Origin of the sequence: Luteimonas rhizosphaerae, assembly GCF_002849595.1 — a bacterium.
Taxonomy (GTDB): domain Bacteria; phylum Pseudomonadota; class Gammaproteobacteria; order Xanthomonadales; family Xanthomonadaceae; genus Luteimonas; species Luteimonas cellulosilyticus.
On sequence record NZ_NRQR01000011.1, the window covers coordinates 1 to 56,316 of the forward strand.

At 71.4% G+C, this 56,316-nt stretch carries 52 protein-coding genes and 1 pseudogene (1 of these 53 only partly in view); 24 read left to right on the plus strand and 29 right to left on the minus strand.

Translation table 11 applies throughout. The features are described from left to right. Both CJ022_RS04660 and gpmI read right to left on the minus strand, forming a co-directional pair. Positions 1–830, minus strand: an 830-nt coding sequence (locus tag CJ022_RS04660; protein ID WP_458351491.1) for a murein hydrolase activator EnvC family protein, incomplete at its 3' end; no start/stop codon positions are given. Between the two features lie 2 nt (positions 831–832). Beyond that, a complete protein-coding gene (gpmI, locus tag CJ022_RS04665) occupies positions 833–2,380 on the minus strand; it encodes a 2,3-bisphosphoglycerate-independent phosphoglycerate mutase (protein ID WP_101925519.1) in 1,548 nt (515 codons plus the stop codon). A 117-nt stretch (positions 2,381–2,497) separates the two neighbouring features. On the opposite strand from gpmI, the gene CJ022_RS04670 reads away from it, so the two are divergent. The 5 genes from CJ022_RS04670 to CJ022_RS04690 all read left to right on the plus strand — a co-directional run bounded on the left by CJ022_RS04670 (position 2,498) and on the right by CJ022_RS04690 (position 6,625). Then, positions 2,498–3,202 (plus strand): DUF4097 family beta strand repeat-containing protein, encoded by a 705-nt coding sequence (locus CJ022_RS04670; protein WP_101925520.1) that lies wholly within the window; start codon positions 2,498–2,500, stop codon positions 3,200–3,202. 113 nt (positions 3,203–3,315) lie between these two features. Further along, positions 3,316–5,016: a M28 family metallopeptidase gene (locus CJ022_RS04675; RefSeq protein WP_101925521.1), complete on the plus strand. Its 1,701-nt coding sequence runs from the start codon at positions 3,316–3,318 to the stop codon at positions 5,014–5,016. A gap of 270 nt (positions 5,017–5,286) precedes the next feature. After that, positions 5,287–5,682 carry an MAPEG family protein gene (locus tag CJ022_RS04680; RefSeq protein ID WP_101925522.1) on the plus strand — a complete coding sequence of 132 codons (396 nt, stop codon included), beginning with the start codon at positions 5,287–5,289 and terminating at the stop codon, positions 5,680–5,682. A 2-nt stretch (positions 5,683–5,684) separates the two neighbouring features. Then, complete coding sequence (locus CJ022_RS04685) at positions 5,685–6,329, plus strand: HAD-IB family hydrolase (RefSeq protein ID WP_233198608.1); 645 nt, start codon at positions 5,685–5,687, stop codon at positions 6,327–6,329. Beyond that, complete coding sequence (locus tag CJ022_RS04690) at positions 6,326–6,625, plus strand: DUF4326 domain-containing protein (protein WP_101925582.1); 300 nt, start codon at positions 6,326–6,328, stop codon at positions 6,623–6,625. The genes CJ022_RS04685 and CJ022_RS04690 overlap by 4 nt, the downstream gene beginning before the upstream one ends. An 18-nt stretch (positions 6,626–6,643) precedes the next feature. Here CJ022_RS04690 and tyrS read toward each other — a convergent pair whose 3' ends face one another. Next, a complete protein-coding gene (gene tyrS / locus CJ022_RS04695; RefSeq protein ID WP_101925523.1) occupies positions 6,644–7,852 on the minus strand; it encodes a tyrosine--tRNA ligase in 1,209 nt (402 codons plus the stop codon). Positions 7,853–8,035: 183 nt separating this feature from the next. Here tyrS and CJ022_RS04700 point away from each other — a divergent pair, with 183 nt between their 5' ends. Together CJ022_RS04700 and CJ022_RS04705 are read left to right on the plus strand one after the other, a co-directional pair. Further along, positions 8,036–9,493, plus strand: coding sequence for a M23 family metallopeptidase (locus CJ022_RS04700; protein WP_101925524.1), 1,458 nt, complete (start codon positions 8,036–8,038; stop codon positions 9,491–9,493). Between the two features lie 64 nt (positions 9,494–9,557). Beyond that, the gene (locus CJ022_RS04705) at positions 9,558–10,712 is read left to right on the plus strand and encodes an anhydro-N-acetylmuramic acid kinase (RefSeq protein ID WP_101925525.1); all 1,155 of its coding nucleotides are present in this window, start codon (positions 9,558–9,560) and stop codon (positions 10,710–10,712) included. A 33-nt stretch (positions 10,713–10,745) separates the two neighbouring features. Here CJ022_RS04705 and CJ022_RS04710 read toward each other — a convergent pair whose 3' ends face one another. From CJ022_RS04710 to CJ022_RS04720, 3 genes are read right to left on the minus strand one after another with little or no spacing between them, the layout of a single operon-like run. Next, positions 10,746–11,018 carry a hypothetical protein gene (locus CJ022_RS04710; RefSeq protein ID WP_101925526.1) on the minus strand — a complete coding sequence of 91 codons (273 nt, stop codon included), beginning with the start codon at positions 11,016–11,018 and terminating at the stop codon, positions 10,746–10,748. Beyond that, positions 11,015–12,346: an AmpG family muropeptide MFS transporter gene (locus CJ022_RS04715; protein ID WP_101925527.1), complete on the minus strand. Its 1,332-nt coding sequence runs from the start codon at positions 12,344–12,346 to the stop codon at positions 11,015–11,017. Before CJ022_RS04715 ends, CJ022_RS04710 begins: the two co-directional genes overlap by 4 nt. Further along, positions 12,343–13,161: an exodeoxyribonuclease III gene (locus tag CJ022_RS04720; RefSeq protein ID WP_101925528.1), complete on the minus strand. Its 819-nt coding sequence runs from the start codon at positions 13,159–13,161 to the stop codon at positions 12,343–12,345. Before CJ022_RS04720 ends, CJ022_RS04715 begins: the two co-directional genes overlap by 4 nt. An 84-nt stretch (positions 13,162–13,245) precedes the next feature. Between CJ022_RS04720 and CJ022_RS04725 the strand changes: the two genes are divergently transcribed. The 4 genes from CJ022_RS04725 (at position 13,246) to CJ022_RS04740 (ending at position 15,920) form a co-directional block, all read left to right on the plus strand. After that, positions 13,246–13,758: a GNAT family N-acetyltransferase gene (locus CJ022_RS04725; protein ID WP_101925529.1), complete on the plus strand. Its 513-nt coding sequence runs from the start codon at positions 13,246–13,248 to the stop codon at positions 13,756–13,758. Beyond that, positions 13,755–14,414 carry an orotate phosphoribosyltransferase gene (gene pyrE, locus CJ022_RS04730; protein ID WP_101925583.1) on the plus strand — a complete coding sequence of 220 codons (660 nt, stop codon included), beginning with the start codon at positions 13,755–13,757 and terminating at the stop codon, positions 14,412–14,414. The genes CJ022_RS04725 and pyrE overlap by 4 nt, the downstream gene beginning before the upstream one ends. 33 nt (positions 14,415–14,447) lie before the next feature. Beyond that, positions 14,448–15,056 carry a hypothetical protein gene (locus CJ022_RS04735; protein ID WP_101925530.1) on the plus strand — a complete coding sequence of 203 codons (609 nt, stop codon included), beginning with the start codon at positions 14,448–14,450 and terminating at the stop codon, positions 15,054–15,056. A gap of 69 nt (positions 15,057–15,125) precedes the next feature. Continuing rightward, on the plus strand, positions 15,126–15,920 hold the full coding sequence (locus tag CJ022_RS04740; protein WP_101925531.1) for an undecaprenyl-diphosphate phosphatase: 795 nt from the start codon (positions 15,126–15,128) through the stop codon (positions 15,918–15,920). A gap of 48 nt (positions 15,921–15,968) precedes the next feature. Here CJ022_RS04740 and CJ022_RS04745 read toward each other — a convergent pair whose 3' ends face one another. The 3 genes from CJ022_RS04745 to CJ022_RS04755 all read right to left on the minus strand — a co-directional run bounded on the left by CJ022_RS04745 (position 15,969) and on the right by CJ022_RS04755 (position 18,197). Next, entirely contained in the window at positions 15,969–17,279 is a 1,311-nt protein-coding gene (locus CJ022_RS04745) for an RNA polymerase sigma factor (protein ID WP_233198609.1), read from the minus strand. 70 nt (positions 17,280–17,349) lie between these two features. Then, complete coding sequence (locus CJ022_RS04750) at positions 17,350–17,754, minus strand: VOC family protein (protein WP_101925532.1); 405 nt, start codon at positions 17,752–17,754, stop codon at positions 17,350–17,352. 32 nt (positions 17,755–17,786) lie between these two features. Next, positions 17,787–18,197, minus strand: a complete 411-nt coding sequence (locus tag CJ022_RS04755; RefSeq protein ID WP_101925585.1) for a VOC family protein — start codon at positions 18,195–18,197, stop codon at positions 17,787–17,789. 181 nt (positions 18,198–18,378) lie between these two features. Here CJ022_RS04755 and CJ022_RS04760 point away from each other — a divergent pair, with 181 nt between their 5' ends. Then, entirely contained in the window at positions 18,379–19,206 is an 828-nt protein-coding gene (locus CJ022_RS04760) for an META and DUF4377 domain-containing protein (RefSeq protein ID WP_101925533.1), read from the plus strand. A gap of 255 nt (positions 19,207–19,461) precedes the next feature. Here CJ022_RS04760 and CJ022_RS04765 read toward each other — a convergent pair whose 3' ends face one another. The 11 genes and pseudogenes from CJ022_RS04765 to CJ022_RS04810 all read right to left on the minus strand — a co-directional run bounded on the left by CJ022_RS04765 (position 19,462) and on the right by CJ022_RS04810 (position 29,333). Next, the gene (locus tag CJ022_RS04765; protein ID WP_101925534.1) at positions 19,462–20,079 is read right to left on the minus strand and encodes a YbhB/YbcL family Raf kinase inhibitor-like protein; all 618 of its coding nucleotides are present in this window, start codon (positions 20,077–20,079) and stop codon (positions 19,462–19,464) included. A 25-nt stretch (positions 20,080–20,104) separates the two neighbouring features. Beyond that, positions 20,105–22,174: a tetratricopeptide repeat protein gene (locus CJ022_RS04770; RefSeq protein ID WP_158238346.1), complete on the minus strand. Its 2,070-nt coding sequence runs from the start codon at positions 22,172–22,174 to the stop codon at positions 20,105–20,107. 60 nt (positions 22,175–22,234) lie between these two features. Beyond that, the gene (locus tag CJ022_RS04775) at positions 22,235–23,356 is read right to left on the minus strand and encodes a YheT family hydrolase (RefSeq protein WP_101925536.1); all 1,122 of its coding nucleotides are present in this window, start codon (positions 23,354–23,356) and stop codon (positions 22,235–22,237) included. After that, positions 23,353–24,153 (minus strand): lysophospholipid acyltransferase family protein, encoded by an 801-nt coding sequence (locus CJ022_RS04780; protein WP_101925537.1) that lies wholly within the window; start codon positions 24,151–24,153, stop codon positions 23,353–23,355. Before CJ022_RS04780 ends, CJ022_RS04775 begins: the two co-directional genes overlap by 4 nt. Before the next feature lie 52 nt (positions 24,154–24,205). Continuing rightward, on the minus strand, positions 24,206–24,622 hold the full coding sequence (locus CJ022_RS04785) for a hotdog fold thioesterase (protein WP_101925538.1): 417 nt from the start codon (positions 24,620–24,622) through the stop codon (positions 24,206–24,208). Positions 24,623–24,933: 311 nt separating this feature from the next. After that, positions 24,934–25,113, minus strand: coding sequence for a hypothetical protein (locus CJ022_RS04790; RefSeq protein ID WP_101925539.1), 180 nt, complete (start codon positions 25,111–25,113; stop codon positions 24,934–24,936). A 30-nt stretch (positions 25,114–25,143) separates the two neighbouring features. Then, positions 25,144–25,314, minus strand: coding sequence for a hypothetical protein (locus tag CJ022_RS17025; RefSeq protein ID WP_158238347.1), 171 nt, complete (start codon positions 25,312–25,314; stop codon positions 25,144–25,146). 226 nt (positions 25,315–25,540) lie between these two features. Continuing rightward, positions 25,541–27,432: pseudogene (locus CJ022_RS04795) on the minus strand (phospholipase D family protein). Between the two features lie 11 nt (positions 27,433–27,443). Continuing rightward, a complete protein-coding gene (locus CJ022_RS04800; protein ID WP_101925540.1) occupies positions 27,444–28,067 on the minus strand; it encodes a YceI family protein in 624 nt (207 codons plus the stop codon). A gap of 44 nt (positions 28,068–28,111) precedes the next feature. Next, the gene (locus tag CJ022_RS04805; RefSeq protein ID WP_101925541.1) at positions 28,112–28,588 is read right to left on the minus strand and encodes a SixA phosphatase family protein; all 477 of its coding nucleotides are present in this window, start codon (positions 28,586–28,588) and stop codon (positions 28,112–28,114) included. Positions 28,589–28,700: 112 nt separating this feature from the next. Further along, positions 28,701–29,333, minus strand: coding sequence for a ParA family protein (locus tag CJ022_RS04810; RefSeq protein ID WP_101925542.1), 633 nt, complete (start codon positions 29,331–29,333; stop codon positions 28,701–28,703). Between the two features lie 116 nt (positions 29,334–29,449). Between CJ022_RS04810 and CJ022_RS04815 the strand changes: the two genes are divergently transcribed. Continuing rightward, complete coding sequence (locus tag CJ022_RS04815) at positions 29,450–30,949, plus strand: AAA family ATPase (RefSeq protein ID WP_101925543.1); 1,500 nt, start codon at positions 29,450–29,452, stop codon at positions 30,947–30,949. 176 nt (positions 30,950–31,125) lie between these two features. After that, a complete protein-coding gene (locus CJ022_RS04820; RefSeq protein ID WP_101925544.1) occupies positions 31,126–31,884 on the plus strand; it encodes a hypothetical protein in 759 nt (252 codons plus the stop codon). Positions 31,885–31,903: 19 nt separating this feature from the next. Here CJ022_RS04820 and CJ022_RS04825 read toward each other — a convergent pair whose 3' ends face one another. From CJ022_RS04825 to CJ022_RS04835, 3 genes are all read right to left on the minus strand, one after another. Continuing rightward, positions 31,904–32,944 (minus strand): hypothetical protein, encoded by a 1,041-nt coding sequence (locus CJ022_RS04825; RefSeq protein ID WP_101925545.1) that lies wholly within the window; start codon positions 32,942–32,944, stop codon positions 31,904–31,906. 92 nt (positions 32,945–33,036) lie between these two features. Then, positions 33,037–34,767 (minus strand): gamma-glutamyltransferase, encoded by a 1,731-nt coding sequence (gene ggt, locus CJ022_RS04830; protein WP_101925546.1) that lies wholly within the window; start codon positions 34,765–34,767, stop codon positions 33,037–33,039. A gap of 212 nt (positions 34,768–34,979) precedes the next feature. Then, on the minus strand, positions 34,980–35,687 hold the full coding sequence (locus CJ022_RS04835) for a helix-turn-helix domain-containing protein (protein WP_101925547.1): 708 nt from the start codon (positions 35,685–35,687) through the stop codon (positions 34,980–34,982). A gap of 184 nt (positions 35,688–35,871) precedes the next feature. Between CJ022_RS04835 and CJ022_RS04840 the strand changes: the two genes are divergently transcribed. From CJ022_RS04840 to CJ022_RS04880, 9 genes are all read left to right on the plus strand, one after another. After that, on the plus strand, positions 35,872–37,893 hold the full coding sequence (locus CJ022_RS04840; protein WP_158238348.1) for a serine hydrolase domain-containing protein: 2,022 nt from the start codon (positions 35,872–35,874) through the stop codon (positions 37,891–37,893). A 63-nt stretch (positions 37,894–37,956) separates the two neighbouring features. Continuing rightward, complete coding sequence (locus tag CJ022_RS04845; RefSeq protein ID WP_233198610.1) at positions 37,957–38,967, plus strand: dipeptide epimerase; 1,011 nt, start codon at positions 37,957–37,959, stop codon at positions 38,965–38,967. Continuing rightward, positions 38,964–40,226: a peptide MFS transporter gene (locus CJ022_RS04850; protein WP_101925549.1), complete on the plus strand. Its 1,263-nt coding sequence runs from the start codon at positions 38,964–38,966 to the stop codon at positions 40,224–40,226. Before CJ022_RS04845 ends, CJ022_RS04850 begins: the two co-directional genes overlap by 4 nt. A gap of 31 nt (positions 40,227–40,257) precedes the next feature. Next, on the plus strand, positions 40,258–41,970 hold the full coding sequence (locus tag CJ022_RS04855) for an N-acyl-D-amino-acid deacylase family protein (protein WP_101925550.1): 1,713 nt from the start codon (positions 40,258–40,260) through the stop codon (positions 41,968–41,970). 148 nt (positions 41,971–42,118) lie between these two features. Beyond that, positions 42,119–44,419 (plus strand): TonB-dependent receptor, encoded by a 2,301-nt coding sequence (locus CJ022_RS04860; protein ID WP_158238349.1) that lies wholly within the window; start codon positions 42,119–42,121, stop codon positions 44,417–44,419. A 20-nt stretch (positions 44,420–44,439) separates the two neighbouring features. Continuing rightward, positions 44,440–45,480, plus strand: a complete 1,041-nt coding sequence (locus CJ022_RS04865) for a DUF1611 domain-containing protein (protein WP_101925552.1) — start codon at positions 44,440–44,442, stop codon at positions 45,478–45,480. Continuing rightward, entirely contained in the window at positions 45,477–46,592 is a 1,116-nt protein-coding gene (locus CJ022_RS04870; protein WP_101925553.1) for a YkvI family membrane protein, read from the plus strand. The genes CJ022_RS04865 and CJ022_RS04870 overlap by 4 nt, the downstream gene beginning before the upstream one ends. A 32-nt stretch (positions 46,593–46,624) precedes the next feature. Beyond that, a complete protein-coding gene (locus tag CJ022_RS04875) occupies positions 46,625–48,208 on the plus strand; it encodes a serine hydrolase (RefSeq protein WP_101925554.1) in 1,584 nt (527 codons plus the stop codon). Positions 48,209–48,404: 196 nt separating this feature from the next. Beyond that, positions 48,405–49,673, plus strand: a complete 1,269-nt coding sequence (locus CJ022_RS04880; protein ID WP_101925555.1) for a heme biosynthesis HemY N-terminal domain-containing protein — start codon at positions 48,405–48,407, stop codon at positions 49,671–49,673. A 601-nt stretch (positions 49,674–50,274) separates the two neighbouring features. Here the strand turns inward: CJ022_RS04880 and CJ022_RS04885 are convergent. Both CJ022_RS04885 and CJ022_RS04890 read right to left on the minus strand, forming a co-directional pair. Beyond that, on the minus strand, positions 50,275–50,838 hold the full coding sequence (locus CJ022_RS04885) for a hypothetical protein (RefSeq protein WP_143703889.1): 564 nt from the start codon (positions 50,836–50,838) through the stop codon (positions 50,275–50,277). A gap of 34 nt (positions 50,839–50,872) precedes the next feature. After that, the gene (locus tag CJ022_RS04890) at positions 50,873–52,165 is read right to left on the minus strand and encodes an acetyl-CoA C-acetyltransferase (RefSeq protein ID WP_425490863.1); all 1,293 of its coding nucleotides are present in this window, start codon (positions 52,163–52,165) and stop codon (positions 50,873–50,875) included. A gap of 89 nt (positions 52,166–52,254) precedes the next feature. Between CJ022_RS04890 and CJ022_RS04895 the strand changes: the two genes are divergently transcribed. Continuing rightward, positions 52,255–53,151: a hypothetical protein gene (locus CJ022_RS04895; protein WP_101925558.1), complete on the plus strand. Its 897-nt coding sequence runs from the start codon at positions 52,255–52,257 to the stop codon at positions 53,149–53,151. Between the two features lie 96 nt (positions 53,152–53,247). On the opposite strand, the gene CJ022_RS04900 is transcribed toward CJ022_RS04895, so the two are convergent. The 4 genes in view from CJ022_RS04900 to CJ022_RS04915 are tightly spaced (at most 53 nt apart) and all read right to left on the minus strand, a layout consistent with a single transcriptional unit that may run on beyond the window. After that, positions 53,248–53,820, minus strand: a complete 573-nt coding sequence (locus CJ022_RS04900; RefSeq protein WP_101925559.1) for a superoxide dismutase family protein — start codon at positions 53,818–53,820, stop codon at positions 53,248–53,250. A 48-nt stretch (positions 53,821–53,868) separates the two neighbouring features. Further along, positions 53,869–54,492: a superoxide dismutase family protein gene (locus tag CJ022_RS04905; RefSeq protein ID WP_158238350.1), complete on the minus strand. Its 624-nt coding sequence runs from the start codon at positions 54,490–54,492 to the stop codon at positions 53,869–53,871. Between the two features lie 53 nt (positions 54,493–54,545). After that, the gene (ntrC, locus tag CJ022_RS04910; protein ID WP_101925561.1) at positions 54,546–55,958 is read right to left on the minus strand and encodes a nitrogen regulation protein NR(I); all 1,413 of its coding nucleotides are present in this window, start codon (positions 55,956–55,958) and stop codon (positions 54,546–54,548) included. Then, on the minus strand, positions 55,955–56,316 hold the final stretch of the coding sequence (locus CJ022_RS04915; RefSeq protein ID WP_343125126.1) for a two-component system sensor histidine kinase NtrB. It continues 706 nt past the right edge of the window; 362 of the gene's 1,068 nt are visible here — the last part of the coding sequence; the start codon falls outside the window, past its right edge — the gene reads right to left on this strand; its stop codon occupies positions 55,955–55,957. The genes ntrC and CJ022_RS04915 overlap by 4 nt, the downstream gene beginning before the upstream one ends.

A 56,316-nucleotide genomic window follows, 5' to 3' on the forward strand; every position in this document is an offset into this window, starting at 1 on the left:
GGCGGCGTCTCGCCGCGGGCCACGGCCTGATCCCGGGCACGTTCGGCCGCCAGCGCACGTTCGCGCTCGCGTGCCGCCGCGGCGCGGCGCTCGGCTTCGGCGCGTCGCGCCGCTTCGCGCAGCTGGGCGAGCACGCGCTCCAGGCCGCGCGCATCGCGCCCCAGGGTTTTCTCGCGCGCGCTGCGATCGGCGAAACGCGATTCCAGGCCCTTGACCGCCTCGGCACGCTTGCCGCGATCGGCCTCGACCTGGGCCAGCTGCGCGCGCTGCGCCTGCTGCGCGGCCTCGAGCGCGGCGCGCCGGTCGTGGAGCGCGGCCTCGATGCCGTCGAGCTCGGCGACTTCGGCGCGCAGCACCGCGATGCGGTCGCTGCGCTGCTGCTGCAGATAGCGGTGGTAGGTCAGCAGGCGGCTGGCATCGGCGACCCGGTCCTGCGCGAGCATCAGCTTCAAAGGCGCGTCGTCGCCGATCGTGTACGCGGCCCGCAGCAGCGCGGCGAGTTCGGCGCGACGGCTGTCGATGGTGGCGTCGAGTTCCTGGCGCCGCGCCTGCAGGCGTTCCAGCGCAGCCTGTTCCTCGGCGAGCTGGATGCGGGTGTCGCGCAACGCGGTCGTCGACGCGGCGACCGCTTCGTCGGCCTCGCGCAGTTCGCGGGTCGCGGCGCCGCGCTGGGTTTCCAGGCGGCGGCGTTCCGCGGCGACGTCCTGCAGCTCCTTGCGCACGCGCTCCAGGCGACGCTCGGTGTCGCGGCTGTTCTGCGCCGCGGCGTCGAGCGTCGGCAGCGCGCTGGCCAGCAGCGCGACGAGCAGCAGCGCGCCGGCGCGGGGCATGTTCAGCCGTCGGCCTGCAGCAGGCTGCGCCCGGTCATCTCGGCCGGCGGGGCGACGCCGAGCAGGTCGAGGATCGTCGGTGCGAGATCGCGCAGCGCGCCGCCGCGGCGCAGCGGCACGTGGCGGCTGCCGACGTAGACCAGGTCGACCGGCCCGACCGTGTGCGAGGTGTGCGGCTCGCCGGTTTCCGGGTCGCGCATCATCTCGACGTTGCCGTGGTCGGCGGTGACCAGCAGCTCGCCGCCCTGGGCGCGGACGATCTCGACGATCTCGCCGACCGCGCGGTCGACGGTCTCGACCGCCGTGATCGCCGCCGACAGCACGCCGGTGTGGCCGACCATGTCGGGATTGGCGAAGTTGCACAGGATCACGTCAAAACGCGCGTCGCGGACCGCCTCGACCAGCTTCGCGCAGACCTCGGGCGCACTCATCTCCGGCTGCAGGTCGTAGGTCGCGACCTTCGGGCTCGGCACCAGGATGCGGTCCTCGCCGGGATAGGGATCCTCGCGGCCGCCGCTGAGGAAGAACGTCACGTGCGCATACTTCTCGGTCTCGGCGATGCGCAGCTGGGTCAGGCCCTGCGCGCCGAGCACTTCGCCCAGCGTGTTGAGCAGGTGGTCGGGCGCGAACGCCAGCGGCGCAGGCAGGTTGGCGTCGTATTCGGTCAGGCAGACGAAGCGCGCCAACTGCGGGCGGCGCGCGTCGAAGCCGTCGAATGCCGGACTGACGAACGCAGCGGTCAGCTGGCGGGCACGGTCGGCGCGGAAGTTCATGAACACCACCGCGTCGCCATCGGCGATCGGCGTGGCGCCGTCGATGACGGTCGGAGTGACGAATTCGTCGTTCTCGTCGCGCGCGTAGGCAGCGCGCAACGCGGCGAGTGCGTCGGGCGCGGTGGCGCCGCGGGCCTCGACGATCGCATCCCAGGCCTTGCGTACGCGGTCCCAGCGCTGGTCGCGGTCCATGGCGAAATACCGGCCGCCGACGCTGGCGACATGCGCGTTGCCGAGCGCGGCGCAGCGGTCCTGCAGCGCGCGCAGGCTGGCTTCGGCGGAGCGCGGCGGCATGTCGCGGCCGTCAGTGAACGCATGCACCGCGATCCGTGGCACGCCGCGGCGCTGCGCGAGTTCAAGCATCGCGAACACGTGCGCCTCGTGGCTGTGCACGCCACCCGGCGACAGCAGGCCGAACACGTGCAGGGTGCCGCCGCTGGCGAGCGCGGCATCGCAGGCGGCGTTGAGCTCGGCATTGTCGAAGAAACTGCCGTCCTCGATCGCCGCGTCGATGCGGGTCAGGTCCTGGTAGACGATGCGGCCGGCGCCGATGTTCATGTGGCCGACTTCCGAATTGCCCATCTGCCCATCGGGCAGGCCGACGTGGCGGCCTTCGGTGTGGATCAGCGTGGTGGGATGTTCGGCCAGCAGGCGCCGCCACACCGGCAGCTCGGCTTGCGCGATCGCGTTGTCGCGGGGGTCGTCGCGGTGGCCCCAGCCGTCGAGGATCAGCAGGACGACGGGGCGCGGTCGGGAGGAACGGGCGGCATGCGGCACGACGTTTGGCCCAGTGACGAAAGACAGATGCGATTGTAGCGAAGCGGCGGCAAGCTACCGTCGTCGACCGGCCTGCATTCACGCGCCGGTTCCGTCCTTCGCACCGGAGTTGTCGCCATGTCCCACGCCCCGCGTTCCGCCTTCCGTCCTGCTCCCCTGCTGCTGGCCTTGTCGCTGGCGTTTGGCGCCGGCGTCGCCTCGGCCCAGGACGACGTCTCCAAGGTCAACGGCGGCATCACCGCCGAGGCCGGCCAAGCCTACGGCGCACGGGTCAAGGACGTGGAAACCGTCAACGGGGGCATCCGTGCCGGCCACGACCTGCAGTCCGAGGACATCGAGACGGTCAACGGTGGCATCAACGTCGGCGACCGCGCCCGCGTCGACTCGCTGACCACCGTCAACGGCGGCATCCGGGTCGGCACCGGCGCGCAGATCGGCGGCAACGTCGAGAGTGTCAGCGGCGGCCTCTTTGTCGACCGCGACGGCCGCGTCGACGGCAATCTGACGACGGTCAATGGCGCGATCGGCATCGTCGCCACCGAGGTCACCGGCGACATCAAGACCGTCAACGGCGACATCACCGTGGGCGCAGGCTCGCACGTGCGCGGCAAGCTGACGGTCGAGAAGCCCTCGTCGAACTGGTTGCCGGTCACGATCAACCGCCGCAATCCGCGCGTGATCATCGGCCCCGACGCGGTCGTCGACGGGCCGCTTGAGTTCAAGCGCGAGGTCACGCTGTACGTGCACGCCACGGCGCGCACCGGCGCGATCACCGGCGCGACCGCGGTGGCCTACGACAGCGCGCGCGCCCCGGAGGAATGACCCCGCACCGGAGACGCCCGGCCACGCGCCTTCCGCCGCAACGGTGATCGGGCCGGGAGCGCGGGAGGGCCGCAGGCTATAGTGCGGACCTCGACCGAACTGGAGTCTCCCGGATGCGCCAACCTCTTCTTCTGCTGCCACTCGCGCTCGCGCTGGCCGCCTGCGGCAATCAGGACGCGGCGGCGCCCGACGCGGCGGCAACCGTGCCCGATGCGCAGGAAGCGCACGCGTTCTCGTCCGACATCACCACCGGCGATTTCGACGAGCTGGTGAAGACGCTCGCCTCCGACGGATTCGAAGGCCGCGCGCCCGGCACCGACGGCGAAGAGAAGACCGTCGAGTACATCAAGGCGCAGTTCGAGCGCATCGGCCTGCAGCCCGGCGGCGACAACAACGACTGGTACCAGACGGTGCCGATGGTCGAGACCACCGCCGACGATGCCACCGTGCTCAAGCTGCGCAACGAGGCCGGCACGCGCGATCTCGCCTTCGGCACCGACATGGTGATCGGCACCCGCAGCGGCCAGACCGAGATCAACGTCGCCGACAGCGACCTGGTGTTCGTCGGCTACGGCGTCAACGCGCCCGAGCAGGACTGGAACGATTACGCCGGCCTCGACGTCAAGGGCAAGACCGTCGTCATCCTGGTCAACGACCCGGGCTTCCACGCCGACGACGAGAGCCTGTTCGACGGCAAGCGCATGACCTACTACGGCCGCTGGACCTACAAGTACGAGGAAGCCGCACGCCAGGGCGCGGCCGCCGCACTGATCGTCCACGACACGCCCGGCGCGTCGTACGGCTGGGACGTGGTCAAGAATTCCTGGTCGGGCGCCCAGTTCGACCTGCGCGCCGAGGACGATCCGGAACCGCGCCTGCCGGCGCAGGGGTGGATCACCGGCGATGTCGCCAGGCAGTTGTTCGCCGAGGCGGGCCTCGATCTGGACGCGCAGATCCAGGCCGCCAACCAGCGCGGCTTCACGGCGGTGCCGCTGCAGGCCCAGGTCTCGTTCGACCTCAAGAGCACGATCGCCGAGAAGAGCTCGCGCAACGTCGTCGGCATCCTGCCGGGCACCGAGACGCCGGAGCAGGCCATCCTGTATCTCGCGCACTGGGACCACCTCGGCAAGCACGAAGGCGAGGGCGACGACCTGATCTACAACGGCGCGATCGACAACGCGACCGGCGTGGCCGGCATCATCGAGATCGCCGAGAAGTTCGCGACCAGCGAACCGAAGCCGAAGCGGTCGCTGGTGTTCCTCGCCGTGACGCTCGAGGAGTCTGGGCTGCTCGGCAGCAAGTACTACGTCGCCCAGCCGAGCTTCGACCTCGCCCAGACGGTCGGCGTCATCAACCTCGACGCGATGAGCGTCGCCGGACCGTCGCGCGACTTCGTCGTCACCGGCAAGGGCAGCTCGGAGCTCGAGGATCTGCTCAAAACGCAGGCCGACGCGCAGGGCCGCACGCTGGTGGAGGAAGGCAACACCGCCGGCGGCTTCTACTTCCGCTCCGACCATTTCAACTTCGCCAAGGCCGGCGTGCCGGCGCTGTACGCCAAGGGCGGCAACGACCTCGTCGACGGCGGCGCCGCCGCGGGCCAGGCCGCGACCGACGACTACGGCACGCGTTACCACCAGCCCAGCGACGAGTACAACCCGGACTGGAACCTCGAGGGCGTGGTGCAGGATCTCGACGCGCTGTACAACGTCGGCCGCACGCTGGCCGACGACGGCGTGTGGCCCAACTGGTACGAGGGCAACCCGTTCAAGGCCGTGCGCGACGCGCAGCGGACCGAGGCGGGCGGCAGCCGCTGACGCCCACCGTCCCGACGCGTCGCGAGGCGCGCCGCGACGCGACACAGGAGCGACGGCTGCGGCCGTCGCTTTTTTTATGCGCGGCAGCCACGCGCGCCTGCGCCGTCGACCCCGGCTACGTTCTCGGTCCCGAGCGCAGCGCAGGAAGCCTGGCGATCGCGACGGATGCCGGTCCCGCATCACGGATGCGGCGCGGCACAGGACGGCACTGAAGCTGCGCCACTGCCGTTGTATCGTCCGACTCACCTGTTCCCCGTCCGGAAATCCGTCATGACCCTCGCCGTCGCCTACCTCTGCGTGCTGGCCGCTGCGCTGCTGCCGTATCTGTGGGTGGCGATCGCGAAGGCCTCGGCGCCGCGCTACGACAACCGCGACCCGCGCGGCTGGATCGCGCGCCAGGACAATCCACGCCTGCAGCGCGCGTACCACGCGCACACCAATGCGCTGGAAGCGTTCGCCCCGTTCGCCGCCGGCGTGGCGCTGGCGCAACTGGGCGGCGTCGCGCCCGCCACGATCGCGGCGCTGGCGCTGGCCTTCGTCGCGTTGCGGCTGGTGCACGGCATCGCCTACATCGCCGACCGGCCGTTGCTGCGCAGCCTGGCGTGGATCGGCGCGCTCGCCTGCGTGGTCACGCTGTTCGTCCGCGCGGCGTTCGCGGTCGCCTGAGCGTGGCCGCGCACGACGTGGCAGCTGCGGGCAAACGCGGCGATCTCGCGCTGTTCGACTTCGACGGCACGATCACCACGCGCGAGACCTTTCCCGACTTCCTGCACCGCGCGATCCCGCCGCGGCGCAAGACGCTCGGCCTGCTGCTGTTCGCGCCGCTGGTCGTCGGGTACCGGCTGGGACTGGTCCCGGTCCACGCGCTGCGCGCGGCGCTGGTGCGCTACGCCTTCCGTGGCGTCGCGCGCGCACACGTCGACGCGGCCGGCGCGGCCTTCGCCAGCGACGTGCTGCCCTCGCTGGTCCGCCCGGAGATGCAGGCGCGCATCGACTGGCATCGCGCACGCGGCGACACGGTGGTCGTCGTGTCCGGCGGTTTCGACGTCTACGTGGGGCCCTGGTGTGCGGCGCAAGGCGTCGACTGGCTGTGCTCGTCGCTGGCCGATCGCGCGGGCCGGCTGACCGGGCGTTATGCCGGCGCGCAATGCGTCGCCGACGAGAAGGTGCGGCGGGTGAGCGCGCGCTACGATCTCAGCCGGTACGCCGCGGTCCACGCCTACGGCGACACCCACGAGGATCTCGCCCTGCTCGCCCTGGCCGATCACGCCACTTGGCGCGGCACGCCGTGGCAGCGTCCGGCGACCGCATGAGCGCGCCCGTGCGCCTGCAGCTGTCGCGGCGCCGCGGGTTCGACCTGCAGGCGCATTCGCGTGCACGCAACGGCCTGGAAGCACGCGTGGTCGCGCGACCGTCGCGCTGGGGCAATCCGTTCCGGATCGGCATCGACGGCGACCGGGCGGAATGCGTGGTCCGCTTCGCCCGGCAACTCGACGCGGATCCCGCGGCGCTGGACCTCGCGCCGCTGCGCGGCTGCAATCTCGCCTGCTGGTGCAGCCTCGACGGGCCCTGCCACGCCGACGTGCTGCTGGCGCGCGCGAACGCCTGACGGCGATCGCGGCCGGGCTCAGCCGGCGACCAGCCGCACCCGTGCGAAGTTGCGCTTGCCGACCTGCAGCACGCCCTCGAAGCCCGGCTTGAACTCCCGGCCCGCATCCTCGACCACCGCGCCGTCGCCCTTGACCGCGCGCTCCTCCAACTTGCGCCCGGCTTCCGAATTGCTCGGCGTGATCCCGGCCGCCGTCAGCAGCGCGCCGATGCGCAGGCCCTCGGCCGGCACCGTCACGTCCTGCAGCGGCAGCAGCGACACGTCGCCTTCGCCGGAGATCGCGACCTGCCAGCCGCGGATCGCGAGCTCGGCCGCATCGGCGTCGTGGAAGCGCGTCGCGAGTTCGCGCGCCAGGCGCAGCTTCACGTCGCGCGGGTTCAGCGTGCCGGCCTCGACGTCGGCCTTCAGCGCTTTCGCTTCGTCGATGCCGATGTCGAAGCTCAGCAGTTCGATCCAGTCCCACATCAGTGCGTCGCCGATCTTCATGGTCTTGTTGACCATGTCGATTGCCGGCTCCGTCACGCCGATGTAGTTGCCGAGCGATTTGCCCATCTTGTTGACGCCGTCGAGCCCGACCAGCAGCGGCATCGTCAGCACGATCTGCGGCGCCTGGCCGTGGCTTTCCTGCAGGCCGCGGCCCATCAGCAGGTTGAATTTCTGGTCGGTGCCGCCGCACTCGACATCGGCCTGCAGCGCGACGGAGTCGTAGCCCTGCACCAGCGGGTAGAGGAACTCGTGGATCGCGATCGGCTGCTGGCCGGCGTAGCGCTTGGCGAAGTCGTCGCGCTCGAGCATCCGCGCCACGGTGTGCGAGGAGGCGAGGCGGATCATGTCGGCCGCGCCCATCGCGGCGAACCATTCGGAGTTGAAGCGGACCTCGGTCTTCGCCTCGTCCAGCACCTTGAACACCTGCGCCTTGTAGGTCTCGGCGTTGGCCAGCACGTCCTCGCGCGACAGCGACTTGCGGGTCGCGCTCTTGCCCGAGGGGTCGCCGATCATCCCGGTGAAGTCGCCGATCAGGAAGATCACCTGGTGGCCGAGGTCCTGGAACTGGCGCAGCTTGTTGAGCAGCACCGTGTGGCCCAGATGCAGGTCCGGCGCGGTCGGGTCGAAACCGGCCTTGATCCGCAGCGGGCGGCCGAGCTTCAGGCGGGTCTCCAGATCCTCGCGCTTGAGGATCTCGTCGGTACCGCGGGCGATCAGGTCGACAGCGTGCTGCAGGGACATCGAAGTGGATCCGGCTGGGGCGCCGCCATGGCTTGCGACTGAATACGGACCATGGGTGTTAAGCGCGCGTTATTCGGTGAGCGGAGTGAAAATCCCAATGGCGTCAGGCATTTGACGCATGGACCTCACATCTCTATGTTACCCCGCTGACACACCTTTCACGCCATCCGGGGTCCCGACACGATGACGAACGCCGCTCCGCCGTCTCCGGACAACGCGCACCACCAGCAGGTGCTTCAAGACAACCTGCTGGCGGCCACCCGGAACCGGGCCCATGAGCAGGCCGCGTCCACCCGTCTGTTCCCCGGTCGCTGGACGCGTCGCGACTGGGCGCACGCCAGCCTGTTCGCGACCCTCGGCGCGCTGGTCATCACCCTGGTGCCGGGTTTCTCGCATGCGATGCGCGATGGCCACGACACCCCGCTGGTGACGATGTCGCTGGCGCTGCCGCCGCTGACAGCCGCCCAGCGCAGCGCGCAGGTCCAGGACAACTGGCAGATCGTCACCGTCGCCCAGGGCCAGACGCTCGGCTCGATCTTCGAAGACCTCGACCTGCCGGCGACGACGATGCACCGCATCCTCGAGCAGTCCGACGCGAAGGCGCGGCTGACGCGCATGCGGCCGGGCACCGAGCTCGCATTCGACCTCGCCGCCGACGGCCGCCTCAACAAGCTCCGCTACGACCGCAGCGACACCGAGCGCGTGGAACTGGCCCTGGTCGGCGACCGCGTCGAAGAGCAGGTCATCGAGCGTCCGGTCGAGCGCCGCAACGTCGTCATCAGCGGCATGGTCGGCCGCTCGCTGTTCCACTCGGCGCGCAAGCTGGGCCTCAGCGGCAGCAGCATCAACACGCTGACCGACGAGGTCTTCAAGTACGACATCGACTTCAACACCGACGTGACCCAGAACGACCGCTTCAGCGTCGTCGTCGAACAGATCTGGCGCGAAGGCGAGCTGATCGGCACCGGTCCGGTGCAGGCCGCGGTGTTCACCGCCAAGGGCAAGCCCTTCAGCGCGTTCCGTTACGAGCAGGACGGCAAGGCCGAGTACTACAACGCAGACGGCCGGCCGCTGAAGAAGAGCTTCATCCGCATGCCGATCCAGTACGCGCGCCTGAGCTCGCGCTTCGGCAACCGTCGGCATCCGGTGCTGGGCACGTCGCGCATGCACAAGGGCGTCGACTACGCCGCGCCGACCGGCACGCCGATCATGGCCGCCGGCGATGCGCGCGTGCAGTTCCGCGGCGTGCAGGGCGGCTACGGCAACACCGTGGTGCTCGACCACGGCCGCGGCCACACCACGCTGTACGCGCACATGTCGCGCTTCGGCAACATCCGCCAGGGCCAGCGCGTCGCCCAGGGCACGGTGATCGGCTACGTCGGCACCACCGGCCTGTCGACCGGCCCGCACCTGCACTACGAATTCCGCGTCAACGGCGCGCACCGCAACCCGCTGCAGCACACCATGCCCGAGCCCGATCCGCTGACCGGCACGGCGCTGGCGCAGTTCCGCCAGCAGACCGGCCCGGCCCTGGCGCGCATCCGCGACGTCGAAGACATCATCTACGCGCAGGTGCCGGCCAAGCCGGACCCCGACCGCCAGGTCGCCAGCGCGCCGCGCAACGGCGCCAACCGCGGATGACGACGACGCCCGGCCCTGCGCCGGGCGTTGCACATCCGGCCTCGCGTCCGACCGGCCTTCGTCCATGCATGACCTGTATCTCGGCCTGATCTCGGGCACCAGCGCCGACGGCATCGATGCGGCGCTGGTCGCGTTCGACGATGCGTCGCCGTCCGGCCCGCACGCGCCCGCGCTGCGCGCCCGCCTGGTGTTCGGTCGGACCTATCCCTGGGAGACCGCGCTGCGCCGGCAGCTGGTCGCCCTCGGCCAGCAGGATGCCGCGCTGACGCTCGACGACCTCGGCGAACTCGACACCCGCATCGCCGATGCCTTCGCGCAGGCCGCCTGCCAGTCGCTCGCCGACAGCGGCGTCGACCGCACGCAGGTCGCGGCGATCGGCTCGCACGGGCAGACACTGCGGCATCGCCCCCTGGGCCGCCACGGCGACGGTCGCTGGCCGTACACGGTGCAGCTCGGCGATCCCTCTCTGATCGCCGAGCGTTCCGGCCTGCGCACGGTCGCGGATTTCCGTCGCCGCGACGTCGCCGCCGGCGGTCACGGCGCGCCGCTGCTGCCGGCCCTGCACGCGGCGCTGCTGCAACGCTCCGGCGAAGACCGCGCGGTGCTGAATCTGGGCGGCATCGGCAACCTCACCCTGCTGCCCGGTGACGGCGGCCCGGTGCGCGGGTTCGATACCGGACCGGCGAACGGCCTGATGGATGCCTGGTGCCTGCGCCACACCGGCGCGGCCTTCGACCGCGATGGCGCACTGGCCGCGCGCGGCCGGGTCGACGCGGCGCTGCTCGCGCGCCTGCGCGCCGATCCCTGGTTCGCGCTGCCGCCGCCGAAATCCACCGGTCGCGACCAGTTCCATCTCGGCTGGGTGGAGGCGGCGCTCGGGCACGACGCGTCCGCCGCCGACGTCCAGGCGACGCTGCTGGCATTGAGCGCGGCGACCATCGCCGACGCGCTGCACGCGGCGCAGCCGGCGACCACGCGTCTGATCGCCTGCGGCGGCGGCGTGCACAACGGGGCGCTGATGCGCGGCCTGGCCGAGGCGTTGCCCGGCGTCATCGTCGAGTCGACGGCCGCGCACGGCCTCGATCCCGATTACGTCGAAGCGATGGGCTTCGCCTGGCTGGCGCGGCAGACCGTGTGCGGCCTGCCGGGCAATCTGCCTTCGGTCAGCGGCGCCGCCGGCCCGCGGATCCTCGGCGGCATCTTTCCCGCGAGCGACTGACGGCGTTCTGCCGTCGCGCGATCCACGCCCGTTTCAGCGGGCCGGCGCCGCCATGCGGTCGTCGTGGCGACCGATCATCGCGAAACCGGCGTCGTCGGGCACCTGCTCCATCGCGCGGATGGCCTCGCGCAGCGCGTCGGATTCGGCCGGCGCGAAGTCGCGCGCATCGTCGCCCAGCACCGCGTGCAGGCCCTTGTCGAGCAGCACGTGCAGCGTGCGCGACTGGCTCCAGCCGTTGGCGGCGGCGACGCGCTCAATGCGCTCCACCAGGGACGGGTCGGGATCGCGGAGGACGAGTTCGATCATGGGACGGCGTGTTCGCCAGCTTCCTGCTGCGGGGTTTCCTTGATACGCCGCCACAGCCACGCAAGCAAGGCCAGTGTCGGCAGCACGGTCAGCGCACTCAGCAGGAAGAACGTCGAGTACGAGCTCGCCTGCACCAGGTAACCGGACACGCCCCCGGCGAACTTGCCCGGCAGGTTCGCCAGCGACACCAGCAGGGCGAACTGGGTCGCGGTGAAGTTGCGATCGGTCAGCGACGACATGAACGCGATCAGCACGACGCCGGCGAAGCCCTGGAACAGGTTGTCGGCGGAGATCGCGGCGTAGAACGCCCAGATCTGGCCCGGGTACTGCGCCATCAGCAGGAAGGCGAGGTTCGACAGCGCCACGCCGAGCGTCGCGACCAGCAGCATGCGCCGGAACCCGAACGCCGCGACCGCGAGGCCGCCGGCGAACGCGCCGGCGATGCCCATCCACACGCCGAAGAGTTTCGACACCGTGGCGATGTCGGCCTTGCTGTACCCCGAGTCGAGATAGAACGGCCCCGACATCACGCCGATCACCTGGTCGGGGAACTTGAACAGACCGACGAACAGCAGCAGGGCCAGGCCGAGCGCCACGCCGTTGCCGGTGAAGAAGCTCGAGAACGGCTGCCAGAACGCGCCGATGAAATCGATCCGGCGCACGACCGTCGATTCCGGCGCGACCGGCTCGCGGCACAGCAGCGTCGTCGCGATCGGCAGCACCATCAGCGACGCCATCGCCAGATACGCCCATACCCAGTCGCGGTATTCGGCGAGGTACAGCGCGCCGGCGCCGGCCAGGATCAGGCCGAAGCGGTAGCCCAGCGTGTAGGTCGCCGCGAGCGCCGCCTGCGCGTTCGCCGGTGCCACTTCGATACGGTAGGCGTCGACGACGGAATCCTGGGTCGCGCCGGCGAACGAGGCCAGCAGCACCCAGCCGACCAGCGGGCCGACACCGAGACCGGGCCGGGTGAACGCCAGCGCCACCAGCGCCAGCAGCACGACGACCTGCGAGGCCAGCAGCCACGAGCGACGCCGGCCGAGGAACGCGGTCAGCGGAAACGCGTAGCGATCGATCAGCGGCGCCCACAGGAACTTCAGCAGGTAGAAGAAGCTCGCCAGGCTGATCAGGCCGATGCTGCCGAGATCCAGTCCCACGTCGCGCAGTCGCGTCGACAGGGTCTGCGACGCGATCAGCAGGAACGGCAGGCCGCTGCCGAAACCGAGGAACAGCATCGTCATCGCCGACGGCGTGGCGAACGCACGGCGGATGCCGCGCCAGCCCTTGTACGAGACCGGTGCCTCCGCGGCGCCCGCCGGCTGGCTCATGCGCGGTAGTCCACGACGAGCGGCGCGTGATCGGAGAACCGCGGCTCGGGATGCACCGACACCGCGCGCACGCGGTCGCGCAGCGACGGGGTGATGAACTGGTAGTCGATGCGCCAACCGACATCGTTGGCGCGCGCGGCGCCGCGATTGCTCCACCAGGTGTACTCGGGCGCATCGGGACGCAGCACGCGCAGCGCGTCGAGCCAGCCGGTCGCCGGCGGCTCGACCAGTCCGTCGCCGCAGGTGTCGCCGATCATGCCGTTGAGCCACGCGCGCTCGGGCGGCGTGCAGCCGGAATTCTTCTGGTTGCTGGTCCAGTTCTTGATGTCGTGGCGCGCGCGCACGATGTTCCAGTCGCCGCACAGCACGTAGTCGCGACCGCTGGCCAGCCAGTCGTCGAGGATGGGCTTGAGCCAGTCCATGACCTCGAACTTGAAGCCCTGGCGCAGCTCGCCCGACGACCCCGAGGGAATGTAGAACGACACCACGCTGAGATTGCCGAAGCGCGCTTCGATGTAGCGGCCTTCCTCGTCGAACGGCGCCCAGCCGAGCGCGGTGCGGATCTCGTCGGGTTCCTGGCGGGCGTAGATCGCCACGCCGCTGTAGCCCTTCTTCGTCGTCGCATCACGGAACCAGGCGCGGTAGCCGGGCGGCAGGAAATCCGCATGCAGGCCGTCGGTGCCGGCCAGCTGGTGTTCCTGGGCTTTGGTCTCCTGCATGCACAGCACGTCGGCGTCCTGCTGGACGAACCAGTCGAAGAAGCCCTTCTTCGCGGCGGAGCGCACGCCATTGGCGTTGAAACTGACGATCTTCATGCAGGCCCGGGGGAGCGTGATTCCGGCGCCAAGCCTAACGGATTCGTGCCGCGCCCCGCAGCGGCGGCGCCGTATGCTGGACCGATGTCGTCCGCGCCTGCCCTCCTCGTGCGGCCCGCCTCGCCCGGCGACGCCGCGGCCGCGAAACGCCTCGTGCTGACGCCCGAACAGGTGGTCTACGCCGGCGATCTCGCGTTCCAGATCGACAACGCGCGCGCCGCGCCCGACAGCGATGCGATGGTCGTGCGGGTCGGCGACCGCGTGATCGGGTTCTACCGGCTCGACTACCTGCAGACGGTCGACGCCCGGCGCAATGTCGACCGCAGCACGGTCACGTTGCGCTCGTTCGCGCTCGACCTCGCGTGGCAGGGACGCGGGCTGGGCCGCGCGGCGCTCGCCGCGTGCTGTCTGGATCTCGCGTTGCGGCATCCCGAACGCAGCCGGCTGGCGCTCAACGTGCACGTGCGCAATACCGTCGCCCGGCGCGTGTACCGGCGCGCCGGTTTCGTCGAGACGGGCACGTCGCTGACCGGCGGCAGCGCCGGCCCGCAGTGCCTGCTGTTGCGCCCGCTCGGCATGGGACAATGGCCGCCATGACCGACCATCGCACCCGTTTTCTGCAGCTGGCCCTGGAGGCCGACGCCCTGCGCTTCGGCGAATTCACCCTGAAGTCGGGCCGCGTCAGCCCATATTTCTTCAATGCCGGCCGCTTCGATTCCGGCGCGGCGCTGGCGACGCTGGCCGGCTGCTACGCCGATGCCGTCGATGCCGCGGGCCTCGACTTCGACCTGCTGTTCGGCCCCGCCTACAAGGGCATCCCGCTGGCGACGGCGCTGGCCTGCGCCTACGCCGGCCGCGGCCGCGACCTGCCGCTGGCGTTCAACCGCAAGGAGGCCAAGGCGCATGGCGAGGGCGGCACGCTGATCGGCGCGCCACTGGCCGGCCGCCGCGCCCTGATCGTCGACGACGTGATCACCGCCGGCACCGCGATCCGCGAGGCGCTGGGCATCATCGCGGCCGCCGGCGGCACCGTCGCCGGCATCGTCATCGCCCTCGACCGCCAGGAGCGCATCGCCGACGACAGCCGGCTGTCGGCCGCGCAGCAGGTCGCGCGCGACCACGGCGTGCCGGTGGTGGCGATCGCGAGCCTCTCGGACCTGCTTGCGTTTGCCGGTGAAAGCGCGACACTGGCGGCCGAACGCGACCGGCTGCTGGCCTACCGCGAACGCCATGGCAGCGACACGCCGGGCTGACTTCCACCTTCGGCCGATCAGGGGACGGACGAAATGAAACTGCAGGCACGACTGGCCGGCTGCATGCTGGCAGTGATCGCGACGACCGCGATCGCGCAGAAGGAAGAGCGCAAGGTCTACTGCTGGAACGAAGGCGGCCGCCGGGTCTGCGGTGATGCCCTGCCGGCGCGCGCGGTGGACGCCGCCCGCACCGAAGTGGCGCGCGCACCGACCGCCGACGAGCGCGATGCCGCCGCCGCGGCCGAGCAGCTCGCGCGCAGCGCCGCGGACGAGCGCGCCGCGCAGCAGCGCCGCGAGCTGGCGATGGTCGAGTCCTACGCCACCGAAGCCGACCTGCGCCGCGCCTATGGCGAACGCATCGTGCTGGTGGAGGAAGGCCTGAAGACCTCGCACATGGGCGTCACCGGCCTGCGCACCAGCCTGCTGTCGCTGCTGCGCCAGGCGGGCGACCTCGAACTGCAGACGAAGCCGGTCGGCGCGCCGCTGCGCGAGAGCATCCGCAGCCAGCGGTCGGACCTGCAGCGCCAGCTGGCGATCCTCGACCAGCAGCTCGGCGAGCAGGCCGAACTCGACAGCGACCTCGAGGCCGCGCTCGCGCGTTACCGCGAACTCAAGCAGCCGGCGGCCACCACCCGCGACTGACGCCGCGCATCGGACGCGTTACCGGCGCTCGCGTATCCTTGCGCGTCGTTCGTTTTTCCGCGAGTCGTCGTGTCCGATCCGATCTCCGCCCTGCTCCTCGGCATCATCGAGGGACTGACCGAATTCCTGCCGGTCTCGAGCACCGGCCACCTGCTGATCGCCCAGCACTGGCTCGGCGCCCGCTCCGATTTCTTCAACATCGTCATCCAGGCGGGCGCGATCGTCGCGATCACGCTGGTGTTCCGCCAGCGCATCTGGGCATTGACCACGGGCCTGCGCGAGCCGGCCAACCGCGACTACGCGATGAAGATCGCCGCGGCGTTCCTGGTCACCGCGCTGCTCGGCCTGCCGGTGCGGATGGCCGGCTGGGAGTTGCCGGAAACGGTGTCGCCGGTCGCCTGGGCGCTGATCATCGGCGGCATCTGGATGATCGTCGCCGAGCGGCTGTCGGAGCGTCGCGTCGGCGTCGCCGACGTGACCTGGACCGTGGCGATGCTGGTCGGCGTGGCGCAGGTCGTCGCGGGCGTGTTCCCCGGCACCTCGCGCTCGGCCGCCGCGATCTTCGTCGCGATGCTCGCCGGCCTCAGCAAGCGCTCGGCCGCGACCGAGTTCGTGTTCCTGGTCGGCATCCCGACGATGTTCGCCGCCAGCGCCTACGCCTTCCTCGAGCTGTGGCTCGACCAGGGCCTCGGCGAGGAAGTCTGGGGCGACGTCGCGATCGCCTTCGTCGCGGCGATGGTCACCGGTTTCATCGTCGTGAAATGGCTGCTCGGCTTCATCAAGCAGCACCGTTTCACCGGTTTCGCGGTGTACCGCATCCTGCTCGGCGCCGGCCTGCTGCTGCTGATGCCGCAGGGCGTCTGAGACGCACGACGTCTCACGCCGGCCACGGCGGCGTCGCGGTCGACCGACCTAGGACGCCTCGCGTCCGGCCGCGCGCCGGCAGTCGTGCGCGCGTTGCGCCAGCCAGTCGCGTTCGCGCGGATTGCGCGCCAGCGTCGCGGCGTGGTCGAACGCGAGGCCCGCTTCGGCATGCCGCGCGAGTTTCGCCAGCAGGTCGCCGCGCACGCCGGGCAGCAGGTGATAGCCGGCGAGTGCGGGCGCGTCCTGCAGGGCGTCGACCAGCGGCAGCGCCGCCTGCGGTCCGAACGCCATGCCGACCGCGACCGCTCGGTTGAGTTCGACGACCGGCGAGCCGGAACGCGCGGCGAGCTCGGCGTACAACGCGGCGATGCGGACCCAGTCGGTGTCGGCCGCGGTGGCGGCGCGCGCATGACAGGCCGCGATGGCCGCCTGCAGGCGGTAATGGCCCGGCGTCTCCGCAGCGGGCACCTGCAGCGCATCCGCGCGCGCCAGTGCAGCCAGGCCTTCGTCAATCAGCGCGCGATGCCAGCGACCGCGGTCCTGGTCGGGCAGCAGCACCGGCTGGCCGTCGGCATCGACCCGCGCGTCGAGCCGCGAGGCCTGCAGCGTCAGCAAGGCGAGCAGGCCGTGGACCTCGGCCTCGCGCGGCAGCAGCGCGGCCAGCAGCCGTGCGAGCCGGATCGCCTCGGCGCACAGGTCGGGCCGCGCCCAGTCGTCGCCGCTGCTGGCGGCGTGGCCCTCGTTGAAGATCAGGTACAGCACGTTCGACACCGCGGCCAGGCGCGCCGGCAGTTCCGCGCGGCGCGGCACCTCGAACGGCGTGCCGGCCTTGGCGATCGTGCGCTTGGCGCGGACGATGCGCTGGGCGATCGTCGCTTCCGGCACCAGATACGCGCGCGCGATCTCGTCGGTGCGCAGGCCGCCGACCAGGCGCAGGGTCAGCGCGACCTGCGCCTCGGGCGACAGCACCGGATGGCAGGCGACGCAGATGAGCCGCAGCACGTCGTCGCCGATCTCGTCGTCGAGCGCGTCCTGCCCGCGCGCGTCGGCCTCGCGCTGCGCGTCCTCGATCTCGCGCGCGAGCTCGGCGTGCTTGGCGTCGAGCAGCGTCGCCCGGCGCAGGCGGTCGATCGCGCGGTGGCGCGCGGTCGTCATCAGCCACGCGCCCGGGTTGTCGGGCATGCCGGCCTGCGGCCAGCGTTCCAGCGCGGCGACCAGCGCGTCCTGGGCCAGCTCCTCGGCGAGGTCGAGATCACGGACCAGCCGCATCAGGCCGCCGACGATCTTCGCCATCTCGGTGCGGCAGACGTGTTCGATCGTGGCGTGCAGGTCGGGACGCATCGACGCCGATGTCAGCATCGACGCCGCCCGCGTGCAAGTCGCGACGCAGCGCGGGAGACCGGCGGCCGGCAGGCTCCATCGGTCGTGCTCATGCCGCGGGCGGTGCGCCGGTCATGTGCATCAGCTCCCACAGATGGCCGTCGAGGTCCTCGAAACCGTGCTGGTACATGAAGCCGTGGTCGATCGCCTGCGCCGGCACGCGGCCTCCCGCAGCGCGGGCGCGGGCGACCATCGCATCGACCTCGGCGCGGCTGTCCTGCGACAGGCACAGGATGACTTCGGTGCGGTCGCGTTCGCACAGCGGCCTGTCGGTGAAGGTCTGGAAGAACGGCGCGACGAGGAGCATCACGAAGATGTCCTCGCCGACGATCATGCAGGTCGCCTGTTCGTTGGTGAACGCCGGGTCGAACGTGAATCCGAGCGCGCCGAAGAAGGCGACCGCGCGATCGAGATCGGCGACCGGCAGGTTGACGTAGAGCTGGGGCCTGGCCATCGGTGTGTCCTGTCGAGAGGGAAGATCGAGGCTCAGCACGCCCTGGCGCGCAGCACCATCCAGCCGGTGCCGTAGCGGTCGACGAGCATGCCGAAGCGATGGGCGAAGAACGACTCGGCCATCGGCACGCGGATCTCGCCGTCCTCGGCGAGCGCGTCGAAGATGCGCTCGGCCTCGGCATCGCTGTCGACGTCGAGGCTGACGAACGTGTGCGGCGCATCCGGCAGCGGCATGCCGGGCGGCACGTCGGACCCCATCAGCGCGTGGTCGGCGACCGCGAGATGGGCGTGCATGATGCGCGCGGGATCGTGCGCGGCCGACTCGACGCACGCGGTGTCGTCGCCATAGGGCATCAGCGTCGGCGCGCCGCCGAGGATCGCGGCGTAGCGCGAGAACGCGTCCGCACAGCGGCCGTCGAAATAGAGATAGGGGGTGATCTGCATCGTGGTGGTCTCCGGATGGACGGGCGCGACCTGCGCCCTCGTCATGACGACGAACGGGACTGCCCGGAATCGACATCACGACCGCGAAGACTGAACGGCGCCGCGCGCCCACACGGCCTTGCCGACCCCGTCGGTAGGCTCCGCGCGTTCGATCCGAGTCCATTCCACGAGGAGAGCGCCGATGCGCCGCCCCCTGCTGTTGCTGCTGCCGTTCGCCCTGATCGCCTGTTCGCCCGCGTCGGCGCCTGCCGATGCGCCCCCCGCTGCACCGGCGCCCGCTGCGGCGGCCACGCCGCCCGCCAGCGCGGCGCCTGCCGATCCCGACGCGACACTCGGTGCCTACCACTGGGATCTGGTCGATGCGGCCGGCGCCGACGGTGCGCGCCTCGACGCCCTGCTCGACGATGCCGGCAAGCCACTGCGGCTGGATTTCCGCGCAGGCGGCGTCAGCGTGTCGAACGCCTGCAACCGCATGAGCGCGTCGACGACGCGCACCGGCGACCGGCTGGAGATCGCCGCGGCGGTCTCGACGCAGATGGCCTGCGTCGACACGCGACTGATGACGCTGGAGCGCGAGATCGGCCAACGTCTTCCCGGCACGCACACGCTGGCGATCGCACCCGGCGAGGCGCCGCGGCTGACGCTGACCGGCGCGGATGGCGACGTGCTGACGTTCGCCGGTACGCCGACGCCGGCCACGCGCTACGGCAGCGACGGCACACAGGTGTTTCTCGAGGTCGCGCCGCAGCGCGTGGCCTGCAACCACCCGCTGATTCCCGACCACCGGTGCCTGCAGGTCCGCGAGGTCGCGTACGGCGACGACGGCGTGCAGACCACGACCGGCGACTGGGAACCGCTCTACCAGGACATCGACGGCTACACCCACGAGCCCGGCGTGCGCAACGTGCTGCGGCTGCAGCGCTTCGAGGTGCGGGATCCGCCGGCCGATGCGCCGTCGGTGGCCTACGTGCTCGACACCGTCATCGAATCGGAAACCGTCGCGCCCTGAGCGCGCGCGCCACCGCCGGCCGCTCGGAGGACGCGAGCGGCCGTCCGGGTGTCACGCATGCCGCCACGTGTCCCGTCGGAAAGACAGCCCGTACGTGCCGGGGTCACGTCGTCGTTGCCGCGGAGACGTGCGCGTCGGCGTGCGGTGCCCGGTCCGGACCGCCGTCTCCGGCATCCGCAGCTGGCCTGCGCCACGGCGATGCCGCGTCGCTCGGGCACCGCGCGCCAGCCCGCAACGCAACGCCAGGCGGCGTGCCTAGGCCGGTCGCGCGTGCGGATGCAGGGCGTAGCTGCCCCAGACCGTGGCTTCGGCCAGCACGTGGCCCTGGATCGCGCGCAGCAGTGCGGCGGCGTCGAAGCCGTCGGGCAGGTCGAGCGTCGCCACGTCGAGCGCGAACAGCCGGAAGAAATAGCGGTGCGTGCGCAGGTCGTTCGGCGGCGGATAGGGGCCGTCATAACCGCGCCAGTCGCCGGCGAGCTCCGGATGGCCGGCGAACCAGCCGGTGTAGTCGTTGCGGCCCTGGCGTGCACCGGCCGGCCCCGGCGGCATGCGCTTGCCGCCCTTGGTCACGCCGTCGCTGGCGCTGCCTTCCGGGATCGCCCGGCACGTGGCCGGCAGATCGGCGACGGTCCAGTGGTGGAAGGCGCCACGGGGATGCTCGACCGGGATCTCGACGCCGTCCTTGCCCGCCAGCGACGGATCGGTCGGCGCGTCGGGATCGATGCACAGCAGCGCGAACGAGCGCGTGCCCGCGGGCACGTCGTCCCACGCCAGGTGCGGATTGCGGTTGCCGCCGAAGCCGTCGGGCGCGCCGACCGCGTAGGTCGCGGGGATCGGCTGGCCGGGTTCGAAACTGTCGCTGCGGATGCGCATGGAACCTCCTATCGTGGCGTCGGAATCAGTCCTGCGGATAGCCCAGTCGCACGGCGACCGGCGTCAGGCTGGCGAACGCGGTGCCGAGCACGCCGGCATAGGCGCGCCAGTGTCCCGCCGGCATGCGGTCGGGACCGAGCACCTGGGCGGGCGGCACCGGGAACCCGTCGATGCCGAGCGCGCGGCCGATCGTCGCGGCGATGGTGTCGGCGTCGCCGACCGGATCGTCGTTGCGCAGCAGCACGTGCGGATACAGGTCCTGCTCGACGAGGTCCGCCAGCTGCGCGAGATGCGCGGCCAGCCAGGTCGCGGCGGCATCGACGTCGTCGAGGCGCACCGTCAGCTGGGTGCCGAAGGCCAGCCAGTCGAGCAGCATGTCGCGCGGATCCCGCAGCACCAGCAGCAGCCGCCCTTCCGGCAGTCGGGGGCGCAGGGCCAGCAGCATCGCGTTGTCCCACCACGGCAGCCAGTCGACGACGGCGCCGCCATCGATGGCGCGCGTGGACAGCTGCTGTCGCCAGCTGTCCACGACCTGCGCGGCGGTGAAACGGCCCGCGGCCAGCTGCGCCGGCACCGTCGTGTCCTGGAAGGGATCGCGGATATTCGTGGTGAGGCGGTCGCTGCGGAACATCGGCAGCGTGCGCTGCAGCACCGACGCGATCCGGTCGACGCGCGCACCGGGCGGACCGTAGAGGAACACGGCCGGCGGCTGCGCCGCATCGATCGCACCGGGCTCGGGCCACTGCGCGGGCGCCGCGGTCGGCGGCGGCGGCGGGCCGGCGTGGCGGGTCGCGGCGGTGTTGAGCGCATGCCACGTCGCGACGGCATCGGCCGGCTGTCCGGCGGCGTCCTGGGCGATCCCGACCCAGCGCTGCAGCAGCAGCCTGGCGTCGTCGGTCGCGGGCGCCAGCAGCCCCTGCGCGAAGGCGACGGCCTGGGCCGGGTCGCGCGCCAGCAGACGCGAGAACAGATAGTCGTTGGCGCCCAGGTGCCCGGGCTGCACGTCGGCGATCGCACGCGCCACGGTTTCCGCGGCGTCGAAGTCACCGGCGCCCGTCTCGAGTGCGAGCTGCGCCTGCAACGCCGGCACGTGGGCCGGCATCGCCGCCACCCAGCGCGTCACGACCTCGCGCGCCTGCGCGCTGGCGAAGGGCTCGAACGCCAGCCGCGCCAGCCACAGATGATCGAGGCCGGCGTGGGTCGCCAGGGCCGCATCCAGCACGTCGCGCGCTTCGTCGGCGGCGTTTGTCGCGCCCCACAGCTGCACCAGCGCATTGGTCGCGCGGCGCGATTCGGGATGCGCGTCGAACGCGGCGCGCAGCAGCGGCGCCGCCCGTTCGGGCCGGCCGGCCTGCAGTTCCAGCTCGCCGCCGAGCGTCTGCCACGCCGGCGTCACCTGGGCGGGATCGGCGACCAGCTCGGCGATGATGTCGGCCGCATCGGCGGGCCGTCCCTGCTGCAACACGATCTGCGCGAGCACGCCGCGCAACGGGCCATTGCCGGTGGACTCGATGACGCGCCGGAAGGTCTGCTCGGCGAAGGCCAGATGGCCCCTCGCGAGATAGGCGAAGCCCAGTGCATAGAGCACCTGCAGATCGTCCGGCGCCTGCTTGTTCGCATGCGAGAGCAGGGACAGCGCCCGGTCGTGGTCGCCGCGGCGCGAGGCGAGCGTCCCGGCGAGCATCGTGGTCCACGGATGCTCCGGCGCGACCCGCGCGGCCAGCTTCTGCTGGCGATCGGCCTCGTCGAAATCGCTGCGGCCGATCGCCAGCTGGCCCTGCAGGATGTAGGCGCCGAACTGGTTCGGATCCAGGCTCACGCTCTGCGACAGTGACGTAGCGGCCGCCTCGATATCGCGCACGTTGAGCAGCATGCCGGCGCGCTGGAAATGCAGGTCGGCGTCATCGGGAGCGAGCGCGATCGCACGGTCGATGCTGTCGACCGCCGCCGCCGCGTCACCGCTGCCGCGCAGGGCCAGCGCCAGCAGGCGGTGGGCGTTCGCCGACTGCGGCTCGGCCGCGACGGCATCGCGGGCCAGCGCCAGCGCGTCGTCATGGGCGCCGCGGCGCAGTGCGTCGAGAATCTGTTCCTGCATATCGTGATATTCCGGGCGCAATGCCGGCCGGTCGGAAGGGCCGGCCATTGTAGCGGGCGCTCAGCGGCCGCCCGCGTCGGCCCCGACCCCGGCATGCACGGCCGCGGCCAGCCGGGTCGGCGCGATCGCGTCGCGCGCCGCATCGGCATGGGCGGCCAGGCGCGCGGCGACCCAGCGCTCGGCGAAACCGTCGAGCCGCAGGCCCGTCAGGAAGCCGCAATGCCCGCCCCAGCGGCTGATCTCGACGCGCGCGTGCGCCGGCAGCGACAGGGCGTGGAATTCGTCGAGCGGGATCACCGGGTCGTCGGCCGACATCAGGATGTGCGCCGGCACTTCTAGGCCCGCGAGCCGGTCGCCGGCGACCGAATACCCGTCGAAGTAGTTCTCGATCGTGCCGAAGTCGGTGTGGGTCTGCACCAGCCATTCGGTCAGTTCGCGCATGCCCAGTTGCAGGGTCGCGTCGTCGAAGGCGTGCTGGTCGGGAAACAGCGCGCGCTTGCGTCGCAGCGAGCCGCGCCAGGTGCGCTCGAAATGCCGCAGGTAGAACCGCAGGCCGCGTTCCATATAGGCCATCGTCCGCGCCGGATCGATGACCGGGCAGACCGAGGCGACACCGGCCAGCTGCAGGCCGGCCGCCGGCGCGCGCAGCGCCATGCGCAGGGCGAAGTTGCCGCCCAGCGAATAGCCGGCCGCGACCATCGGCCGCGCGGGGAACCGGCGGGCGACGTCGCGCGCGGCGTGCACGACCTCGTCGATGCGGTTGGAATGGAAGATCGCCGGATTCAGATGGTGGCTGCCGCCGTGGTCGCGGAAGTTCAGCCGGAACACCTCGAAGCCCAGCGCCAGCAGCTGCACCGCGGTCAGGCGCATGTAGCTCGATTCGGTGCTGCCTTCCCAGCCGTGCAGCAGCAGCGCGAGGCCGCGCGACTCGCGCCCCGGCACGACGCTGTGCAGCCCGTGCAGGCGCACGCCGTCACCGCCGTCGACGAGGTGTTCCGTGGTCACCGCACCGGTTGCCGCCAGCGCGCGGGCGCCATGGCGACGGCGCCAGGGGCTGCTGGCCAAAACCGTCTGCAGGTGCGGGCTGCGCAGCCAGCGCGGCGGCGCGTAATCGGCGCCGCCGACGAGCGGGTGCGCCGACGCGTCGGCCTCCTCCCGTCCGGACGGCGGCGACCAGGTCACCGCGTCGGACCCACCGCGGCGACGATGCGCTCGCGCGCGACCTCGGCGATGCGCCGGCGGCCGTCGCCGTTGCCCGGCAGGATCGGCGCCAGGAAGATCACGTCCGCGTCGCGGGCCGGTTCGCCGAGCAGGCGCAGGAAGTTCGCGAGGAAGGTTTCGCGCGGGCCGAACGCCACGATCGCCTGCGCGCCGGCATCGGCGCCGTAACGCAACGCGACCGGCTGCACCGCGACGCCGGCCTCGACCGCGGCCAGGAAGATGCGCGCGTGGAACGGGCCGATCTCGTAGCCGTCGCGGGTCCGGCCTTCGGGAAACACGCCGACCGAACCGCCGGTGCGCAGGCGCCCGAGCATCGCCTGCAGCACGCCGCCCAGCGATTCCTGGCTGCCGCGCTGGTGGAAGATCGTCTCGCCGCGACCGGCGAGCCAGCCGACCACCGGCCAGGACGCGATCTCGCGCTTGGCGACGAACCCCATCATCCGCTGGCTGTGCAGCGCCGAGATGTCGATCCAGCTGACGTGGTTGGAGACGAACATCGTCGGCCCCGGCAGCGGCGTCCCGACGCGGCGCATGCGGAAGCCGAACAGCCGCATCAATCCGCCCTGCCACCAGCGGATGGCGCGGTGTCCGATCGGTTCGTCGCCGATCCGCACGTCGCGGGTCAGCGGCGTGCCGAGCAGCAGCACGATCGGCAGATGCAGAAACAGATGCCACAGCAGCAGGGGCACGCGGATCGCGTAGCGCAACGCGCGCGCGGCTGCGCCGCCCGGGTCGACGGAAGTGGGGGGGGACCTCATCCGCGCACGATACCGAACCGCGGCAGCCTGCCGCCACTGCGGTCGCGCGGGGTCACGGTTTCGGAATCACCGCGAGCGTCAGTCGCGACACGCAGACCGGCTTGCCGGCCGCGTCCTCGATGTGGATTTCCCAGACCTGGGTGCTGCGGCCGACGTGCAACGGGCGCGTCGTGCCGGTGACGAGGCCACTGCGCACGCCGCGCAGATGGTTGGCATTGATCTCGATGCCGACGACACCGCACCCCTCGGGCGCGGCGAGTCCGCCGGCGGTGCTGCCGAGCGTTTCGGCGAGCAGCACCGAAGCGCCGCCGTGCAGCAGGCCGAAGGGCTGATGGGTGCGGCCATCCACGGGCATCGTCGCGCGGATGAAATCGGCGCCGATCTCGGTGAACACGATGCCCAGCGCATCGATCGCGGTGTCGCGTGACATGGCGTTGAGCGAATCGACGGTGGTGTCGCTGCGGAACATGGATGCATCCGGGCACGGGGAAGCGACGGAGCCTAGGTGGCGCCTGCGGAGGCGTCAAACCCGGAGCGGGGCTGCGCCGGTGCGGTTGCGATGGGGTCGGCGGCCCTGCGCGCGACGCGCGGCGGGCGCTCGAGTGACGACTGCGCGTCGCCGGACTCCGGGGCTGCCCGGTCCGCGTCGCCACCGCGATCTCGCAGCGCCGGCAGCGGCTGCGTCGTGCGGCCTGCCGCCCTGCCCGGTGACGCCGGCTTCCGCGCTCTGAAGCAGCGCGCGCCGTGCGGTCCCGGGCGGGATCGCGGTCGTGCGGCGGATCAGGCGATGCGGAAGCGCGACGGCATCGACGCCGGGGGCGTGCAGCGCAGGCGGACATAGCCCTGGCTGGTGCCGTAGCCGGTGCCGGCGATGCGCGGCAGGCGCGCTGCGGCAGAACGGACGGCCGCAGGGACGGGCGCGGAAGGCATGGCGGCGGGACGGGGGAACAGACGGTTCATGGCGGGATCTCCGGGGGAAGACGAGAGGGATCAGACGATGCGGAAGCGCACCGGCGTGCTGGTCTGGCTGTAGCGGCGCGGGCTTGCGTAGCCGCTGCTGCGGCCATAGCCGGTGCCGAAATCGCGGCTCGCGTAGCGGACGGCGGCCGGGGCGGCAGCGCGGGCGGTGGCGGTCTGGGCGGTGGTGGTCTGGGTCTGCATGGTCGTTCTCCGGTGTGGTTGTGATCTGGTGTGTTGGTAGACTACAACACCGCTGTTCGATAACACCACGTGCCGAAGGTCATGCTCGGCAGATTTCCTGATCACGTTCAGCCATAGTTCACTTTCGGCCACGACCTCGCCGAATCCGGAAGGGCCGCCCACAGCGCCACCGCCCTGTGCGGGCGGCCGGGTGTGCAGGCGAGCTGTCTCGACGCGCGCGGCGCCGCTAGAGGATCGGCACCAGCCCCGCGCCAAAGGCGGTGAAGATGCGCGTCAGCAGGCTGCGGAAGCCCAGGCTGACTTCGGGGAAATCGCCGACCGGCGTGTAGCAGGCCCGGAACCCGGGATCGTCCGGCGGCAGCGGTGCGGGGCAGTCCGGGCCCGGCACGAATTCGTAACTGGTCGCATAGCGCGTCGGCCACAGGTCGAACAGCGGCAGGCGCTCGGAAATCTTCGCCATCGAATAGTCGACCCCCGACAGCACCACCGGCGAATCGCGCCGCGCGATCGTCCAGGCGTTCTCGGGCGCGATGTCGCGGCGGATGCTCGCCGCCAGCTGGCCGGCGAAGCGCGGGTCGGCGATGACGACCGCACTCTCGGTGTTGAGGTTGTCGCCGCGCGGATCGAAGTTGTGGGTGCCGACCACGCCGATGCGTTCGTCGATGACCATCGACTTCGCGTGCAGGCCGACGCGCACGCCGGCGCGCTGCAGCGGGACGCGCCGGTTCACGCCGATGCCGGCGTAGCGCAGCGCCGAATACTCGCGCGTCAAAGGCGCGGCGGTCTCGGGCCGCGTCGCCAGGACCTCCTCGCGCGTGCTCGCGACGCCGTCGCCGGGCTCGTCGATGTTGACGCTGCCGTCCGCGTTCCACGAGATGCCGACCGCGCCGGTCACCTCCAGGTCGATCGGCGCGTCCTGCGGAAAGGGTTTGTACTCGTAGATGTCGAAACCGAAATCGCGCAGGTGCCGGCGCTTGTACTTGTACGACAGCGCGTAGGTGATGAAGGAATCGGTCGCCGCCAGGCTGTTCGTCGACACCGTGACCTGGGGCGCGTCGGGCCGCGCGTGCAGGCCGGCGAACATCTGCTCGGCCGGTTTCGACAGCACCAAGTACGGGGTCTGCAGCAGCAGTTCGTCCTGCGTGGATTCGATCAGCTCGCGCAGCCGCGGCGTCGCCGTCGACGCCGCCGACGCCGATTCCGCATCGCGCCGGTGCTTGCCGGGCAGATCGGCGATGAACTCGATCGCCCCGACCTCGAGCGCGGCATCGGCGAGACGTTCGCGCACCAGGGTGGCGTCGGCGGCATCGGCCGACATCGCGGCGACCCGCGCCGGCCGCTCGTAATCCTGGAACGACACGTCGGGCACGCCGCTGCGCAGCAGATGCCGGCCGACGTCGCCAAGCTGCTCGACCGAGCGGCTCAGCGGCGCATGCCAGAACGCGATGAAGTTGTCCTCCATGGCGGCGACCATTCCGCGTTCCAGTCGAAATAGTCGTCCTGGTAGTTGCGGCCGCCGGTGATCGCGACGACGCTGTCGACGATCAGCGCCTTGCTGTGCATCCGCTGGTTGAGGCGCCGCCAGCAGCACGCCGCGGCCAGCGCGTACTGCGGATAGCTGATGCGCGCCAGGCCCAGCACCGGGTTGTAGACCCGCAGTTCGAAATTGGTGTGCGCGCCGGCCAGCGCGGTGACGGTTTCGACCGTGCGCATCGCCGCCAGCTGGTCGACCAGCAGCCGCACCTGCACGCCGCGCCGCGCGGCGGCCAGCAGTTCCTCGAGCACCAGATGGCCGGCGTCGTCCTCGTCGAAGATGTAGGTCTGCACGTCGATCGTGCGCTGCGCGCCGCGGATCAGGTCCAGCCGCGCAAGCAGCGCGTCCTGGCCGTAGTCGATCATCAGCGCGTAGTGGCGCGGCGCGCCCGGCGCGCTGGCGGCGAACGCGCGCTGGCCGAGATCACGCAGCGGCGACGGTGTGGCGCAGGCATCGGCGCGGTCGCAGACCAGCTCGGTCGAGCGCGCCGCGACGGCGATGTGCGCGGCCTCTTCGCGCTTGGCCTGCGACAGCGTCGTGCAGGCGGTCGTGGCCAGCGCCAGGACCAGCACCAGCGCGCGCATCGGACCGCGCATCAGCCGGGATCCGGAACCGCGCGCATGCGCAGGGTGAAGCGGACATCGTCCGACAGCGCATAGCCCCAGCGGTCCATCGCATAGCGGCTGCGGCGCACGTCGCCCTGGCCGATCACGTCGCAGTCCAGTCCCGGCCGTTCGCACGTCGACGGCGCGACACTGAACACCTCGCGCTGGCGCACGCCGCGGATCGCCAGCACGCCGGTCATCTCGCCGCCGTCGCGCGGCAGCGTGGCGGGATAGGGATCCGACAGGAACACGACTTCCGGATAGCGCTCGGCATCGAAGAACCCGGCGCCGCGGGTGATGCGGGTGTAGTTGCGCGAACCGACGATCTCGACATCGCGCGTCAGCAGCGTCAGCCGCACCTGGTGGCGGCCGTCGTCGAGCACGCGGATCTCGCCGTGCCAGTCGGCGAACCGCCCGTCCAGCACCTGGCCCCATCGCGTCTTCAGGCTGAAGCTGATCCGGGACGCGTCGGTATCGAGCACGATCCGCTTGCTCGCCGCCGCGCCGGTGGCGCAGGCGAGCAGCAGCAGGGCGCACGCCGCGCGGCCGAACCCGCGCCCGGCACGCGCGCGCCAGGCGCGGGCGGCGTCGAGACCGGAGGCGGGCAGCGACATGCGGGCGGGAGGCCCGGAGGCCGGGCGCCGGGACGCGACGGCCGCTACGGCCACCAGAAGGCCGACAAGTCGGCGCTGGCCGGTTCGATCAGAGCTTCGTCGCGCAGGCTCAGCACCGCGATGCCGCCGGGCGGCATGCCGCGGTAGTCGCCCGACTGGCCGCTGTGCATCAGCGCCGCGAGGCGTTCGAGCCCGGGATTGTGGCCGACCAGCAGCAGCCGGCCGACGTCGCGGTGTTCGTCGGCGACCGCCGCCAGGGTGCCGGAGGTCGCTTCGTAGATGCGCTCGTCGAGGCGCTGGTCGACGTACCCGATGACGCCGAGCACGGCTTCGAGGGTTTCGCGCGTGCGTCGCGACGGCGAACACACCACGCAATCCGGCACCAGGGCCTGTTCTCGCAGCCAGTGGCCGGCACGCTCGGCTTCGGCCAGGCCTTCGGCGGACAGGGGACGGTCGATGTCCGACTGGCCCGGCAGCGCGGCGTCGGCATGGGCGTGGCGGAGCAGGATCAGTTCGCGCATGGGATCGGAGGGGCCTGAAGTGGACGGAGACACAGGCGCGCGCGAGGCGCGGTCGGATCGTGCGGCGTGCGCGGGTGATGCAGGCGTGAGCCCGTCGCCCCGAGGCCGCGGCTCACTTCTTCAGCCACTTCAGCAGCGGCTGCCAGTCGTCCTGGTGGTCGCGGACCTGGGCCGAGTGGTAATCGAACAGGCTCTTGCCGAGCCCGACGAGCATCACGTAGGCCTGGCTGTCGCGCAGTTGCGCGACGACCGGATACGGCCACTGCTGCAGCAGGTCCACGGCCTGCTGCGAGGCGTTGGTCCACGGCCGCAGGCGGTTGGCGACCAGGCCGATGCGCAGCTGGCCGCGGCGCACGCGCTCGACCTTGGCCAGCGAATTGAGGAAGCCCACGGTCGCGTCGATGTCGAGCGCCGACGGCAGCACCGGCACGACGACGGCGTCGGCATGTTCCAGATAGACGGCCAGATCGTCGGCCATCGCGCCGGCGGGCCCGTCGACGACCACGCGGGTCGCGCCTTCGGGGATCGCGCTCCAGACCTTGCGGTGGCGGGCGCTGCCGTCGATCGGCAGCACGGCGCTTTCGAGTCCGGCGCGGCGCTCGGCCCAGCGCGTCGACGAGCCTTGCGGATCGGCGTCGATCAGTACCGTGGATTCGCCCGCCAGCGCGGACTGCGCGGCCAGGTGCGTCGCGATCGTGGTCTTGCCGACGCCGCCCTTGGAACTGGCCACCAGCACCGTTTTCATCGAAGCCTCCCGCATCCGCGTCAGGGGCCGAGCGTACACCGGCCCCGGGCCGACCGCGACCGACGGCACGCGCGCCGTTTACCATCGCCGCTCCCTCCGTCGAGCCGCGCGTGTCCATGAGCGAACTGCAGGATCTGGCCGCGCTGATCCGCGCCAACACGCCGTTGATCGTCATCGAGACGCCCGACGAACCCCGGGTCGTCGCGCTGTTCCGGCAATCGCTGCTGCAGGTCTGGCGTGCGCTGTACCGCTGGACGATCACCGAGGGCCTGCGCCGGCTCGATCTCGACCGCGAGGAGGCCGTCGACATCGCGCCAGATGCCAGCAACACGCTGGCCGCGATCCGCGATGCCGACCAGCGCGGCATCTACCTGCTGCTCGATTTCCATCCCTATCTCGGTTACGCCGGCACCCAGCGCCAGCTGCGCGACCTGGTGCAGCGGCGTCACTGCCTGCCGCACGTGCTGGTGCTGGTCGGCCACAAGGTCGAGCTGCCGGACGATCTCGAGGCGCTGGCGGTGCGCTTCCGCCCGCGCCTGCCCGATGCCGACGCGCTGCTGAAGCTGGTCCGCGACGAGGCGGTGGCCTACCAGCAGGAACACGGCGGCAAACGCGTCGAGGCCGATGCCGACGCCGTGCGCCAGATCGTGCGCAACCTGCAGGGCCTGTCGGAGACCGACGCCCGCCGCATCGCGCGCCAGCTGATCCACGCCGACGGCGTGCTGTGCGCCAACGACCTGCCCGCGCTGCAGACGCTGAAGTTCGAGCTGCTCAACAAGAGCGGCCACCTGCACTACGAATACGACACGGCGCGCTTCGCCGACGTCGCCGGCGCGCGCCGGCTCAAGCGCTGGATCGAGCAGCGCCGGCGCGTGTTCACCGGCGACGACGTGCCGGCCGGTCCGGCCGGATTCACGCTGGACCCGCCGAAGGGCGTGCTGCTGCTCGGCGTGCAGGGTTGCGGCAAGTCGCTGCTGGCGAAGTCGATCGCCGGCGGCTTCGGCGTGCCGCTGGTGCGGCTGGATTTCGGCACCCTGTACGACAAGTACCACGGCGACACGGAGCGCAACCTGCGCGAGGCACTGGCGTCGACCGAACAGCTGGCGCCGTGCGTGCTGTGGATCGACGAGATCGAGAAGGGCTTGGCGTCGAGCGGCGACAGCGACGGCGGCGTGTCGCGCCGCGTGCTCGGCTACCTGCTGACCTGGATGGCGGAGCGCAGGTCGAGGGTGTTCCTCGTCGCGACCGCGAACCAGGTCCACGACCTGCCGCCGGAACTGCTGCGCAAGGGCCGCTTCGACGAGATCTTCTTCGTCGACCTGCCCGATGCGGGCGTCCGCGCCGAAGTGTTCGCCGTGCATCTGGCGCGCCGCGGGTTCGATGCCATGGCGTTCGATGTCGCGCAGCTGGCGGCGGCGTCCGACGGATTCTCGGGCGCCGAGATCGAACAGGCGATCGTCGCCGGCCTGTACGCCGCGCACGCGGCCGGGCGACCGCTCGACGACGCCCTGCTGCGCGACGAACTCGAAGCGACCCGTCCCCTGTCGGTGCTGATGCGCGAACAGGTTGATGCCCTGCGCCACTGGGCGCGCGAGCGCACGGTCCCGGCGGACTAGCGCCCCCGCGACCGGGTTGCAGCGCCTGACGGATGTGCGAGGTGCGTGCTGCGGCGGGCGCCCGCGTGTCGACGGCACGAGGCAGACGAGGCCGCGTGCGGAGATGCCCGACCCGGGTGACCACCACGCGGCCCGCGCTGCTAGTCTCGGACGTCCCCGGACGACACGGACGTCCCATGAAGCACCGACTGCTCTGCCTCGCGCTGCTGGTCCTGGCGTCGCCTGCCGTCGCCAGCGAGCGCCCCCTGCCGTCCGCCCACTGTCTCGACGGACGCGCGATCGTCGACGCCCACCAGTCCGATCCCCGGACGCTGGCGCTGCGCGGCGCCAGCGGCGAGCGGCGGCGCGTGACGCTGGCCCAGGCCTGCCCCGGGATCCTCGATGACGCGGACCTGCAGTTCGTCGGCTGGAACGGGTTCCTTTGCGGCGGCGCCGACGATGCGGTGCGCACGGCGGCACGCACCTGTCCGATCGCGGACGTCGCGGTCGCAGAGCCACGGGAGTACGCAGTGCTCGTCCGCACGTCGCGCGAGACGCTGCCCACGCTCGACCGGGTGGTCGTCCGCGGCCAGCGTGCGCGCGGTTTTCGCGGCACGCCGGATTACTGCGTCGCCAACCGCTGGATCCGCAGCTGGCACGAAGACCCCGACGGGCTGATGGTCGAGGTCTCGCCGCGACGCGCCGCCGGCCACCGGTACTACCGGATCGAGACGGCGGGCCACTGCACGGGCCAGGTCAATGCCGACACGCTGTCGCTGGTGTCGGGCGTGGGCACCGGCGTGATCTGCGGGCATGCCGGCGATCACATCGTCTTTTCCAAGAGCACGGCGCCCGGTCCGGTCGCGCCCGACACGTTCATGCGCTCGCTGGCGCAGACGAGCAAGGCCGGCATGTCGCGGTGTCGCGTGTCGAGCGTCTATCCGGTCGAGCGCTGAGCGGACCGGCCCGCCGGCCTCAGCGCGGCGGCTGCCAACCGGCGGGCGGCGTCGGCGCGATGCCCGCGTCCTGCAGCACCCGCAGGATCAGGTCCGGCTCGCTGCGCACCGAAGGATCGGCCAGCAGGCGGACGAACTGCGGGGCGCCATCGCGCGGCTGGGCCTGTACCGCGCGCCCCCATTCGAGCATCTGCCAGTCGAGCGTGCGACGCGCGGCCTGGGCCCGGGCGCGCTCGTCGGCCGTGCCCGCGGTCTGATCGAGCAGCATCAGGCCCAGGCCGCGACCCAGTTGCGTGTCGGACGCATCCGCCAGCAGCGTGGCGACATGGCGGCAGTCCTGCAGCCGCGTCGCATCGCGCAGCCGGGCCGGATCGCAGGCCTGGGTCAGCAGTTGCAGCGATGGAATCGCGACCGCGCTCCACAATCCGGCCGCGGTCATCGCCGCCTGCTCCGCCGCGTCGCCGCCCGACGCATCGCCCAGGGCGTCGCGCTCGGCGGCGGTCGGCGGATGACGCAGCAGGGCCGCCTGCATGACGCGGATCTGCGGCAGCATCTGCAGGTCGAACCGCCGGCTCGCGCGGGCGTCGCGCAACAGGGTGTCGGCGGTGCCGCCGCGGAACAGCAGCGGCGCGAGATTGTCCGGATCGGCCGCGAGCCAGCGCGCCGCAAGACGCAGCTGCCGATCGGCATCGGGTTCGCCCTGGGTCGCCAGCGCGAGTGCCACGACGTCGCTGCCCGCGGTATCGGCCGCACGGCGGCGCCACGCCGCGGCCTGGGCGTCGTCCGGCGCGGCGGACGACGGCGTTTCGCTGGAGGGATCGCCGTCATCGGGCGGGGCGAGCGCGAGGCGGCGCAGGGTCGCGGCGAAGGCGAGCTCGCGGCTGTCGCCACCATCCGCCAGGGCGGCTGCCGTGCGCTGCAGATAGGCCTGCGACGCGCGCGACGCCGCGCCGTCCGGATCGGGCGAAGGCTCGGCCTCGAGCGGCGCCTCGTCGAAGCGGCTGTACGGCGCCTGCGCCTGCGCGGCGGGCGTCAGCAGTGCGGCGAGCAACGTCGCCACGCAGGCGGCGGTCGGGAATCGCGATCGGCTAGTCATCGACCCAGCATAGCCGCAGACCTGCGCGGCACGGGCGGCCCCGCGCCGCGGGTGCGTCAGTAGCCCGCGGCCTGCCCGTCCTTGCGCGATTCGCTGGCGCCGACCCAGCCGCCCTCCGGATTGACCATGATTGCCTGGTAGCCGCCGTAAGGGCCGTGGGCGAAGCGCACCGAATGGCCCTTCTGCATCAGCGCGCGCACGGTCTCATACGGGAAGCCGGTTTCCAGATCCAGCTCGCCGCCGTCGGACATCGCGGTGTTCTGGCCGGTGGGTTCGGTGGAACCGTCGTGCTGGATGCGCGGGGCGTCGCCGGCTTCCTGCAGGTTCATGCCGAAATCGAGCATGTTGATCAGGATCTGCACATGGCCCTGCGGCTGCATCGCGCCGCCCATCACGCCGAACGCCAGCCAGGGCTTGCCGTCTTTCGTCGCGAACGCGGGAATGATGGTGTGGAAGGGCCGCTTGCCCGGTTCGAACGTATTGGGATGGCCGGGCTTGAGCACGAACTGCTCGCCGCGGTCCTGCAGGATGAAGCCGAGGCCCGGCGGTGCCATGCCGCTGCCCATGCCGCGGTAGTTGGACTGGATCAGCGAGACCATCATGCCGTCGGCGTCCGCGGTGGTCAGGTAGATCGTGTCGCCCTCGTCGAGCTGCGCCGGCGTGCCCGGCTGTACTTCGCGCAGCGCGGTGTCCATCGAGATCAGCGCGCCGCGCTCGCGGGCGTAGTCCTTGGAGATCAGGCGTTCGACAGGCGCGGGATGGAACGCCGGATCGGCGTACCAGCGCGCGCGGTCGGCGAACGCGAGCTTCTTGGCCTCGGTGAACAGGTGTACGTGCTCGGGGCTGCCGAAGCCGTAGGACGCGAGGTCGTAGGGTTCGAGCAGGTTGAGGATCTGCAGCGCGGCGATGCCCTGTCCGCTCGGCGGCAGTTCCCACAGCTCGACGCCGCGATACTTCGTCGACACCGGTTCGACCCAGTTGCCTGTGTGCGCGGCCATGTCCTCGTAGGCGAGGAAGCCGTCGTTGGCGGCGAAGTAGTCGCCGATCACCCGGGCGATGTCGCCCTTGTAGAACGCGTCGCGGCCGCCGTCGGCGATCGCCTGCAGCGTGTTGGCGAGATTCGGGTTGCGCCAGGTCTCGCCGGTGCGCGGCGCGCGACCGCCGTCGAGCGTGAACTGCTCGGTGAAGCCCGGCCACTTCGACAGGCGCGGCACCGAGCGGTCCCAGTAGTAGGCGATCACTTCGGGCACCGGGTGGCCGTCGCGCGCATAGCGGATCGCCGGCGCGAGGTTCTCGGCCATCGTGCGCGTGCCGAAGCGGCCGTGGAGCGCGAACCAGCCGTCGACGGTGCCGGGCACGGTGACCGGCAGCGGGCCGTGCGGCGGAATGTCGGTCAGGCCACGACGCTGGAACTCGGCGAGCGTCAGGGATTTCGGCGAGCGCCCGGAGCCGTCGTAGCCGTGCAGTTTCTGCGTCTTCGGATCCCAGACGATCGCGAACAGATCGCCGCCGATACCGTTGCCGGTCGGCTCCATCAGGCCCAGCGCCGCGTTCGCCGCGATCGCCGCGTCGACCGCGCTGCCGCCGGCCTTCATCACGTCGAGCGCGATCTGGGTCGCCAACGGGTGCGAGGTCGCGGCCATCGCGTGCGGCGCATAGACCTCGCTGCGAGTCGCGAACGGCTGGCCGGTGATGCGGTCGGCAGCGTGCGCGGACAGGCCCGGCGCCGCGACCAGCAGCAGGACGGACAGCAGGCGGGCACTGCCACCCAGGACGGATCGGGACATCGGCACTCTCGAATCTGGACGAACGCACACCATACCGTCAGGCCGGGCCGGCGGAACCCGTCGTCGCAGCGAAGATCGTCGCTCGGGGGAATGCCGTTGCCCGGACGGCAAGGATCGGGATGCCTGCAGGGGCGCGCTTGCGGTCGAGGGCGTTGCCGGCAACGTCGATCGCGCGAACGCGTGCCTCAGGCGGCCGTCGGCATGGCGACGGCCTAGCGCTTGGCAGGCTTCTTCGCGGCGCGCTTCGGGGGCGGCGCGGCGGGCGCGGCGAGCCGGGTGGTTTTGCCCTGGGCGGCGCTCTCCTCGCCGTGCAGGGTGAGCAGCGAGGCCATCAGCTGTTCGTCCGCGCTCGAGCAGACGCCGAGCAGCAGCACCTCGTCGCACCCTTCGGCTGCGATGTAGGCGTGGCCCATGTTCGAGTCGATGTACACGCCTTCGCCGGTCTCGAGCACCAGGGGATCGTAGAACTCGGTGTGCACCTCCATGCGGCCTTCGAGCACGTGGATGTATTCCTCGCCGGAATGCCGCACCAGCGCGCCGAACTCGGCGATGGTCTTGGCGCGCACCCGGGTGAGTACGGGAATCATGCGTTTGCGCCGCAGTTCCGGGCACAAGTAGTAGTAGTCGTAGTTGGGCGTGGTGACGCGGATCGCGTCGTCGACGCGGCCGACGCTGCGGCGCGCGGTGACCGGGGGATCCGGCGCCTCGGCCTGCTCGGCGAACAGCTCGGACATGCGCAGGTTGAGGCGCTGGCTGAGCTGCAGCAGCTTGTCGTAGGTCAGCGTCAGCCGGTCGTGTTCGACCTTCGACAGGGTCGACAGGGGAATGCCGGAATGCGCGCTCATCTGCTTGAGCGTCCAGCCCTTGCGGGCGCGCAGCGCGCGCAGCAGGCCGCCGATGGTGGGGTGTGGCGCTGTCATCCTTCTCGGGTCCGTTCGTGTTCTCTACGGGATCATCATCGCCGCAGCAGGCGACGGGTGGGAAGGCGCGGTGCCGGTCCCGGCACTGCGCACGGGCTCGACATGGGGACTTCCGGCACGGTTGACAATTCTCTGATTGGGATCACTATCGCCAATCAGGACAAATCGGGGCGGTGCCATGCGCGTGAAACCACTATGCCTGTTCGCCGGACTGCTCGCGGCCGGCCTGGCCCTTGCGGCGCCACAGGAAGCGGCGATCCCACCCGCGCCCGCGACCGCGCCCCTGCCGACATCGGATCAACCCTCGGCGCCGCCCGCCGCGGTGACGACGGCACCCGGGGCGCCGGACGGCGCGCCGGTCCTGACGCGCGCCGATGCCGAAGCCTGGCTGGATGGTTTCTTCCCTTACGCGCTGGCGGCGGGCGACATCGCCGGCGCCGTCGTCGTGGTGGTCAAGGACGGCGAGGTGCTGCTGCAGAAGGGCTACGGCCACGCCGACATCGCCAAGGGCACGCCGGTCGACCCCGCGGCTACGCTGTTCCGGCCGGGCTCGGTGTCCAAGCTGTTCACCTGGACGGCGGTGATGCAGCTGGTCGAGCAGGGCAAACTCGATCTCGACGCCGACGTCAACCAGTACCTCGATTTCGAGATCCCGGCGCGCGACGGCACGCCGCTCACGCTGCGCCAGGCGATGACCCACACCACCGGCTTCGAGGAGCAGGTCCGCGCGCTGATCACCGCCGACGTCGACGAAGTGACGCCGCTCGGCGTCGCGCTGAAGCACTGGGTGCCCGAGCGCATCCATGTGCCGGGCGCCACGCCGGCCTATTCGAACTACGCGACCGCGCTGGCCGGCTACATCGTCGAGCGCGTGTCGGGCGAGTCCTTCGACGACTACGTCGAGCGCCACATCTTCCAGCCGCTGGGCATGGCGCATTCGAGCTTCCGCCAACCGCTGCCGGCACCGCTGCTGGCGGCCATGTCCGCGGGCTACGCCCAGGCATCCGACGGCGAGGCCAAGCCCTACGAATTCATCAGTCTCGCACCGGCCGGCAGTCTCGCCGCGACCGGCAGCGACATGGGCCGCTTCATGATCGCGCACCTGCAGGACGGCGCGTTCGGCGATGCGCGCATCCTCAGCGCGGACACCGCGCGGCAGATGCACGCGACCGGCCAGGCATCGGTCGGCCCGCTCAACCGGATGATGCTCGGCTTCTACGAAACCTCGGTCAACGGCCATCGCGCGATCTCGCACGGCGGCGACACGCAGTGGTTCCACAGCGACCTGCAGCTGTTCCTCGACGACGGCATCGGCCTGTTCGTGTCGATGAACAGCGCCGGGCGCGACGGCGCCACCGGCCACATCCGTTACGCCCTGTCGCGCGGCTTCGCCGACCGCTATCTGCCCGGACCGCCGGCCGCGACAGCGGGCGTGCCGGAGGCCGATGCCAAGGCGCATGCACAGCAGCTCGCCGGCACCTACACCAGCAGCCGGCGGCCCGACAGCAATTTCCTCTCGCTGGCCAACATGATCGGACCGGTCAAGGTGGCGGCGAACGACGACGGCACGATCAGCGTGGCGATGGCGACCACTGCGGGCGGCGCGCCGAAGCGCTGGCGCGAAGTCGCGCCCTACGTGTGGCAGGACACCGCCAGCACCGACCGGCTGGCGGCGGACGTCGTCGACGGCGAGGTGCTGCGTTTCAGCATGGAACCCTATGCCCCGATCATGGTGTTCGAGCGCGTGGCGGCGTGGCGGGGGGTGGCGATGCCGCTGCTGGTCGCGAGCCTCGTCGTGCTGCTCCTGACCGTCGTCGCGTGGCCGGTGTCGGCCCTGGTCCGGCGCTACTACGGCGCGCCCTACCGGCTGACCGGCACCGACGCGCGCGCGCATCGCCTGGTGCGCATCGCCGCGCTGCTGGTGTTGCTGGCGATGGGCGCGGCGCTGGCGCTCGTCGTCGGCATGCTGAGCAAGCTGGAGATGACCAGCCCGGATACCGATGGCCTGATCATCGCCATGCGCCTGTTCGCCACCGTGGTGCTGCCGCTCGGCGCGGCGGTCGCGGTCTGGAACGCCTGGCAGGCGCTGCGCGGCAGGCGCCGGGTGCTGGCCAAGCTGTGGGCGGTGGTGCTCGCGCTGGCCTGCCTGTTCGTGCTGTGGATCGGCGTCACCCATCACGTGATCGGCTTCGGCGCGAACTACTGACGCTCCCGCGTGCCGGCGGCGTTGGCCGCCGGCGCTCCGCCCATGTCCTGACGAGGTGCGCGCGTGACTGCCGAGCCGGTCGAACTCGAGTTGCACAACGAACCCCTGCCGATGTCCGCGCCGTTCCGGATCGCCGGGCACGTGTTCGAGGCGATGCCGGCCACCGTGGTGACCCTGCGCGCCGGCGAGCATGTCGGACGCGGCGAAGGCGCCGGTGTGTACTACACGGGCGATCAACCGGACACGATGCTGGCCACGCTGGAGGCGATGCGGCCCCGCATCGAGGCGGGGCTCGATCGCGCGACGCTGCGCACGCTGCTGCCCGCCGGCGGCGCCCGCAATGCGCTCGACGCGGCGTTGTGGGAACTCGAAGCGCAGCGCAGCGGCGTGCCGGTCTGGCGGCTCGCCGGGCTCGAACGCGTGCGGCCGCTGCTCACCACCTTCACCGTCGGCGCCGACGCCCCCGACGTCATGGCCGATCGCGCCGCGGCCTACACGCAGGCGCGTGCGCTGAAGCTGAAGCTGACCGGCGACGCGGACCTCGACGCGGCGCGCGTCCGCGCGGTGCGCGCGCGCTGCCCGGCGGCGTGGATCGGCGTCGATGCCAACCAGGGCTACGACGGCGCATCGCTGCCGGCCCTGCTGCCGGCGCTGCTGGAAGCGGGCGTGGCGCTGCTGGAGCAGCCCTGCGTCCGCGACCGCGAACACGAACTCGACGGCATCGCGCGCGCACTGCCGTTCGCCGCCGACGAAAGCATCCTCGATCTCGCCGAACTCGAAGCGCGCCACCACCACTTCGACGTCATCAACATCAAGCTCGACAAGTGCGGCGGCCTGACCGAAGGGCTGCTGATGGCGCACCGCGCGCGCGCGCTCGGCAAGCAGGTCATGGTCGGCAACATGTGCGGCACCAGTCTGGCGGCGGCGCCCGCGTTCGTGCTCGGCCAGTTCTGCGACGTGGTGGATCTGGACGGCCCGATCTTCCTCAAACAGGACCGCACGCCGTCGGTGCGTTACAGCGACGGCCACATCTGGTGCGGCGACGAGGTCTGGGGGCCGTCGGCGACGGCATGAGCAGCGTCGCCGACAAGACCTGGTTCGGTCAGCCACGCGGGCTGACGATCCTGTTCTTGACCAACATGTGGGAGCTGTTCTCCTACTACGGCATGCGCACGCTGCTGGTCTATTACATGACCAAGCAGTTGCTGTTCGCGCAGGAAAAGGCGTCCTTCATCTACGGCGCGTACACGGCGATGGCGTACTTCACGCCGATCCTCGGCGGCGCCATCGCCGACCGCTGGCTGGGCAAGCGCAACGCGGTGATCATCGGCGGCAGCATCATGGCCTTCGGCCATTTCGTAATGGCGTTCGAGCCGACGTTCTACATCGCGCTGGCGACCATCGCGCTCGGCAACGGCCTGTTCCTGCCCAGCCTGCCGAGCCAGATCAACGATCTCTACGCCGCCGACGATCCCCGCCGCGGCCGCGCCTACAACGTCTACTACGTCGGCCTGAACATCGGCGGCTTCATGGCGCCGCTGGTGTGCGGCACGCTGGGCGAGGTCTACGGCTGGCACTACGGCTTCGGCGCCGCCGGCATCGGCATGTTCATCGGTCTGCTGATCTACGTGTTCGGCCGCCGCTACCTGCCGCCCGAGCCGGCGCGCGGCGTGGCGCGCGTCGTGGATGCGCAGGCGGTGCGCGGCAACCATCGCAAGGTGTGGCTGCTGCTGCTCGGCGTCGGGATCGCGGCGACCATCTTCCGCGGTGCCTACGAGCAGGTCGGCAACACGCTGCCGCTGCTGATCGACACCGGTGTGGACCGGGTGGTCGCAGGCTTCACCATTCCGATGACGTGGTTCCAGTCGCTCAATCCGCTGCTGGTGATCAGCATGACGCCGTTGCTGCTGCTGCACTGGCGGCGCCGCGCCGAGGCCGGACAGGAAACCGCGCCTGCGCTGCGCATGGCGATCGGCGCGCTGATCGTGGCGGGTGCCTACGTGCTGCTGGCCGCGGTGACGGCCGTCGCTGGCGACACCCGCATCGGCTGGCTGTGGCTGGTCGCGTTCTTCGTGATCCTGACGCTCGGCGAGCTCTACATCCTGCCGACCGGCCTCGGCCTGTTCGCCAGGCTCGCGCCGCCGCGACTGGGCGCGACCACGGTGGCCTCGTGGTTCCTCGCGGTCTTCAGCGGCAGTCTGCTGGCGGGCCTGGTCGGCACGCTGTGGTCGAAAGCCAGCCATTCCGGCTTCTTCCTGCTGCTCGCCGGCCTGGCCGTCGTGGCCGCCGCCTTGCTGTGGCGCCTGGATCGCCCGATCCGCGCGCTGCGATGATCTGCTTCATCCCGCACAGGAGTTTTCCGCCATGCCGCGTCTAACGCTCGCCCTGCTGCCGCTCGCCCTCGCCGCCTGCAGCACCGCGCCGGTGGTCGACAAGCCCGCGCAGTACGACCTGCTGATCCGCAACGGCCTGGTCTACGACGGCAGTGGCGCGCCGCCGCAGCGCGTCGACGTGGCCGTGCGTGGCGACCGCATCGCGGCGTTGCTGCCGCCGGGCAGCGGCGCGGCCGCCGACAAGACGCTCGACGCGCAGGGTCGCGCGGTCTCCCCGGGCTTCATCAACACCCTGAGCTGGGCGACCGAATCGCTGATCGTCGACGGCCGCGGCATCAGCGATACCAAGCAGGGCATCACCCTGGAAATGTTCGGCGAAGGCTGGTCGATGGGCCCGGTCAACGCGCGCATGAAGGCCGATGCACTCAAGCAGCAGGGCGACCTCCGCTACGACATCCCGTGGACCTCGTTCGGCGGCTACCTCGAGTTCCTCGAGCAGCGCGGCATCACGCCGAACGTCGCCTCGTTCGTCGGTGCGACCACGGTGCGCATCCACGAACTCGGCGAAGACGACGTCACCCCGACGCCCGTGCAGCTCGCTGGCATGCAGGACGTGGTGCGCCAGGCGATGCGCGAAGGTGCGCTCGGCGTCGGCAGCTCGCTGATCTATCCGCCGGCGACGTTCGCCGACACCGCCGAACTCATTGCGCTGGCGCAGGCGGCCGCGGAATCGGGCGGGGGTTATGTCTCGCACATGCGCAGCGAGGCCGACCGCTTTCTCGAGGCGCTCGACGAGACCATCGCCATCGCCCGCGCCACCGGCCAGCGCGCCGGCGTGTACCACCTCAAGGCCGCGGGCGAGCAGAACTGGCCGAAGATGGCGCAGGCCATCGCCCGGATCGAAGCCGCGCGCGCCGAAGGCCTGCAGGTCAGCGCCGACATGTACGCCTACACCGCCGGCGGCACCGGCCTGACCGCGAGCCTGCCGCCGTGGGTCCAGGCCGGCGGCCACGACGCGATGATCGCGCGGCTGCGCGACCCCGCCATCCGCGCGCGCGTGCTGGCGGACATGCGCGCGCCCGGCGTCGACTGGGAAAACCTGCGGCTGCTGGCGGGCTCCGACGAACGCCTGCTGCTGCTCGACTTCCGCAGCGCGGCGCTCAAGCCGCTCAGCGGCCGTACCCTGGCCGACGTCGCGCGCGAACGCGGCACCTCGCCGGAAGACACCGCGATCGACCTGATCGTCGAGGACGATTCCCGGATCGGCACCGCGTACTTCCTGATGAGCGAAGCGAACGTCGAGCTCGGGCTGAAACAGCCGTGGGTCAGCCTGGGATCGGACGCGGAATCGTCGGCGCCCGAAGGCGTATTCCTCACGTCCAGCACGCATCCGCGCGGCTACGGCAACGTCGCGCGCTTCCTCGGGCACTACGTGCGCGACCGCAAGCTGATGCCGCTGGAGGAGGGCATCCATCGCCTGACCGGACTGCCGGCCGCGAACTGGAAACTCGCCGATCGCGGCTGCCTGCGCCCCGGCTGCTACGCCGACATCGTGGTGTTCGACCCGGCCACGATCATCGACCACGCGACCTACGACGCTCCCCGGCAGTACGCGGCCGGCGTCGGCGAAGTTTTCGTCAACGGCGTCCAGGTGCTGCGCGATGGCGAACACACCGGCGCCACACCGGGGCGCGTGGTGCGCGGCCCGGGCTGGCAACCGTCGACGGCTGCCGCTGGCGAGTGACGGCACGCCTGCGGGCCACGCCTGCCGCTTATTTTCCGGACGTGTTGACAATTCTCTGATTGGGATCATGATCCCTGATCAGGATAATCGTCTGGGGAGACAACCGATGCACGCGTTCCGGTCCACACGTCCTTGGTTCCGTTCACCGTTGTCCCTCGCCATCGCCAGCACCCTGGCATGCGCTGCCGGATCGCCCGTCCTGGCGCAGGACACCACCGACAGCACGCCGCCGCCGCAGGCCGTCGATGCGGTGACCCTCGATTCGGTTGTCGTCACCGCCAACAAGCGCGTCGAGAACGTCCGCGACGTCGGCGCCTCGATCAGCGTGATCAACGAACGCCAGCTGGAGAACATGGGCGCGAGTTCGCTGTCCGACTACGCGGCGCTCATTCCTGGCCTGCAGGTGCAGAGCAGCGGCACGCCCGGCTTGACCTCGGTCTCGCTGCGCGGCATCTCGGCGCTGTCGTCGGGCGCCACCGTGGCCACGTACATCGACGAGGTGCCCGTCGGCTCGAGCGGCATCTACCAGAGCGCGGGTTCGCTGATGCTGGACCTGCTGCCCTACGACATCAGCCGCGTCGAAGTGCTGCGCGGCCCGCAGGGCACGCTGTACGGCGCCGGCGCGATCGGCGGCCTGCTCAAGTACGTGACGCGATCCCCGGACCTGGTCCACGACGAGTTCCGCATCGGCTTCGGCGGGCGTTCGGTCGCCGACGGCGGCCAGGACTGGAACGGCCGCATCGGCGCCAGCGTGCCCCTGCAGGAAGACCGCCTGGGCCTGCGCATGAGCTTCGCGCGCAACGGTCTGCCGGGCTATACCGACAATGCCATCGACGGCCGCCGCGACATCAACGACAGCGAACAGGTCGGCGGGCGCGCGGCGCTGTCCTGGGACGGCGACACGGTCGACGCCGATCTGGCGGTCCTGCACCAGCGCATCAACGCCGGCGACCGGGCCGTGGTCGCACTCGATGCCGACACCTACGCCCCGCTCGGCGGCGAATTCGAGGGCAGGAGCTGGCAGCGGCAGCCGTTCTCGAAGGAGCTGACGCTGACCTCGCTCAGCGTGACCTGGGACCTCGGCTGGGCGGACCTGGTGTCCGCGACCGGCTGGTCGGAAACCGAGACCCTGGACCAGATCGATGCCACGGTGCAGTTCGGCGAAGTCGCCGACCTGCTGCTGGGCCTGCCGGCGCCCGGCAGCTCGAACGTGCGCTACACCTTCGACCTCGACAAGATCACCCAGGAAGTGCGCCTGAGCTCCCGGACCGGCGGTCGCTTCGAGTGGATGGCGGGCGTGTTCTACACCAAGGAGGACGCGCTGCAGAGCCAGGTCGCGTGGCTGGGCCAGCGTGACGGCTCGCCGCTGCCGGCGCCGTTCGACACGATGTTCGGCACCCTCGCGGTGATCGACCTGCCGAGCACCTACGAGGAAGTCGCCGTGTTCGCGAACGCCTCGTGGCGGTTCGGCGAGCGCTTCAAGCTCGACGCCGGCCTGCGCCAGGCGCGCAACGACCAGTGGTTCAGCCAGAACGTCAGCGAGGGCATCCTCGCGCCGATCGGCGATGCGCCCGGCGAATCGACCGAAGACGTGTTCACCTGGAGTTTGAGCCCGCAGTTCAAGCTGGCCGAGGACACGCTGCTGTACGCACGCGTCGCCACCGGCTACCAGCCCGGCGGCCCCAACGTCGCCCTGCCGGGCATTCCGCCGAGCGTGGACTCCTCGATGCTGGCGAGCTACGAGGCCGGCCTGAAATCGCAGTTTGCCGATCGCCGGGTGCAGGTCGACGTGTCCGCGTTCCGCATCGAATGGGACGACATCCAGGTGGCGTCGTCGTTCAACGGCATCGGCGGCCTGGTCAACGGCGGCGAGGCGAGCAGCGAGGGCCTGGAGCTGGCCTCGCAGTTCCGCGCCACTGAGGCGCTGTCGCTCGGCGTCAACGCGGCCTACACCCGGGCGCGGGTGAAGAACGATTTCGAAGCCACGGTCATTCCGCAGGGCGATTTCGACGTGGTCCTCAACACCGGCCTGGCCGGCGACCGCATGCCCTACGTGCCGACGCTGTCGTGGGCCACGACCGCCGAATACGCGTTCATCACCCCCGGGGGACTCGCGGGCCAGGTCGGCGCGGTATTGCGCTGGACCGGCGAGCGGCTCAACGGCACGACCGAACGCCAGCGGGTCACCGCGCCCGGCGATCCGTCGACCGTGCTGCAGGAAGACGTGACGGCGCCGCTGCGGCTCGACAGCTACCGCGCGCTCGACCTCTACGCCGGCATCGGCGGCGAGCACTGGGAACTGCGCGGCTACGTCAGCAATGCCACCGGCGAAACGGGCTGGTCGTCGCTGGAACCGGCCGAGGGCGCGCTCAGCGGCGCGGTGTCGTACCTGGCCGCGGTGCCGATCCTGCCGCGCACCTTCGGCGTCGAATTCGACGTCCGGTTCTGAGCCGAGCGGACCCCAGCCCGATGTCGACTGCCGCTCCGCTGCCGCGGGATTCCGACGCGTTGCCGCAACCGTATCTGCTGTTCCTCGGCGACACCGTCGAGCCCGGTTATGCGAAGACCGCGTTCGGTCTGCGCGACTGGGCGCCCGAGCGGTGCCTCGGCGAGTTCGCCTGCGACGGCGCGACCGTCAGCACCGGCTTGCCGCGCCTCACGCCCGTCCAGGCGCGCGCGCTCGGCGCACGCGCGATGGTCATCGGCGTCGCCAATCCGGGCGGGCGGATCCCGCCGGCCTGGGTGCCGGCCCTGCTCGAAGCGCTGCAGGCGGGGCTGGATCTGGTCGGCGGCATGCACGCCCGGCTCGCCGGTATCGACGTGCTGCGCCACGCGGCGGTCGTGCACGGACGCCGCCTCATCGACGTGCGCGAGCCGCCGTCGGACCTGCCGGTCGCCACCGGCCGCAAGCGTACCGGCCGGCGCCTGCTGACCGTCGGCACCGACTGCGCACTGGGCAAGAAGTACACCGCGCTGGCGCTGGCGCGCGCGTTCCGCGAGCGCGGGCACGACGCGACGTTCCGCGCCAGCGGTCAGACCGGCATCCTGATCGCCGGCGCCGGCGTGCCGATGGACGCGGTGGTCGCGGACTTCGCGGCCGGCGCCGCGGAACTGCTGTCGCCGGATGCCGACGCCGCGCACTGGGACGTCATCGAAGGCCAGGGCTCGCTGTCGCATCCGGCCTATGCCGGGGTGTCGCTGTCGCTGCTGCACGGCAGCCAGCCCGACATCATCGTGGTCTGCCACGCGCACGGGCGCGAGCGCATGCTCGGGCACGCGCACTTTCCGGTGCCGTCGCTCGAGGACACCATCGACCTCGCGTTGCGGCTCGGCGCCCGCACCAACCCCGGCATCCGCTGCGCGGGCATCAGCCTCAACACCGCCGCCCTCGACGCCGACGCGGCGCAGGCGGCGATCGATGCGACCGCCGCCCGCCTGGGCCTGCCGGTGGCCGATCCGATCCGCGGCGGCGACGCGTTCGCCCGTCTGGTCGACGCCTGCCTGGCATGACCTCGACGTCCTCCTGGTTCCAGCGCTACCTGCTGCCGGGCTTCGTGTTCCAGGCGGCGGTGATCGCCGGCGGCTATGCGACCGGGCGCGAACTGGTCGAGTTCTTCCTGCCGGCCGGTCCCTGGGGCGGCCTGCTCGGCATGGCGGTCAGCATGCTGGTGTGGAGCGCGGTGCTGATGGTCAGCTTCGAGCTGGCCCGGGTCGCGCGCGCCTTGGACTACCGCACGTTCTTCAAACTGTTGCTGGGCCGCGGCTGGTTCGCGTTCGAGATCGGCTACGTGCTGCTCATGCTCGTGATCCTGGCGGTCATGGGCGCGGCCGCCGGCGAGATCGCCTTCAGCCTGTTCGGCCTGCCGAAGCTGGCGGGTTCGCTGGCGATGATCATCGCGACCGGCGCGCTGCTGTTCTGCAGCAGCGCCGCGATCGAGAAGTTCCTGGTCGCCTCGGTCGGCTATCTGTATCTGGTCTACGTGGTGTTCGTGGTCTGGGCAGTGGTCGCGTTCGGCGACCGCATCGCCGACAACTTCGCCGCAGTGCCGGTCGACGGCGGCTGGTTCAAGGCCGGCGTGACCTACGCCGGCTACAACGTCGCCACCATTCCGGCGGTGCTGTTCTGCGTGCGTCACTTCGGCCGTCGCCGCGAGGCGTTCGCCGCCGGCGCGCTCGCCGGGCCGCTGGGCATGCTGCCGGGCGTGGTGTTCTACATCGCGATGGTCGGTTACTACGACGAGATCGCGGCCGAGGCGCTGCCGTCGGCGTTCCTGCTGGCCAAGCTGCAGGCGCCGTGGTTCGAGTGGGTGTTCCAGCTGGCGGTGATGCTGACCCTGGTCGACACCGGCGTCGCGCTGCTGCACGCGATCAACGAACGGGTCGCGAATGCGTGGGCCGAGCGGCAACGCCCGATGCCGCGCGCGCTGCGTCCGGCGCTCGCCGTCGGGGTGATGCTGGTCGCGGTGTATGCCGCCACGGCGGTCGGTCTGGTCGACCTGATCGCCACGGGCTACGGCACGCTCACCTGGTATTTCCTGGCGATCTACGTATTGCCGCTGATGACCTGGGGCGTGTGGCTGCTGTGGCGCCGCAGGCCGGTCGAAGCGACCCCCCTGCCTTGAACGACGCGTCCGCGAGGACGGGAGAAGCGGTCATGTCGAAGTCCCTGCCGACCCTCGTTGCGGCGCTCGCCTCGCTGCTGGCCCTCACCGCCGCCGCCGCGCCGCCCGCCGGTTTCGATGCGCGGGTCGAGGCCGCGATGCGCAGCCGCGACGTGCCGGGCATGGCGATCGCGATCGTCGAGGACGGCGAGATCGTGCACGCCAAGGGCTATGGCGTCCGCCGGCTCGGCGCGCCCGAGCGCGTCGACGCCGACACGATCTTCCCGACCGGTTCCACCGGCAAGGCGGTGACGGCGGCGGCGCTCGCTCTCCTCGTCGACGACGGCAAGCTCGACTGGGACGACCCGGTCATCGACCACCTGCCCGACTTCCGCATGTACGACCCGTGGGTCACGCGCGAGATGACCGTGCGCGACCTGCTGCTGCATCGCAGTGGCCTGGGTCTCGGCGCGGGCGATCTGCTGTTCATCCCGCGCACGTCGCGCAGCCGCGCGGACATCGTGCGCGCGCTGCGGCATCTGCGCCCGGCGACGAGTTTCCGCAGCGGCTACGCCTACGACAACATCCTCTACATCGTCGCCGGCGAGCTGGTGACCGTGGTGAGCGGGCAACCCTGGGAAACCTTCGTGCGCGATCGCATCTTCGCGCCGCTGCAGATGCGCACCGCGACCAGCGACGAGCAGGACCGCTTCGCCACCGCGAACCGGGCGCAGCCACACGCGCGACTGGACGCGCGCCTGCGCGGCCTCGGCCCGCAACAGGTGCTGCCGGAACTTGAAGGCCTCGGCCAGGTGGGCGCGCCCGCCGGCGGCCTGTCGTGGAGCGCACACGATTTCGCGCGCTGGCTGCAGGTGCAGCTCGCGCTCGGCGCGCTGCCGGACGACCGTGGCCGCCTCTACAGCGAGGCGGTGGCGCATGCGATGTGGACGCCGCAGGTGCCGGTGCCGATCCACCCGTATCCGGCGCCGATCACCGACATCACGCCGCAGTTCTCCGGCTACGCGCTGGGCTGGAACGTGCAGGACTACCGCGGCGTCAAGGTGGTGCAGCACGGCGGCGCGGTGTTCGGCGTGCTGGCCTTCACCGTGCTGGTGCCCGAACGCAATCTGGGCATCTCGCTGCAGATCAACGCCGAGGATGTCGAAGTCCTGCGCGGCCTGGGGTTCGAACTGCTCGACCATTACCTCGGCTTCGAACCCCGCGACTGGGTGGCGGCGTTCACGACCTGGAACCGGACGCGTCTCGCCGACGGCCTCGCCGCGCTGGACGCGGCGGGCGCGCAGGCGCGCACGACGTCGCGCCCGTCGCTGCCGACCGGCGGCTATGCCGGCGCCTACACCGACGCGTGGTACGGCCCGATCGCCGTCACCGAGGCGGACGGCACGTTGCGGATCGACTTCCGCCAGACGCCCGGCATGCAGGGCACGCTGACCCACTGGCAGTTCGACACCTTCCGCGTCGACTGGGACGACGCCGCGATCGAACCGGCCTATGCCGCGTTCGCGCTGGACGCCGAGGGCAAGGTCGCGCAGATCCGCATGCAGGCGGTCTCGCCGACGGCGGATTTCAGCTACGACTATCACGACCTGCTGTTCGAACCGCAGGCGGCGGACTGACCCGCCGGGAGTCGCGCCAGCGTCGATCCACGCCTCCGCCCCGCGACGGCCCACGCGCGGCCGCGGGCACCTGCACATTCCGTCCGATGCGTAAGATGAACGGGGCTTCCGGCGCGCCAGCTCCATCGACAGCTCCGTCACGCCGGCGCGGTCAACGTGAACGCGACTGCTGTCCGGCACCTACGGAATCCCCGCGATGACCCTGCTCCGCACCCTCTTGATCTGGATCGTGCTCGCCCTTGTCGGCGCACTCGCCGCGCAGCTGCTGCTCGCCCACGATCCCGGCTACGTCCTCGTCCGCTACGGTGGGCAGGACCGCACGACCACCCTCGTCAACGCGATCGCGATGCTGCTCGGCGCGCTGGTCCTGCTGTGGCTGGTCTTCAGCCTGCTGGCGCTGCCGTTCCGCAGCTGGGGCCGCTACCGGCAGACGAAGGCGCAGAGCCGCATCGGCGAAGGTCTCGACGCGCTGCACCAGGGCCATTACACCCGCGCCGAGAAACTGCTGGTGACCTCGGCCGACGAGAATCCCTATTACGAGCCCGCCGCGCGCGTGGCCGCGACCCAGGCCGCGGCGCAACGCGGCGACGTCGTCGCTGCACGCGGCTATCTCGACGGCTTCGCCGATCGTCATCCGGCGACGCGCGCGATCGCGCTCGCGGAACTGGCGATGCTCGAAGAGCGCCCGATCGATGCGCTGGCCGCCCTCGAAGCCCCGGCGGCGCAACCGCTGCCGCCGCGTGGCCTGGTGCTGCGCGCCGACGCCTGGGCGATGACCGGCCATGCATCGGAGGCCTACGGCCTGCTCGGCGCACTGCGGCAGCAGCGCGCACTGTCGGACGCACAGCTCGCCCACCGCGAAGTGCGCTGGGCGACCGCGTCGCTGCGGGAAGCGGCCGACGCCAACGTCCTGGCCGAACGCTGGGATGCGATGCCGAAGGCGCTGAAGTCGGAGACCGCGGTGGTGCTCGCCTATGCCAATCGCGCGTCGGCACTCGGCTGGCATGACGCCACGCTGCGCAGCCTCGAGCAGGCGCTCGATGCGCGCTGGGACGAGACGCTGGTGTCGCGTTACGGCGCGCTCGAAATGGGCGATCCCGAACACCGCCGCTCACGCCTGCAGCGCTGGCTGCAGTCGCATCCGTCCAGTCCCGGCGTACTGCTGGGCCTGGCGCGGATCTACCAGACGGAACGTCGCTGGCCGGAAGCCCGCGATCATCTGCAGCGCGCGATCGACCAGGGCGCCGGCAGCGAGGCCTGGGTCGGCATGGGCGACGGCTTCGCCGACGCCGGCGACGACCGCAATGCGCGACTGTGCTACGCGAACGCGCTGCGCGCCACGCGCGGCGACCCCGTCATCGCGCTGGCGGCGGCCGCCGCACCGATCGATGCGATCGCCCCCGATCACCGGGACGCGCACGGTTTGCCGCGTCTGCACGACGACGACAGCCTGCCGCCGCGCTAACCGCCACCACGCTGCGCCATTTGTTGCAGTCTCGATGCGCGATGCGTCGGCCTGCGGCGACTGTGCTTTAGCTGCAGGGTCGGAACCGGCGATGAGATGAGACGCGCGGCAGCAAGAGATAGGCCGGGCGTCGTCGGTGTGTTGTCACGTCGATGCCGGCATTGGATGTGGCACGCGCGCCTTCCAGCATCCCGTCTCGCGCGCCGCCTCGGCATGACGCGCCTGGCTGGCGTTGCGCAGGCGACGCGGACTGTGCGTTCTCGGGCGACCCCGCTCGTTCGGCAGCCGGGTGGTCCGGTCGCGCGCAAGCGTGCTCCTACAGCGCTGGAACAGTCCGATCGCGTCGCAAGCTTTGCGTGCACCTTAGGAGCGCGCTAGCGCGCGAAAAAAGCCCGCAGGGCGGCCTGATCACGGGTCGATCCGACCCGCGGATGGATCGCATCGTAAGCGCTCGACCCGCTCCGTCGCGCAACTCCGCACGGCCGGCGACGCGCACGCCTCGCATGCGATGCCGGCTTCAAAGAGCGACGACTCGGCAGGCCTGTCCGGACGCAGTGCGTGCCGTCGCACGCTACCGACGCACACGACGCGAACCCGACGCTCAGCGCAGCAGGCGATGCACCGCGACGGCGCCGTCGACGGCGCGATCCAGCGTCGTCGAGGCGATCGCGCCCTGGCCGTTCGTCGCCAGCGTCACCGTGACCGCGCCGACGATGACCTGCGGGCCGACCGGACCGAGCGCCTCGCTTCCTTCGAAGCGCGCGTCGGGCACCGCGATGAACCCGTCGAGCGCTGCGAGGCGCGGATCGGCGACGTACATGCCGGCGCGCTGCATGTCGGTCGCGGTCAGCGGTTCGCGATCGACGATGACGATGACGCCGAGCGCGCCGCCGTCGGCAGACGCACGCCAGGCGCAACTGAGACCGTAGGACTCGGGCGTGTTCTGGCGGCTGCCGTCCGCATCGACGACGTCGAGGCCGGTCACGAGATCACCGAGCACCGTGGCGATGGCCTGGCAGTTCGGCAGGGCCTCGGGCGGCGGCGGCGCGCTGACGCGCTGCGGGCCACGCGCGGTCGCCTCCGGCGCCGGCGCATCGCATGCGACCAGGGCGAACAGGGCAGCGGCCAGCAGGCCGACGCGGCGCAGGCCACGGAATTCGGACATCGCAACCATCCTTGCAGGCATCGGAACGCGCCGGTCAGCGCTCGAGGATCGCCACCACGCCCATGCCGCCGGCGGTGCAGATCGACACTAGCGCGCGGCCACCGCCGCGTTCGGCGAGCTGCTTGGCGGCAGTCGCGACGACGCGCGCGCCGGTCGCGGCGAACGGGTGGCCGGTCGCCAGCGACGACCCCAGCGGATTGAGCTTGGCCGGATCGATGCGGCCCATCGGCGCGTCGAGGCCGAGGCGCGTGCGGCAGTAGTCCTCGCTCTCCCACGCGCGCAGCGTGCACAGCACCTGCGCGGCGAAGGCTTCGTGGATTTCGTAGAGATCGAAGTCCTGCAGCGTCAGTCCGTTGCGCGCGAGCATTTCCGCGACCGCGACGGTCGGCGCCATCAGCAGGCCTTCGCCGTGCACGAAATCGACCGCCGACACGTGCACGTCGCGGATGTGGCACAGCACCTCGTGCCCGTGCGCGGCGGCCCATGCGTCGCTGGCCAGCAGGCAGGCCGACGCGCCGTCGGTCAGCGGCGTGGAATTGGCAGCCGTCAGCGTGCCGCGGCCCGAGACGCGATCGAACGCCGGCTTCAGCGTCGCGAGCTTTTCGATCGAGGTGTCCGGCCGCAGGATGTTGTCGCGCGCGACGCCGCGGAAGCTGACGACCAGATCGTCGAAGAACCCGCGCTCGTAGGCAGCGGCGAGTTTGTGGTGCGAGGCGACGGCCAGCTCGTCCTGCGAATCGCGCGAGATGTTCCACTGCTTGGCCATGTCCTCGCAGTGCTCGCCCATCGACTTGCCGGTGCGCGGCTCGGCGACGCCGGGAAAATCGGGCTTCAGTTCGCGAAACCGGAATCCCTTGAACGCCGCCAGCTTGTCCTGCGTGGTCTTGGCCGCATTCGCGCGCAGCAGGCGCCGGCGGAACTGCTGGCCGTAGACGATCGGCACGTCGGAGGTCGTGTCCGAGCCACCGCCGATGCCCGATTCGATCTGGCCGGCCGCGATCTTGTTGCCGATGGTGATGATCGAATCGAGCGACGTGCCGCAGGCGCGCTGCAAGGTGATGCCCGGCGTCAGCGCCGACAGGCCCGACGACAGCGCCGCTTCGCGGCCCAGGTTCCAGTCGCTGGAATGCTTGATCACCGCGCCCATCGCCACTTCGCCGAGCTGCTGTCCGTGCAGGCCGAATTTCTCGACCAGTGCACCGAGCGTCCGCACCGACATTCCCAGGTTGCCGACGTCCGCATAGGCCGTGTTCTGGCGGCAGAACGGAATGCGAACGCCACCGAGCACGGCGACGGGACGACCTTGCAGCATGGGATTTCCTCGCAGGAGTGATGCGTGATGTCGACGGAAACACGGGCCCACCGCGCGGACGGGCATAATGTGAACGAGTTTAACGCTGCCCGTGTGCACGGCCAATGACCGCATTTCCCGCGTTTCCTTCCGATTCGACGCCGCTGGTTCTCGGCGTGTTCGCGCTCGAACTCTCGGGCGGCGATCCGCCCGAACGTGCCGCGCTGGCCCAGCACGCGGCCGGCCAGTTGGCGACGCTGCTCGGGCGTGATCTCGGGGCGCTGGTGCCCGGTGTCCGCGAGCTCGACCTGTGTGTCGCGGCCGCGCATTTCGATCCCGCCGAGCTGCTGCGTCCGGGTTGGCCGTTGCATCGCCGGCTCGACGAACTGCGTGCGCGCGCACCGCAACGCGGCGAGGGGCCGCGGATCATCGCCTTCGGCGCCGATGCGAACGGCGCGGTGCCGCTGCCTTTCCAGGCCGACGCCCAGCTCGCCGGCGGCGGCCTGCGGGTGCTGCCTTATCTGTTCGTGGGCGAGGCCGGTGCGACCCGCGCGGTCGCCGCGCATCTCGAATCGATGCTGTTCGACCTCGGGATGGCCCAGGCCGATACGGCGCTGTGCGCGCAGGACGGTTTCGGCGCGCGCATCGAGCACGCGCGCTACCTCACCCTGCACGACCTGCTGGCGATGACGGCCATGCAGTACCGCAACCAGGGCCTCGAGCCGCTGCGGCCGATCCTGGAAACCGCCTTGCTCGCGCCGGGCGAAGACGCCTGGCTGGACGCCGCGCCCGAACCCTTGCTGCGCTACGTCGACGGCGAGGTCCGCATGGCCCTGCTGGCGCCCGACGACTGGCGCGCCTGGTCCGCCGCTGGTGAGACGGACGAAACCCGCCTCGCGCGCGGGCTCGCGATGTTCGAGGCGCGCCAGCGGCAGATCGCCGCAGTGCTGCAGGCCCATGGCATTCCCGTGGTCTACGTGCACTGCACGCCCGGACGCGACCCGCGCGCCGAGCTGGGCTGACATGAAAACGGCGCGGCATTCATGCCGCGCCGTCCAGGCGGGTTTGCGTGCGGCCACGCGGTCGCGAATGACGACCGCATGCCACAACGGGCGCGCTTACTGCGCGGCGATCACGCCACAGGCGAGACGGTCGCCGGCGTCGCCGGTCGGCTGCGTGGTGTAGTCGTCCGCTTTGGCGTGGACGATGACGCCCTTGCCGACGATGTCGGTCGGTGCGCCGTCGCCGATGGTGGCGCCTTCGAGCCAGGTCCGCACCTGGGCGACGCCGTCGTCGCCGGCGGTGATGTTGTCGCTGTCGCCGGCGTGGTGGTCGCCGCCGGCGCTGGTGCCGTCGGGCGCGCTGCAATCGCCGGTCTCGTGCACGTGGAAGCCGTGCTCGCTGCCGGCAGGCAGGCCGGTGACCGAGCCGGTGACCTCGATGCGGCCGTCGACGGTCGCGAACGCGAGATTGCCGGCGGTCTGGTTGCCGGCAGTCGGCTGCAGCTCGACCATCGCGGTCGCGCCCGTGGCCATCGGCGCGGCGGCCGGCGCCGCAGGCGCGGCCGGGGTCTCGGCTGCGCGGTCGGCCTCGGCCGCCGGATTCGCGGCGTCGTCGTTCATGTCATTGGCGCCGCAGGCGGCGAGCGCCAGCAGGGCCGGGGTCAGCAGCGCGAGTCGGGTCTTGATCATGGGAAATCTCCTAGAAACCGGGGGAAAAAACGCGAGCGGCGGTGCCGGTCACGGTGTGGAGCGGGGCGCGGACGCCGCCGCCTGTTCGGATGCGATCACGCCGCAAGCCACGCGTGCGCCGATCGCACCGGGCGTCGCGCCCAGCACGAGCAAGGCGCGACCGGCGATGTCGTTGGCGGCGCCGCCGCCGAGCACGGCGCCCGGCAACAGCAGATCGACGGTGGCGACGCCGCGCGGATCGGCGACGATGCGTCCCCGCTCGCCGGCATCCGGCACCTGCGCGATGACGCCGCGTTCGGTGTCGAACTCGGCGCCCGCGCTGACCGCATCGACCGCGCTGCAGTCGCCCCGCACGTGCACGCGCAGATTGTGCGTGCCGTTGCGGACCAGCCCGCCGATCTCGCCACGGGCGCGGACGCCGCCGGCGTCCGGATGCAGCATCACGCGGCCGCTGACCAGGGTGCCGGACGCGGACGCGAGATTCGCGACCGCGCTGCGCACGGTGCCCGCCTGCGCGAGCGTGACCGGCGGCGGGGCCGCCGTCTGCGCGGGCGCCGCAGGCCGCGGCGTGCTGGCGCAACCGGCCAGCAACGTGAGCGCGACCAGTGCCGCCAGCGACGCACCGGACCGGGCGATATGGGACGGGGCAGGCAACGGGTGTGGCATCGACATGGACATCACCTTAGCGGCGGGCACTTCAGTCCCGGATGAAGGCGCGCGGCGCATCAGGGGCGTCGCCGGCGGGCGCCGAGCTTGCGCGTCAACGTATTGCGGCCGACGCCGAGCCGCGCGGCCGCTTCCGCGCGGCGGCCGCCGGTGTGCAGCAACGCGGTTTCCAGCAGCGCGCGGTCCAGGCGTTCGCGCGCGTCGGCGTGGATGTCGTGGTGGCCCTCGCGCAGGCGCGCATCGGCCCAGGCGCGCAGCGCGACGTCCCAGTCGTCGCCGGCCGCGGCTTCGGCCGCCGCGCCACGGGCGAGCAGGCCGTCCAGGTCCTGCGGCGCGATGCGGTCGGTCGGCGCCAGGGCCGCGAGCCGCCAGCACAGGTTCTGCAGTTCGCGGACGTTGCCGGGCCAGTCGTGGTCGCGCAGCCGCTGCAGCGCACCGCGACCGAGGCGCTTGGGCGGTGCGTCGAGCCTGGCGGCGGCGGCCTGCAGGAAGCGCTCGGCGAGCGCCGGCACGTCGTCGCGACGATCCCGCAGCGGCGGCAGCTGCAGGCGCACCACATCCAGCCGGTGCAGCAGGTCGGCGCGGAAGCGGCCGTCGGCGACCCGGGTTTCCAGGTCCTGGTGGGTCGCGGCGATGACACGCACGTCGACCCGGATCAGCTCGCGGCCGCCGACGCGGAAGAATTCGTCTTCGGCGAGCACACGCAGCAGCCGGGTCTGCAGCGACGCCGGCATGTCGCCGATCTCGTCGAGGAACAGGGTGCCGCCGTGGGCCTGCTCGAAACGCCCGATGTACCGCCGGCTGGCCCCGGTGAACGCGCCGGCCTCGTGTCCGAACAGTTCGCTCTCCAGCAGCTCCGCCGGAATCGCAGCGGTGTTCAGGGCCACGAACGGCATCCGCGCGCGCGGCGATTCGCGATGCAGCGCGCGCGCGACGAGTTCCTTGCCGGTGCCGGTCTCGCCGGTGACGAGCACCGACACCGGCGCCTGCGCGAGCCGCCCGATCGCGCGGAACAGCTGGCGCATCGCCGGGGTGTCGCCGAGCAGGGCATCGGCATCGCCGGCGTCCGCGACGTCGGCGCCGTCCGGTTCGGCCTCGCGCTGGCCGAGCACGCGCGCGGCCAGCGCCACGGCTTCGTCCAGGTCGAAGGGCTTCGACAGGAATTCCTGCGCACCGCCGCGGAACGCGCTCGCGGTGCTGGCGACGTCGGTGTAGGCCGACATCACGACGACCGGCAGCTGCGGATGCGACTGCTTCAGCGCCGCGAGCAGCTGCAGCCCCGACTCGCCGGGCATGCGCACGTCGGTGAACAGCAACGCCGGCGGCGTGCGCGTCGCGAGGGCGTCGAGCATCGGCTGGGCGGCGTCGAAGCTGGCGACGTCGTAGCCCGCCTCGCTGAGCGCGGTCGCGAGCACGAACCGCACCGTGCGGTCGTCGTCAACGACCCAGACGGTCGCAGCGGTATCGGTCATCGCGGGGTCTCCGGGGCGACGGCACCCGGCGCGTCCGGCGGAAACGGCAGCTGCAGGGTGAACACGGTGTGGCCGCTGCGCGAGCGGTAGACCAGCGCGCCGCGATGTTCGCGGGCGACCTGCTGCGCGAGCGCGAGGCCGAGGCCGCTGCCGTCGGCGCGACCCGACACCAGCGGCAGGAAGATCTGGTCGATCATGTCTTCGGGCACGCCGCGACCGTCGTCGACGACCTCGAGCCGCAGCGCCATCGGATGCACCGCATCGCCGATGCGCACGTTGAGCGCGGCGCGCGTGCGCAGGGTCACGTTCGCCGCGCCGGCCTGAATCGCGTTGCGCACCAGGTTCCAGATCGCCTGCA

Bases quoted from the DNA above. Each gene is read 5' to 3' on its own strand.
- CJ022_RS04670 (WP_101925520.1), top strand. From the start codon at position 2,498: ATGTCCCACGCCCCGCGTTCCGCCTTCCGTCCTGCTCCCCTGCTGCTG.
- CJ022_RS04675 (WP_101925521.1), top strand. From the start codon at position 3,316: ATGCGCCAACCTCTTCTTCTGCTGCCACTCGCGCTCGCGCTGGCCGCC.
- CJ022_RS04680 (WP_101925522.1), top strand. From the start codon at position 5,287: ATGACCCTCGCCGTCGCCTACCTCTGCGTGCTGGCCGCTGCGCTGCTG.
- CJ022_RS04690 (WP_101925582.1), top strand. From the start codon at position 6,326: ATGAGCGCGCCCGTGCGCCTGCAGCTGTCGCGGCGCCGCGGGTTCGAC.
- tyrS (WP_101925523.1), bottom strand. From the start codon at position 7,852: ATGTCCCTGCAGCACGCTGTCGACCTGATCGCCCGCGGTACCGACGAG.
- CJ022_RS04700 (WP_101925524.1), top strand. From the start codon at position 8,036: ATGACGAACGCCGCTCCGCCGTCTCCGGACAACGCGCACCACCAGCAG.
- CJ022_RS04705 (WP_101925525.1), top strand. From the start codon at position 9,558: ATGCATGACCTGTATCTCGGCCTGATCTCGGGCACCAGCGCCGACGGC.
- CJ022_RS04710 (WP_101925526.1), bottom strand. From the start codon at position 11,018: ATGATCGAACTCGTCCTCCGCGATCCCGACCCGTCCCTGGTGGAGCGC.
- CJ022_RS04715 (WP_101925527.1), bottom strand. From the start codon at position 12,346: ATGAGCCAGCCGGCGGGCGCCGCGGAGGCACCGGTCTCGTACAAGGGC.
- CJ022_RS04720 (WP_101925528.1), bottom strand. From the start codon at position 13,161: ATGAAGATCGTCAGTTTCAACGCCAATGGCGTGCGCTCCGCCGCGAAG.
- CJ022_RS04725 (WP_101925529.1), top strand. From the start codon at position 13,246: ATGTCGTCCGCGCCTGCCCTCCTCGTGCGGCCCGCCTCGCCCGGCGAC.
- pyrE (WP_101925583.1), top strand. From the start codon at position 13,755: ATGACCGACCATCGCACCCGTTTTCTGCAGCTGGCCCTGGAGGCCGAC.
- CJ022_RS04735 (WP_101925530.1), top strand. From the start codon at position 14,448: ATGAAACTGCAGGCACGACTGGCCGGCTGCATGCTGGCAGTGATCGCG.
- CJ022_RS04745 (WP_233198609.1), bottom strand. From the start codon at position 17,279: ATGCTGACATCGGCGTCGATGCGTCCCGACCTGCACGCCACGATCGAA.
- CJ022_RS04750 (WP_101925532.1), bottom strand. From the start codon at position 17,754: ATGGCCAGGCCCCAGCTCTACGTCAACCTGCCGGTCGCCGATCTCGAT.
- CJ022_RS04755 (WP_101925585.1), bottom strand. From the start codon at position 18,197: ATGCAGATCACCCCCTATCTCTATTTCGACGGCCGCTGTGCGGACGCG.
- CJ022_RS04760 (WP_101925533.1), top strand. From the start codon at position 18,379: ATGCGCCGCCCCCTGCTGTTGCTGCTGCCGTTCGCCCTGATCGCCTGT.
- CJ022_RS04765 (WP_101925534.1), bottom strand. From the start codon at position 20,079: ATGCGCATCCGCAGCGACAGTTTCGAACCCGGCCAGCCGATCCCCGCG.
- CJ022_RS04770 (WP_158238346.1), bottom strand. From the start codon at position 22,174: ATGCAGGAACAGATTCTCGACGCACTGCGCCGCGGCGCCCATGACGAC.
- CJ022_RS04780 (WP_101925537.1), bottom strand. From the start codon at position 24,153: ATGAGGTCCCCCCCCACTTCCGTCGACCCGGGCGGCGCAGCCGCGCGC.
- CJ022_RS04785 (WP_101925538.1), bottom strand. From the start codon at position 24,622: ATGTTCCGCAGCGACACCACCGTCGATTCGCTCAACGCCATGTCACGC.
- CJ022_RS04790 (WP_101925539.1), bottom strand. From the start codon at position 25,113: ATGAACCGTCTGTTCCCCCGTCCCGCCGCCATGCCTTCCGCGCCCGTC.
- CJ022_RS17025 (WP_158238347.1), bottom strand. From the start codon at position 25,314: ATGCAGACCCAGACCACCACCGCCCAGACCGCCACCGCCCGCGCTGCC.
- CJ022_RS04800 (WP_101925540.1), bottom strand. From the start codon at position 28,067: ATGTCGCTGCCCGCCTCCGGTCTCGACGCCGCCCGCGCCTGGCGCGCG.
- CJ022_RS04805 (WP_101925541.1), bottom strand. From the start codon at position 28,588: ATGCGCGAACTGATCCTGCTCCGCCACGCCCATGCCGACGCCGCGCTG.
- CJ022_RS04810 (WP_101925542.1), bottom strand. From the start codon at position 29,333: ATGAAAACGGTGCTGGTGGCCAGTTCCAAGGGCGGCGTCGGCAAGACC.
- CJ022_RS04815 (WP_101925543.1), top strand. From the start codon at position 29,450: ATGAGCGAACTGCAGGATCTGGCCGCGCTGATCCGCGCCAACACGCCG.
- CJ022_RS04820 (WP_101925544.1), top strand. From the start codon at position 31,126: ATGAAGCACCGACTGCTCTGCCTCGCGCTGCTGGTCCTGGCGTCGCCT.
- ggt (WP_101925546.1), bottom strand. From the start codon at position 34,767: ATGTCCCGATCCGTCCTGGGTGGCAGTGCCCGCCTGCTGTCCGTCCTG.
- CJ022_RS04835 (WP_101925547.1), bottom strand. From the start codon at position 35,687: ATGACAGCGCCACACCCCACCATCGGCGGCCTGCTGCGCGCGCTGCGC.
- CJ022_RS04850 (WP_101925549.1), top strand. From the start codon at position 38,964: ATGAGCAGCGTCGCCGACAAGACCTGGTTCGGTCAGCCACGCGGGCTG.
- CJ022_RS04855 (WP_101925550.1), top strand. From the start codon at position 40,258: ATGCCGCGTCTAACGCTCGCCCTGCTGCCGCTCGCCCTCGCCGCCTGC.
- CJ022_RS04865 (WP_101925552.1), top strand. From the start codon at position 44,440: ATGTCGACTGCCGCTCCGCTGCCGCGGGATTCCGACGCGTTGCCGCAA.
- CJ022_RS04870 (WP_101925553.1), top strand. From the start codon at position 45,477: ATGACCTCGACGTCCTCCTGGTTCCAGCGCTACCTGCTGCCGGGCTTC.
- CJ022_RS04875 (WP_101925554.1), top strand. From the start codon at position 46,625: ATGTCGAAGTCCCTGCCGACCCTCGTTGCGGCGCTCGCCTCGCTGCTG.
- CJ022_RS04880 (WP_101925555.1), top strand. From the start codon at position 48,405: ATGACCCTGCTCCGCACCCTCTTGATCTGGATCGTGCTCGCCCTTGTC.
- CJ022_RS04885 (WP_143703889.1), bottom strand. From the start codon at position 50,838: ATGTCCGAATTCCGTGGCCTGCGCCGCGTCGGCCTGCTGGCCGCTGCC.
- CJ022_RS04895 (WP_101925558.1), top strand. From the start codon at position 52,255: ATGACCGCATTTCCCGCGTTTCCTTCCGATTCGACGCCGCTGGTTCTC.
- CJ022_RS04900 (WP_101925559.1), bottom strand. From the start codon at position 53,820: ATGATCAAGACCCGACTCGCGCTGCTGACCCCGGCCCTGCTGGCGCTC.
- CJ022_RS04905 (WP_158238350.1), bottom strand. From the start codon at position 54,492: ATGTCGATGCCACACCCGTTGCCTGCCCCGTCCCATATCGCCCGGTCC.
- ntrC (WP_101925561.1), bottom strand. From the start codon at position 55,958: ATGACCGATACCGCTGCGACCGTCTGGGTCGTTGACGACGACCGCACG.